Origin of the sequence: Vibrio sp. vnigr-6D03 (assembly GCF_002835515.1) — a bacterium.
Taxonomy (GTDB): Bacteria; Pseudomonadota; Gammaproteobacteria; order Enterobacterales; family Vibrionaceae; genus Vibrio; species Vibrio penaeicida.
In genome coordinates, this window is sequence record NZ_PIZL01000024.1 from 39,087 (window position 1) to 96,757 (window position 57,671).

50 protein-coding genes (1 of these 50 only partly in view) are annotated in these 57,671 nt (G+C 45.0%); 30 read left to right on the forward strand and 20 right to left on the reverse strand.

The genetic code is table 11. The features are described from left to right. Positions 1-112: 112 nt before the first annotated feature. Positions 113-883, reverse strand: a complete 771-nt coding sequence (gene tpiA / locus CW749_RS19795) for a triose-phosphate isomerase (protein ID WP_101114008.1) — start codon at positions 881-883, stop codon at positions 113-115. Between the two features lie 483 nt (positions 884-1,366). On the opposite strand from tpiA, the gene CW749_RS19800 reads away from it, so the two are divergent. Together CW749_RS19800 and CW749_RS19805 are read left to right on the forward strand one after the other, a co-directional pair. Further along, positions 1,367-1,714 carry a 5-carboxymethyl-2-hydroxymuconate isomerase gene (locus tag CW749_RS19800; protein ID WP_101114009.1) on the forward strand — a complete coding sequence of 116 codons (348 nt, stop codon included), beginning with the start codon at positions 1,367-1,369 and terminating at the stop codon, positions 1,712-1,714. 17 nt (positions 1,715-1,731) lie between these two features. After that, positions 1,732-2,160, forward strand: a complete 429-nt coding sequence (locus CW749_RS19805; RefSeq protein WP_101114010.1) for a DUF805 domain-containing protein — start codon at positions 1,732-1,734, stop codon at positions 2,158-2,160. Between the two features lie 413 nt (positions 2,161-2,573). Here the strand turns inward: CW749_RS19805 and CW749_RS19815 are convergent, their stop codons facing one another. The 3 genes from CW749_RS19815 to glpX all read right to left on the reverse strand — a co-directional run bounded on the left by CW749_RS19815 (position 2,574) and on the right by glpX (position 4,855). Continuing rightward, positions 2,574-2,903, reverse strand: a complete 330-nt coding sequence (locus tag CW749_RS19815; protein ID WP_101114012.1) for a DUF3135 domain-containing protein — start codon at positions 2,901-2,903, stop codon at positions 2,574-2,576. Positions 2,904-3,082: 179 nt separating this feature from the next. Then, complete coding sequence (locus CW749_RS19820; protein ID WP_101114013.1) at positions 3,083-3,700, reverse strand: metalloregulator ArsR/SmtB family transcription factor; 618 nt, start codon at positions 3,698-3,700, stop codon at positions 3,083-3,085. Between the two features lie 147 nt (positions 3,701-3,847). Continuing rightward, a complete protein-coding gene (glpX, locus tag CW749_RS19825) occupies positions 3,848-4,855 on the reverse strand; it encodes a class II fructose-bisphosphatase (RefSeq protein WP_101114014.1) in 1,008 nt (335 codons plus the stop codon). Positions 4,856-5,160: 305 nt separating this feature from the next. On the opposite strand from glpX, the gene zapB reads away from it, so the two are divergent. Then, a complete protein-coding gene (gene zapB / locus CW749_RS19830) occupies positions 5,161-5,403 on the forward strand; it encodes a cell division protein ZapB (protein WP_101114015.1) in 243 nt (80 codons plus the stop codon). 186 nt (positions 5,404-5,589) lie between these two features. On the opposite strand, the gene rraA is transcribed toward zapB, so the two are convergent. The 7 genes from rraA to priA all read right to left on the reverse strand — a co-directional run bounded on the left by rraA (position 5,590) and on the right by priA (position 13,320). Then, positions 5,590-6,117: a ribonuclease E activity regulator RraA gene (gene rraA, locus CW749_RS19835; protein WP_101114016.1), complete on the reverse strand. Its 528-nt coding sequence runs from the start codon at positions 6,115-6,117 to the stop codon at positions 5,590-5,592. Between the two features lie 77 nt (positions 6,118-6,194). Continuing rightward, positions 6,195-7,112: a 1,4-dihydroxy-2-naphthoate polyprenyltransferase gene (locus CW749_RS19840; protein ID WP_101114017.1), complete on the reverse strand. Its 918-nt coding sequence runs from the start codon at positions 7,110-7,112 to the stop codon at positions 6,195-6,197. Positions 7,113-7,224: 112 nt separating this feature from the next. Next, positions 7,225-8,556, reverse strand: a complete 1,332-nt coding sequence (gene hslU, locus CW749_RS19845) for an HslU--HslV peptidase ATPase subunit (RefSeq protein WP_101114018.1) — start codon at positions 8,554-8,556, stop codon at positions 7,225-7,227. Between the two features lie 13 nt (positions 8,557-8,569). Then, on the reverse strand, positions 8,570-9,106 hold the full coding sequence (hslV, locus tag CW749_RS19850; protein WP_101114019.1) for an ATP-dependent protease subunit HslV: 537 nt from the start codon (positions 9,104-9,106) through the stop codon (positions 8,570-8,572). 110 nt (positions 9,107-9,216) lie between these two features. Continuing rightward, a complete protein-coding gene (locus CW749_RS19855; RefSeq protein WP_101114020.1) occupies positions 9,217-9,753 on the reverse strand; it encodes an SPOR domain-containing protein in 537 nt (178 codons plus the stop codon). 110 nt (positions 9,754-9,863) lie between these two features. Further along, a complete protein-coding gene (gene cytR / locus CW749_RS19860; protein WP_101114022.1) occupies positions 9,864-10,868 on the reverse strand; it encodes a DNA-binding transcriptional regulator CytR in 1,005 nt (334 codons plus the stop codon). 250 nt (positions 10,869-11,118) lie between these two features. After that, positions 11,119-13,320, reverse strand: a complete 2,202-nt coding sequence (gene priA / locus CW749_RS19865) for a primosomal protein N' (RefSeq protein ID WP_101114024.1) — start codon at positions 13,318-13,320, stop codon at positions 11,119-11,121. A 566-nt stretch (positions 13,321-13,886) separates the two neighbouring features. Here priA and rpmE point away from each other — a divergent pair. Together rpmE and CW749_RS19875 are read left to right on the forward strand one after the other, a co-directional pair. Then, positions 13,887-14,102 carry a 50S ribosomal protein L31 gene (rpmE, locus tag CW749_RS19870; RefSeq protein WP_101114026.1) on the forward strand — a complete coding sequence of 72 codons (216 nt, stop codon included), beginning with the start codon at positions 13,887-13,889 and terminating at the stop codon, positions 14,100-14,102. A 267-nt stretch (positions 14,103-14,369) separates the two neighbouring features. Further along, entirely contained in the window at positions 14,370-15,632 is a 1,263-nt protein-coding gene (locus CW749_RS19875; protein WP_101114043.1) for a malic enzyme-like NAD(P)-binding protein, read from the forward strand. Positions 15,633-15,740: 108 nt separating this feature from the next. On the opposite strand, the gene metJ is transcribed toward CW749_RS19875, so the two are convergent. Then, the gene (gene metJ / locus CW749_RS19880) at positions 15,741-16,061 is read right to left on the reverse strand and encodes a met regulon transcriptional regulator MetJ (RefSeq protein WP_101114045.1); all 321 of its coding nucleotides are present in this window, start codon (positions 16,059-16,061) and stop codon (positions 15,741-15,743) included. Positions 16,062-16,358: 297 nt separating this feature from the next. Here metJ and CW749_RS19885 point away from each other — a divergent pair, with 297 nt between their 5' ends. The 3 genes from CW749_RS19885 to metF all read left to right on the forward strand — a co-directional run bounded on the left by CW749_RS19885 (position 16,359) and on the right by metF (position 21,068). Beyond that, positions 16,359-17,525 carry an O-succinylhomoserine (thiol)-lyase gene (locus tag CW749_RS19885; protein ID WP_101114047.1) on the forward strand — a complete coding sequence of 389 codons (1,167 nt, stop codon included), beginning with the start codon at positions 16,359-16,361 and terminating at the stop codon, positions 17,523-17,525. After that, complete coding sequence (locus tag CW749_RS19890; protein ID WP_101114049.1) at positions 17,525-19,936, forward strand: bifunctional aspartate kinase/homoserine dehydrogenase II; 2,412 nt, start codon at positions 17,525-17,527, stop codon at positions 19,934-19,936. The genes CW749_RS19885 and CW749_RS19890 overlap by 1 nt, the downstream gene beginning before the upstream one ends. Before the next feature lie 241 nt (positions 19,937-20,177). Continuing rightward, positions 20,178-21,068: a methylenetetrahydrofolate reductase gene (gene metF / locus CW749_RS19895; protein ID WP_101114051.1), complete on the forward strand. Its 891-nt coding sequence runs from the start codon at positions 20,178-20,180 to the stop codon at positions 21,066-21,068. Positions 21,069-21,139: 71 nt separating this feature from the next. On the opposite strand, the gene CW749_RS19900 is transcribed toward metF, so the two are convergent. From CW749_RS19900 to argE, 3 genes are all read right to left on the reverse strand, one after another. Further along, complete coding sequence (locus tag CW749_RS19900; RefSeq protein WP_101114053.1) at positions 21,140-21,679, reverse strand: PadR family transcriptional regulator; 540 nt, start codon at positions 21,677-21,679, stop codon at positions 21,140-21,142. Between the two features lie 392 nt (positions 21,680-22,071). After that, positions 22,072-24,705, reverse strand: coding sequence for a phosphoenolpyruvate carboxylase (gene ppc / locus CW749_RS19905; RefSeq protein ID WP_101114055.1), 2,634 nt, complete (start codon positions 24,703-24,705; stop codon positions 22,072-22,074). A 263-nt stretch (positions 24,706-24,968) separates the two neighbouring features. After that, positions 24,969-26,105, reverse strand: a complete 1,137-nt coding sequence (gene argE, locus CW749_RS19910) for an acetylornithine deacetylase (protein WP_101114056.1) — start codon at positions 26,103-26,105, stop codon at positions 24,969-24,971. Between the two features lie 157 nt (positions 26,106-26,262). Between argE and argC the strand changes: the two genes are divergently transcribed. The 5 genes from argC (at position 26,263) to CW749_RS19935 (ending at position 33,117) form a co-directional block, all read left to right on the forward strand. After that, positions 26,263-27,267, forward strand: a complete 1,005-nt coding sequence (gene argC / locus CW749_RS19915; protein ID WP_101114058.1) for an N-acetyl-gamma-glutamyl-phosphate reductase — start codon at positions 26,263-26,265, stop codon at positions 27,265-27,267. Positions 27,268-27,277: 10 nt separating this feature from the next. After that, positions 27,278-28,063 carry an acetylglutamate kinase gene (argB, locus tag CW749_RS19920; RefSeq protein ID WP_180958455.1) on the forward strand — a complete coding sequence of 262 codons (786 nt, stop codon included), beginning with the start codon at positions 27,278-27,280 and terminating at the stop codon, positions 28,061-28,063. A gap of 66 nt (positions 28,064-28,129) precedes the next feature. Next, the gene (locus CW749_RS19925) at positions 28,130-29,344 is read left to right on the forward strand and encodes an argininosuccinate synthase (RefSeq protein ID WP_101114061.1); all 1,215 of its coding nucleotides are present in this window, start codon (positions 28,130-28,132) and stop codon (positions 29,342-29,344) included. Between the two features lie 99 nt (positions 29,345-29,443). Then, the gene (gene argH, locus CW749_RS19930; RefSeq protein ID WP_101114063.1) at positions 29,444-31,318 is read left to right on the forward strand and encodes an argininosuccinate lyase; all 1,875 of its coding nucleotides are present in this window, start codon (positions 29,444-29,446) and stop codon (positions 31,316-31,318) included. A gap of 332 nt (positions 31,319-31,650) precedes the next feature. Then, positions 31,651-33,117 carry an alkaline phosphatase gene (locus CW749_RS19935; RefSeq protein ID WP_101114065.1) on the forward strand — a complete coding sequence of 489 codons (1,467 nt, stop codon included), beginning with the start codon at positions 31,651-31,653 and terminating at the stop codon, positions 33,115-33,117. 53 nt (positions 33,118-33,170) lie between these two features. On the opposite strand, the gene CW749_RS19940 is transcribed toward CW749_RS19935, so the two are convergent. The 3 genes from CW749_RS19940 to CW749_RS19950 all read right to left on the reverse strand — a co-directional run bounded on the left by CW749_RS19940 (position 33,171) and on the right by CW749_RS19950 (position 35,881). Then, positions 33,171-33,425 carry a DUF3624 domain-containing protein gene (locus CW749_RS19940; RefSeq protein ID WP_101114067.1) on the reverse strand — a complete coding sequence of 85 codons (255 nt, stop codon included), beginning with the start codon at positions 33,423-33,425 and terminating at the stop codon, positions 33,171-33,173. A 188-nt stretch (positions 33,426-33,613) separates the two neighbouring features. Continuing rightward, positions 33,614-35,065 (reverse strand): dihydrolipoyl dehydrogenase, encoded by a 1,452-nt coding sequence (locus CW749_RS19945; protein WP_101114069.1) that lies wholly within the window; start codon positions 35,063-35,065, stop codon positions 33,614-33,616. 84 nt (positions 35,066-35,149) lie between these two features. Further along, positions 35,150-35,881: a glutathione peroxidase gene (locus CW749_RS19950; protein ID WP_101114071.1), complete on the reverse strand. Its 732-nt coding sequence runs from the start codon at positions 35,879-35,881 to the stop codon at positions 35,150-35,152. 179 nt (positions 35,882-36,060) lie between these two features. On the opposite strand from CW749_RS19950, the gene oxyR reads away from it, so the two are divergent. Beyond that, positions 36,061-36,942 carry a DNA-binding transcriptional regulator OxyR gene (gene oxyR / locus CW749_RS19955; protein WP_101114073.1) on the forward strand — a complete coding sequence of 294 codons (882 nt, stop codon included), beginning with the start codon at positions 36,061-36,063 and terminating at the stop codon, positions 36,940-36,942. A gap of 92 nt (positions 36,943-37,034) precedes the next feature. Here the strand turns inward: oxyR and CW749_RS19960 are convergent, their stop codons facing one another. Then, the gene (locus CW749_RS19960; RefSeq protein WP_101114075.1) at positions 37,035-39,530 is read right to left on the reverse strand and encodes a PBP1A family penicillin-binding protein; all 2,496 of its coding nucleotides are present in this window, start codon (positions 39,528-39,530) and stop codon (positions 37,035-37,037) included. Positions 39,531-39,674: 144 nt separating this feature from the next. Between CW749_RS19960 and pilM the strand changes: the two genes are divergently transcribed. The 14 genes from pilM (at position 39,675) to CW749_RS20035 (ending at position 55,137) form a co-directional block, all read left to right on the forward strand. After that, positions 39,675-40,691 (forward strand): type IV pilus assembly protein PilM, encoded by a 1,017-nt coding sequence (gene pilM, locus CW749_RS19965; RefSeq protein WP_101114076.1) that lies wholly within the window; start codon positions 39,675-39,677, stop codon positions 40,689-40,691. Further along, positions 40,684-41,244 (forward strand): PilN domain-containing protein, encoded by a 561-nt coding sequence (locus CW749_RS19970; protein WP_101114078.1) that lies wholly within the window; start codon positions 40,684-40,686, stop codon positions 41,242-41,244. The genes pilM and CW749_RS19970 overlap by 8 nt, the downstream gene beginning before the upstream one ends. Next, positions 41,241-41,828 (forward strand): type 4a pilus biogenesis protein PilO, encoded by a 588-nt coding sequence (pilO, locus tag CW749_RS19975; protein ID WP_101114080.1) that lies wholly within the window; start codon positions 41,241-41,243, stop codon positions 41,826-41,828. The genes CW749_RS19970 and pilO overlap by 4 nt, the downstream gene beginning before the upstream one ends. Continuing rightward, positions 41,821-42,333, forward strand: coding sequence for a pilus assembly protein PilP (locus tag CW749_RS19980; protein ID WP_101114082.1), 513 nt, complete (start codon positions 41,821-41,823; stop codon positions 42,331-42,333). Before pilO ends, CW749_RS19980 begins: the two co-directional genes overlap by 8 nt. 36 nt (positions 42,334-42,369) lie before the next feature. Continuing rightward, positions 42,370-44,097: a type IV pilus secretin PilQ family protein gene (locus CW749_RS19985; protein WP_101114084.1), complete on the forward strand. Its 1,728-nt coding sequence runs from the start codon at positions 42,370-42,372 to the stop codon at positions 44,095-44,097. A gap of 188 nt (positions 44,098-44,285) precedes the next feature. Next, on the forward strand, positions 44,286-44,804 hold the full coding sequence (gene aroK, locus CW749_RS19990; RefSeq protein WP_101114086.1) for a shikimate kinase AroK: 519 nt from the start codon (positions 44,286-44,288) through the stop codon (positions 44,802-44,804). A 22-nt stretch (positions 44,805-44,826) separates the two neighbouring features. Beyond that, positions 44,827-45,915, forward strand: a complete 1,089-nt coding sequence (aroB, locus tag CW749_RS19995) for a 3-dehydroquinate synthase (protein WP_101114087.1) — start codon at positions 44,827-44,829, stop codon at positions 45,913-45,915. A 30-nt stretch (positions 45,916-45,945) separates the two neighbouring features. Further along, positions 45,946-47,460 carry an AAA family ATPase gene (locus CW749_RS20000; RefSeq protein ID WP_101114089.1) on the forward strand — a complete coding sequence of 505 codons (1,515 nt, stop codon included), beginning with the start codon at positions 45,946-45,948 and terminating at the stop codon, positions 47,458-47,460. A gap of 69 nt (positions 47,461-47,529) precedes the next feature. Then, positions 47,530-48,354: a Dam family site-specific DNA-(adenine-N6)-methyltransferase gene (locus CW749_RS20005; protein ID WP_101114091.1), complete on the forward strand. Its 825-nt coding sequence runs from the start codon at positions 47,530-47,532 to the stop codon at positions 48,352-48,354. 7 nt (positions 48,355-48,361) lie between these two features. Continuing rightward, positions 48,362-49,039 (forward strand): site-specific DNA-methyltransferase, encoded by a 678-nt coding sequence (locus CW749_RS20010; protein ID WP_101114093.1) that lies wholly within the window; start codon positions 48,362-48,364, stop codon positions 49,037-49,039. A gap of 512 nt (positions 49,040-49,551) precedes the next feature. Continuing rightward, positions 49,552-50,226: a ribulose-phosphate 3-epimerase gene (gene rpe / locus CW749_RS20020; RefSeq protein ID WP_101114096.1), complete on the forward strand. Its 675-nt coding sequence runs from the start codon at positions 49,552-49,554 to the stop codon at positions 50,224-50,226. 69 nt (positions 50,227-50,295) lie between these two features. Further along, entirely contained in the window at positions 50,296-50,988 is a 693-nt protein-coding gene (locus CW749_RS20025) for a phosphoglycolate phosphatase (protein WP_101114098.1), read from the forward strand. A 127-nt stretch (positions 50,989-51,115) separates the two neighbouring features. Continuing rightward, entirely contained in the window at positions 51,116-52,132 is a 1,017-nt protein-coding gene (gene trpS, locus CW749_RS20030) for a tryptophan--tRNA ligase (protein ID WP_101114100.1), read from the forward strand. 401 nt (positions 52,133-52,533) lie between these two features. Then, entirely contained in the window at positions 52,534-55,137 is a 2,604-nt protein-coding gene (locus CW749_RS20035) for an ExeM/NucH family extracellular endonuclease (RefSeq protein ID WP_101114102.1), read from the forward strand. A 58-nt stretch (positions 55,138-55,195) separates the two neighbouring features. On the opposite strand, the gene CW749_RS20040 is transcribed toward CW749_RS20035, so the two are convergent. Beyond that, entirely contained in the window at positions 55,196-56,086 is an 891-nt protein-coding gene (locus CW749_RS20040; RefSeq protein WP_101114104.1) for a LysR family transcriptional regulator, read from the reverse strand. Positions 56,087-56,424: 338 nt separating this feature from the next. Here CW749_RS20040 and CW749_RS20045 point away from each other — a divergent pair, with 338 nt between their 5' ends. Both CW749_RS20045 and CW749_RS20050 read left to right on the forward strand, forming a co-directional pair. Next, the gene (locus CW749_RS20045) at positions 56,425-57,261 is read left to right on the forward strand and encodes a TauD/TfdA family dioxygenase (protein WP_101114106.1); all 837 of its coding nucleotides are present in this window, start codon (positions 56,425-56,427) and stop codon (positions 57,259-57,261) included. Next, positions 57,258-57,671 carry the start of an FAD-binding protein gene (locus CW749_RS20050; RefSeq protein ID WP_101114108.1) on the forward strand. Its footprint extends 1,044 nt past the window's final position, so the window shows 414 of its 1,458 coding nt (coding positions 1-414); its start codon is at positions 57,258-57,260; its stop codon lies beyond the right edge, outside the window. The genes CW749_RS20045 and CW749_RS20050 overlap by 4 nt, the downstream gene beginning before the upstream one ends.

The window sequence follows — 57,671 nt, forward strand, 5'->3', positions numbered from 1 at the left end:
AGGTCAACAGACCCTAAAGTTCAGTTTGAATAACCCTTGAGTTATGGCAAAAAAATGCAATAAAAAAGACCAGTCGAAGCTGGTCTTTTTAATGTGTTCTGGAAAATCAGAATTACGCTTTTGCTTCTGCCGCTGCTTTAGCGATAGCTGCGAAACCTTTAGGGTCTAGAGATGCACCACCTACTAGCGCACCATCGATGTCTGGTTGTGCGAAGTAAGACGCTGCATTTTCAGGCTTAACAGAACCACCGTATTGGATGATTACTTGCTCTGCTACTGCTGCATCTTTCTCAGCGATAAGTGCACGGATAGAAGCGTGAATACGCTGTGCATCATCAGCTGTTGCTGCTTTACCAGTACCGATAGCCCAGATTGGTTCGTATGCGATGATTGCGCCATTTAGAGCTTCAACGCCGTAAGCGTCGATCACTGCATTGATTTGACGTGCACATACAGCTTCAGTTTCGCCTGCTTCGTTTTGAGCGTCAGACTCACCGATACAGAATACTGGCTTTAGGCCGTTTTCTTTAAGGAATGCGAACTTCTTAGCAACAAACTCGTCAGACTCAGCGTGGTATTCACGACGCTCAGAGTGACCGATGATGATGTGCGTTGCACCGAAATCTTTTAGCATTTCAGGAGAAGTATCACCAGTGAATGCACCGCTGTTATTTACATCAGTATTTTGCGCGCCCAAGATGATTTTGTTGCCGCCTTCTTTAATTAGACGCTCAGCTAGGTCGATGTAAAGTGCTGGTGGAGCAACTGCAACGTCTACACCAGTTACGCCTTCAAGTTCAGCATTTAGGCCATTTAATAGTTCAGTGACCATTGACTTGCTGCCATTAAGTTTCCAGTTACCCATCACTACAGGACGACGCATAGGAATATCTCCATTAATTAATGTAAAAAATAAACGTGATTGCGAAAGAATATAACAGATTAATACGGCTAAATCATGACTGGTGTCATGTCTTTCCATGATCTGACTGTAAGGTCAGATCTGATGGTGTTACCAAAGAGATAAAAACCAGTGATCAAGTGGGCAGTTTCATGTCCAGAGTGCACCAAGGCGCTTAATTTCCTGTATCTTATACCCAAGTAGCCCCAATGAGTTTGGCTCAGCGAGAATGAATTGGTTATCAAGCAAGGCACCGATTTGAAGACCTAGTGGTTCTAAGTCAAGAATCGGTTACGAAGCTTGGAAGCCAATTCAACTCGCCCTTGGGAGCCNNACTTGGAAAGGACTCGTCATTCCACTGCGTCCTTTTCCTTGGACTGAAACCGAATATGAGGCTCTGAGTCCAGCTCCTTGGGGTTATTTGGGTATTACCCCAAATCACGGAAAGATGAACAAGGACGAGCAATGCCTAACTTAGTGATGGAGTATTCGAACTCGGTCGATGAACGAGTGAATGTGCAATTGTTGCTGGAAGATTTACATCAAGCAGCGATCAGCAGTGGTTTGTTTGAAGTGTCCTCGGTAAAGTCTCGAGCTTTGCGTTGCCACCATTGGTTAGTGGGGGATCAGGAAGACTCGGTGGATTTTATCCACATTACATTTGATTTGTTAGACGGCAGAACCGAAGAACAAAAACGAACATTGTCGAGTCAGTTGATGGAGATATTGCAGCAGCAAGCCAGTGAAGTTCATAGCTTGACCATTAATGTCCGTGATATGGACACCAAATGTTTTCAAAAAGTGCTCAATTGAGCAAAGGTAAGTAAAAGATGTCGATGAAGCAGTACTTGTTTTCTTTTCGCGGACGTATCGGGCGTCAGGTTTTCTGGATCTGGAATGCGTTCTATTATCTGATTGTGATTGGTTTTAGTTTTGGTGCAGGGACATTATTCCCAGATTTAGGAAATGTCATTGCCATCGCCTTCCTAGCGTTCATGCTTTTCCCTGATCTTGCTATTACCGCAAAACGTTGGCACGACAGGGGGAAATCGGTGTACTGGCTTGCATTGCATATTCCGGTTATCGCTGGGCGTGTTTTGGTACCTGTTGCAGCGCCAGGCGTTGAAATTCAAACTTCACCTCTTGAAATGATTGCTTCTATCTTAGCGTTGGCGGCGGGCGTGTGGATTTTTGTGGAATGTGGCCTGCTGAAAGGTGACGACAAAGAAAACCAATATGGTGCTCCTCCGCTTAAATAAGCCAATCCTCGTGCGATATTGAAAGCGGCAAAGCGCAACGAATGCAATAGCCCAATGAAAAACGGACCGAAGGAGGTCCGTTTTTGTATTTGTACTCAATTTATACTCGAACTACCTCAAGGTGCAGGATTCAGAGCTCTATCTTCTGTCTCAGTTCAAGGAAAAGAACGCAGTGTAATGACGAGTCCTTTCCAAGTTCTTTGACGATGAAATGAGACAGAAGATGAGCTCCCAAGGGCGAGTTTGCTTGGTTTTCATGCTGCGTTACCAATTCTTGATTTAGAACCACTAGATCTGCAAATTGGTGCCTTGCCTGAAAATCAAGCAATGCTCGCTGAACCTAGCATCTTGAGGTGGTTTGAGTATGTTTCAAAGTGTAGAGTTCAGCGAGTTTCGTTTGAGTGTACTTCGAGCTATTGTTTTCGTTCTAAGTCGAACGGAACAATGTCGGCGGATTCCTTAATGATATCGCCATGCAAAGCATCTTGGAATTTACCAATTTGAGCGGTGAGCTCGTTCATTAATGCTACGTTGGCATGGGTTGGATTTTTACATCGGTCAATGACTCGTTCGATGTGAGTTTGCTGCGCCCGCAAGCGGGGCTGCATTTCAGATGATGCGTATGTGATCATCTCATCGCACATCTTCTGGCGAAATTGATTAAATGCTTCTGGATCATCCTGAGCCAGAGCGACAAGCTCCTCAAATGGAGGTAAAGTTTGATCATATTGAGCGCGTCCCATCTGCACCCTCCTACTTCTTCGTTACAGCACATGATCAGAGCATACGATAAAATTAGCTCAAAAAATGCACTGTAACTGCTCTATTATTGTTCTGTCTCATTATTGATATATGCAACTTTAATCTTAAAATAATACGACAAATTGAGCTTTCAGCGTAAGTTTATGATGCGATTGGGAAATTAGTGAGGGCTAATTTGATAGCTGCAGCGACGCTTTCCTTGAATGATATGTTCGGTTCGCGTAACTGAATAGTCTTTTCCTAAAAGCTTACGGAAGACATTCAGCTCGGATAGGCAGAGGTTGGGGCACCGTTTTGCTGCTCGGCAAATAGGGCAATGATTTTCTATGAGTTCAAATCCTAGCTCGTTTTTTAGCAGTTCAACCATGTAACCTTCGCTATCACGGAGCTCGGTAAGCACGTTTAGCTTTTCTTCCAATGTCTTACAATGCGCCATTGCCGTTTGGTATTGTCGAAGTGTGGTTGCTTCACGTTCTGCCGTGACTTTTTCCATCCCTTCTTTTCCAAAGACAGACTCTACAGCATCAATCATATTAATCATCAGGTCGCTATGACCATCAAAGAATTGTGCGTGACCTTTATCGGTAAGTGACCAATGGCGGGTCGGACGTCCGACTTTCGCTTTTATATCATCAAAATCTAAGAACCCTTCGTCTTCTAGGCTCTGAAGGTGTTGGCGTGCGCCCATCGTTGTCATGGATAAATCTTGTGAAAGTTTTTTGGCAGTAATAGCGCCTTCACGTTTGATTTTATTCAGAATCCGATCAGTGGTTTTCATGTTGTCCTTACCTCTAGCTTGATAACTATTATGAGGTATGAGGTTAATAAAGCAAACTCTTGATTAACTGTCGGTTACTTTGCTAAAGGATGAGTCTTAAAACAAAAAGCGCAGCCAAGGCTGCGCTAATGACAATATGATTATCGCTTACAGAATAAAGTCACGAACTTCGTCATCTTTACGATCAAGATAGTGAGTAGACTGAATACGGCGAATCGTACGACAGCGACCTCGAATTAATAGTGTTTCGGTCGTGGCGATATTCCCTTGACGAGAAATTCCTTCAAGCAGATCGCCTTTGGTAATACCGGTTGCGGAAAAGACCACATTGTCGCTGCGCGCCATATCTTCCATGCGCAAAACAATGCCAGCAGTAACGCCCATTTCTTTACAGCGTTCTAGCTCTTTTTCGCCATGAGCTCTGTTTTCTGGAGTATCGCCTTTGACTTCGTGACGTGGTAGTAAGCGGCCGTGCATATCACCATCTAGGGCGCGAATAACTGCTGCTGATACTACGCCTTCCGGTGCGCCACCAATGCAGTACATGACATCCACTTCGCTATTTGGCATGCACGTTAGAATGGATGCGGCAACATCACCATCCGGCACGGCGAATACACGAATACCCATCTGTTGCATTTCAGCAATCACGGCATCGTGACGAGGCTTGGCTAATGTGGTTACGGTTAATGTATCCAGTGTTTTCCCTAGAGCGGCAGCGATGTTCGTTAGGTTTTCAGCCAAAGGCTTGCTTAGGTCAATTGCCCCTTTTGCACCCGGACCCACAACCAATTTTTCCATGTACATGTCGGGCGCTTTCAAAAAGCTGCCTTTTTCTCCAGCGGCTAATACCGCGAGCGCATTAGATTGCCCCATTGCGGTCATGCGAGTGCCTTCTATTGGGTCAACCGCGATATCCACGGCATCACCGCCAACGCCAACACTTTCACCAATGTAAAGCATAGGAGCATCATCAATCTCGCCTTCCCCGATAACAATCTCACCAGAGATGTCAGTTTTATTGAGAAGGGCACGCATAACTTCAACAGCGGCACCATCAGCGGCGTTTTTGTCGCCTCGACCAAGCCATTTATAGCCAGCCAGAGCTGCGCCTTCAGTTACTCGGGAAAATGCCATCGCCAAATCGCGTTTCATGTGGACTCCAGATACCAAACAAAATTAGAGAAATAATTGGCGGCGATTCTATCACAGCCCCATTCAAACGTTTGCGATTTTGCCTTTGAAATCCAGTGTCGATTGCCCAGCATCAATTTTTGACGGTAAATTTGTAGATATTAATAATGAACGTCAAGATTTGGTTAAATATCGACTTTTTTTTAACCAACCGAGCATAGATCACCAATTTTGAACGTGTGTCTATCAAAGATGCTGAGTAGAATGTGAGGTAATTTGTGAACTTTCATTCACGCAGACTGAATCAAAATAAACAGGTGGCTAACATGTCTTTAGAAGTCCTAGAGCAGCTAGAAGTAAAAATCCAAACCGCAGTTGATACTATCGCACTTCTACAAATGGAAGTGGAAGAATTGAAAGAGCAAAACGCTCAACTTAATTCCGAAGCAAATGAGCTGAAAAGCAACCGTGAAGAGTTAGAGTCACAAAACATTAAGATGCGTGAAGAGCACACTGCGTGGCAGGAGCGTATTCGTAATCTTCTTGGGAAGATGGACGACGTAGAATAATTTCTTTTTCCTACGGCGTACGCTCGCGTATTTCGTTGTCGGTGGTGCTCATTTATGCTTATAAATTCCGCGCCCCCTCCTAGAACTACACAAGCGTACTTTGTAGGAAATTATAGAAATTCAAGAATACAAAAAAGCAGCCGATGGCTGCTTTTTTGGTATGAGTACTACAGTGAAGATACTTGTTTATTCTTCTTCGTCTGAGAAGTCGTCTTCATCTTCGCTTTCTAAGTCGGAGTCGAGAGGCTCTTGGGAGATGATGATGCCTGTATTATCAGCATATAGGTAATCTTCTGGTAGGAAGGTTACACCACCAAAGTTGACGGCAACATCGATTTCACCAACGCTTTGCTGCGCTGCACCGACTGGAATAGAGGCTAGAGCTTGGATACCGATGTTCATGTCTTCGAGTTCGTCGACCTCGCGCACACACCCGTAAACCACAATGCCTTCCCATTCATTTTCTTCTGCTAAAGACGACAGATCCGCATCGATTAAAGCACGGCGTAGTGAACCGCCTCCGTCGATGAGCAATACTCGACCTACACCATCTTGTTCCAATACCTTTCTGATTAAGCCGTTATCTTCAAAGCATTTTACGGTTGTAAGCTGACCCGCGAACGAGGCACTACCACCAAAATTACTGAACATAGGTTCCACTACATCTACTTGATCCAAGTAGATATCGCATAGTGCTGAGGTGTTGTATTCCATAAGCAAGTCGTCTTCTGTTACGCAGTTCTGTATTCGAGTATATATGCCTAGTAAGTCATTGCAATGACAAGGCTCAATTAAGTCATCAGAGTTTGACCCGTGATCACGATTGAGAATAAGAGGTTAGTTATCAAGGCACATTTAACAATGACGGGCATCATGGGTGCCAGTTCAGTTGGGGAAGAGGCAGCCAGTACCGCTCTGCCATGATTGACCACAAATAATACGGCAAGCAACATACTCAACCCCCAAGCCAATGCAGTGCTCTGTAAAGCCAAGAATGCTATGAAGGGGACCGTTCCGCCAGCCAACAACAACATGTGGTAGCGTTTTGCACGTTGAGCGCCAAGACGAACCGCCATCGTGCGTTTGCCACATGCGGCATCGTTGTCGATGTCCCTCATGTTGTTGATGTTAAGGACAGCCACGGCCAAGAGCCCGCAACCAATCGACGGGAGAAAAATGGTGGCATCAATAAAACCAGTATGAAGAAAAAAGGTGCCAGCAACGCCAAGTAGTCCAAAGAAGATGAACACCGAAAGATCCCCTAAACCGATATAACCATAAGGCTTGTTACCCACCGTATAGGCGATGGCAGCTACTATAGCGAGCAACCCTAGTGCTAGAAATGCGGCAATGCTGGTGGGGGATTGCAGAGCATAAAAAATGAGAGCGAGACCAGACAGTATCGTGAGAGCAATATTGATGATAATGGCATTTCTCATGGTTTTTGCAGTGACAGCGCCCGATTGGATCGCGCGTACAGGACCTATTCTATCTTGGTTGTCGGTGCCTTTTAGAGCGTCGCCATAATCATTGGCTAAGTTGGAGAGTATCTGTAACAGAATCGCAGTCAGTAAGGCTAGCAGCATTACTGGAAGAGAAAAATGACCATTGAATAAAGCTAGGCTGCTGCCTGTTGCGATAGAGGCAAAGGCCAAAGGCAGTGTTTTTGGGCGAGCGGCGCCCAGCCATACACTTAAAGATTGTCTCATGCTTCGTACGTCGTTGCTCGATTTGCATCCAGTATAACAACGACTTTGAAATGGTGAATACAAAAAGCCCGCCTAAGTGCGGCGGGCTTGTTTTATATCAAATACGGGATGTTTATAGAATAAATCGGCTTAAGTCTTCGTCTTCTACAAATTCACCTAACTTGGATTGCACGTAGGCGGAATCAATTGTCACCGCACTTCCACCTTTCTCAGTGGCCTCAAATGAGATTTCTTCCATCAAGCGCTCCATTACGGTATGCAAACGTCGGGCACCGATATTTTCTGTTGTTTCGTTGACTTGCCATGCTGCGTCAGCAATCTGTGAGATGCCGTCTTCAGTAAAGCTCACATCGACAGATTCCGTCGCCATTAGCGCGGAATATTGCTCAGTCAGAGAAGCTTTAGGTTCGGTTAGAATGCGTTTGAAGTCTTCGCTTGTTAGGGCTTCTAGCTCAACACGAATAGGTAGACGACCTTGCAGTTCTGGGATCAGATCGGATGGCTTCGCTACTTGGAATGCGCCGGATGCGACAAACAGAATATGGTCTGTTTTTACCATGCCGTGCTTGGTCGACACTGTACTTCCTTCGATCAAAGGTAGCAGATCGCGCTGGACACCTTCGCGAGACACATCTGGGCCGGAGCTCTCGCCACGTTTACAGATTTTGTCAATTTCATCAATGAAGACAATGCCATTATTTTCTACGTTATAGATGGCTTGTTCTTTCAGTTCTTCTTGGTTGACGAGTTTCGCAGCTTCTTCTTCGGCTAGCGCTTTAAACGCGTCTTTGATCTTCATCTTGCGGCTCTTCTTGGTATCGCCTGCAAGGTTTTGGAACATGCCTTGAAGTTGGTTAGTCATCTCCTCCATACCAGGAGGAGCCATGATTTCCACGCCCATTTGAGGCGCAGCCACTTCAATGTCGATCTCTTTGTCGTCTAGCTTGCCTTCACGCAGCTTCTTGCGGAAAACTTGACGAGTATTAGACTTATCTTCTGTGTTCTCGCTTGAACCCCAGCCTTCACGTGGTGGAGGAAGCAACGCGTCCAGAATGCGTTCTTCAGCTTGTTCTTCCGCGCGGAATTTTACTTTTTCCATCGCTTGCTGATGCGTCAATTTGATCGCAACATCGGTCAAATCACGGATAATGGTTTCGACTTCTTTGCCGACATAACCCACTTCAGTGAATTTCGTTGCTTCTACTTTCATGAACGGGGCATTAGCTAATTTAGCTAGGCGGCGCGCAATTTCTGTTTTACCCACACCCGTTGGACCGATCATTAAGATGTTCTTTGGGGTGACTTCAACTCGTAAGTTTTCTTCGAGCTGCATTCGACGCCAGCGGTTACGAAGCGCAATGGCTACAGCGCGCTTGGCTTTGTCTTGACCGATGATATGACGATTTAATTCGTGAACAATTTCTCTAGGTGTCATTTCAGACATAGGGTAATCCTTATTATTCTTGCGCCGCGGTGTCGAGTTCTTCAACGGTATGATGGTGGTTGGTGAAAACACAAATATCACCAGCAATTTTCAGCGATTTTTCAGCGATTTCACGGGCGTCTAACTCTGTATTTTCGAGCAGAGCAGTGGCTGCGGCTTGTGCAAAGTTACCACCAGAGCCAATGGCGATGAGATCGTTTTCTGGCTGAACCACGTCACCATTACCAGTGATGATAAGCGAGGCTGTTTCATCCGCGACGGCGAGTAGAGCTTCAAGTTTTCTTAATGCGCGGTCACTGCGCCAGTCTTTTGCCAATTCAACGGCCGCTTTTGTTAGGTGACCTTGATGCATTTGCAGTTTGCTTTCAAATCTTTCGAAAAGAGTGAAGGCGTCTGCCGTACCGCCGGCAAATCCAGCCAGCACTTTATTATTGTAGAGGCGGCGCACTTTCTTTGCGTTGCCTTTCATTACGGTGTTACCCAACGATACTTGACCGTCTCCAGCGATGACGACTTTATTATTTCGGCGTACAGATACGATAGTAGTCACTTTTATTAACCTTTTAATTCGCTCGCGATATAACTCGGATATGTGGGCTGGAGATAAAAAAACAAGGGAGCCAACGGCTCCCTTGTGAATTTAGTCATGAACGCAGTGCTCTATTGCGACTCTTTCCAGATGGCACAAGGTTCTATCTTGGCACGCTGAAGTTTGTGACGATCGCGCTCTGCATCGCGTTTTTTAACATACGGTCCGAGCACGACACGATACCAGCTACTGCCTTCCTTTTTACGGATCTTACTGCTGATGCCTTGAAAGGCTATATCTACTTTGCGTGCTTCTGCTTGCGCGAGCGTTTTATAGGCTCCGCATTGCATTATATATGGAATCTCAGACACCACTTGCTCTTTGGCTTCGACTTGCACTTCTCGCTTTGGAAGTGAATCGACGTATTCCCACTTTTCTTCAGGTGGTGGTGGCAGTGGTTTAGGTTTGCTCACTGGTTTCTTCGGTTTCTGAGCAACCTGAGGTTTGGGTGGTTCAGGATCTTGGCTGAGCATATAAAGCCCATAGCCAAACCCGCCAGCAAGTAAAATAGCGATAAGACCTGCTTTCCACGGCTTCTTATTGGATGTTTGTTTTCTGGTAGGCTTCTTTTGCCCACGCCCTCTTCTTACGTAATCTTTATTTGCCACGGTTTAACAGCTTGCAGTCAATAAAAAACGGGTAACATGGTAATCCAGAATTACTCTGGAAAACCAGTGTTACCAGTGAAAAGCTTGCAGGTGAGTCCACTTTCGAAGTGTTAAGTTCTTGGTGGAGCCGCGCTTTCTCGGATTTTCAAGTGTGTTTCCAACAGGCGTGAACCTGCGTGAACGTCACGACCTTTCAGGATTTCAAGCAGCATCAGCATGGCTTGTCGACCGATTTCATAGCGTGGCTGCGTAATGGTCGTTAGTGGAGGGTCGCAGAATTCAGCAAACTGAATATCATCGAAGCCTACAACGGATAAATCTTGAGGTACTTTTAATCCTGCGGCTTTTGCTCCTTTGATTGCTCCAATTGCCATGGCGTCGTTATGACAGAAAACAGCGGTTGGTGGCTCTGGTAACGAAAGCAATTTGGTGACTGCCTTGTGACCAGACTCAAAGGTGAAATCTCCCATCTCTTTATAAGTGGGGTTCATCGTTATGCCAGCTCTTCTCAGCGCTTGCTGATACCCTTGGTTTCTAAACTGGCAAAGCGCAGCATCGTCTGGCCCTGAAATCTGAGCAATCTTGGAGTGGCCCATTTGCGTCAAATAGTTCACCGCCTCGAAAGACGACGTTAGGTTATCAATATGGACTGTCGGCAATTCCAGTTCCGGTGCAAATTCACAAGCCATCACCAGTGGTGGCAGGTTTTTTTGTTCCGGTTTGCTGACGTCGAATGGCAAGTGCGTACCCAAAAGCAACATGCCATCGGCTTGTTTAGTGAAAACCAAGTTGACCAACGAGCTTTCTCGTTTCTTTTGCTGACCGCTGTCCCCCAATAGTACGAGATATCCATTTTCCACAGCTACATCTTCAATGCCACGAATGATCTCTGTGAAATAGGAGTCACAGATGTCAGGTACAATTGCAACGATGGTTTTGGATTCATTACGTCGTAAATTTCTTGCCAGTGAATTCGGTGAATAACCAGCTTCCAAAACGGCGCTCTCTACACGTTTACGCGTAGTAGATGAAACCTTCTCAGGATTCATCAGAGCTCGTGATACGGTTGCAGTAGAAACTCCTGCTAGCTGGGCAACATCCTTCATTGTCGCCATAGTAAGTTGTCCTCTTTATTTTTCATGGCTGTAATAGCATCTATAAGATTTATATCTAGCGCTGACGTGAGCAACTTTTTTATTGGATATTTTATGCTCTAAATTAAGATTAATTTACGGGCAGATTAACAAATTTTGCATAAGTAGCGTGACATCAATCACATAGGATCATATTCATTTTCTCAAACTAGCTACAAAATACCGTTGAGTAACAGAACTGACATCACATCAATTTACAGAGATTTTACTTCTAACTAAGATCTTGGGGCTCAATATCGGTTGTCCATCGCACTTTTTTTGCCAATGGCAGTGCATCTATGACGACCTTTGAACTGTACAACAATTTTTGCATTAAAGATCGTGACGGAGCTTGCAATATTAGTTGCCAACGCGACTTGCCAGCGCGTCTTGCTAGTGGTGCGGGCATTGGACCTAATACCATGCATTCATTGTTGAAAATTGGATTAGATTCAATGGTTTGCCTTACTTGCCTTAGGAATTGTTCACCCGTTTCTTCATGATTTGCTTCAGCGCGAAATAAGGTAAGAAAAGTGTAAGGTGGCAGTAAGGCAAGCTTTCTTTCTTCAAGTGCTGTTTGAGCAAAATGTCCATACCCTTTATGAAGAAGAGCTTGCAGTAACTGATGTTCAGGATGGTGTGTTTGTAAGATGACTTCCCCTGCTTTGCTGGCTCGACCTGCACGCCCAGCCACTTGAATAAAGAGCTGCGCCAGCCTTTCGGAAGCTCTAAAGTCACTGCTGTACAACGAGCTATCGACATCAATCAGTGCAACGAGCGTGACGTCTGGAAAGTGGTGACCTTTCGCCAGCATTTGCGTGCCAATCAGGATTTGATATTCGTTATTCCGAATGGATTTCAAGGCACTCTCTAGGCTGCCTTTACGTCGGGTACTGTCCCTGTCTATTCGGATTGCTTTGAATTCGGGAAACAAGCTGGCAAGTTGTTCTTCCAACTGCTCTGTGCCAACACCGACGGATACCAATTGTGTCGAGCCGCAGCCTTGGCATTGATGCAAGACTGGATGTTGAGCACCGCAGTGGTGGCATCGCATTTCTCGACTATTTTGATGAAATGTATAGTAGGCATCGCAACGGTGGCATTCGGCAATCCACCCACATTCATGACACATGAGGGCAGGTGAGTAGCCTCGGCGATTGAGGAATAGCATGACTTGGTTGCCAGCCGTTAAGTGCTTGCGCATTTCTGCGATCAGTGGGGCAGATAAGCCACTCTCTAGATATAACCCTTTTACATCCAGCACTTTATTGGTTGTGGGCATGGCGGCACCAGCGCGGTTCGCCAAGGTTAAGTGATGATATTTACCATTCAATGCATTGTGGAGAGTTTCGAGAGCAGGGGTTGCGCTGCCTAATATGACGGGAATCTTCTCTTTAGCCGCTCGCATCACCGCAACATCTCTAGCGTGATAACGCAAACTGTCTTGTTGTTTGTATGAAGCGTCGTGTTCTTCGTCGACAATGATGATGCCAAGATCGGCAAACGGCGTCAGTAACGCAGAGCGAGTCCCGATGACAATACCGGCGTGTTTATCACGTGCCGCTAACCAAGCATTCAAACGTTCGGTATCGTTTAATCCTGAATGAATAACTTCTACTGGGACATTAAAGCGACGTTTGAATCGATTGATGGTTTGCGGTGTTAATCCAATCTCTGGTACCAAAACCAGTGCCTGCCTTCCTTTATCGAGAACGGGCTTAATCATATTCAAGTAAACTTCGGTTTTACCCGAACCAGTAACCCCTTCCAACAGAAAACAGCCAAAGTCCTGATGGCTATTTACAGCTGCAATCGCGACAGATTGCTCTTCGTTGAGCTTGGGCTTTTCCTCAGTACTTTCTACTTGCTTTGTCCAATCTATGGCAACAGGCTTACTTTCTATTTGTTCTACCCAGCCTTTCTCTTGCAAGGCTTTCAATACTTGGCTGGATATTTCGTTGTCGAGCATCACTTGATGGGGAACAGACCCGTTTGCGAGCAGGTGCATCGCTTTGGCTTGCTGAACGGCTCGACCAAACCCGCTCATGATTTGATCTTTACCAGAGGAAGTAATAACCCATTCTTTTAAAGTATTGAAGTTGGCAGGCTTTCCCTTCCTTAATAAAGCAGGCATAGCATTCGCTAACGTGTCACCTAGCGGATAGAGATAAAATTGGCTGCACCACTGCAATAATGCGTACAGAGAATCTTGCCAAACAGGTGACTCATCAAGTACTTCTTTAATTCCCTTTAGCTGATGAACGGGAAACTCAGACTGACTGACGAGCTCCGTTACAATACCAACCAAGGTTTGCCTGCCAAAAGGTACGCTCACGCGGCCGCCAATCACTGGAAATTGATGGGGGGCAATTAGGTAATCAAATTGCTTGTCCAATGGTACGGGCAAAGCGACTCTGGCAATAGAAGGGCGCATAAATCTTTTATAAAGAACCTGATAGGAATAAAGTGATTATATACTCAAACCACCTCAAGGTGCAGGATTCAGAGCTCTATCTTCTGTGTCAGTTCAAGGAAAAGAACGCAGTGGAATGACGAGTCCTTTCCAAGTTCTTTGACGATGAAATGGGACATAAGATGAGCTCCCAAGGGCGAGTTTGCTTAGTTTTCATACTGTGTTACCAATTCTTGATTTAGAACCACTAGATCTGCAAATTGGTGCCTTGCCTGAAAACTAAGCAATTCTCGCTGAAACTAGCATCTTGAGGTGGTTTGAGTATAACTGAGTAAGATTCGCTAAGTAACCTATCCATCAAATCTGGCTAAACTCGAATTTTCTTACCCGTAGGGTAAACGGGTGAAAACTGCCTCTAAATCAAAAATAGTTGGCGAAAAAACTGCCAAATAGGTTGATCCTACCTAAATGTTTCATTACTATACTGCGCCTTGATGATGTGGTCATTCCGCATCGATTTATCTGAAACTACGTGTGGTGTCCGGCATAGAATCGGATGGCGACACGGCCCAATTTGAGGTTATCCCATGAAAGTAGGTATTCACCCAGAATACAAAGCTGTTGCAGCAACATGTTCTTGTGGCAACACTTTTGAGTTCAAAACAACTCTAGACAAAGATTCTATCCACCTAGACGTATGTGACAAATGTCACCCGTTTTACACTGGTAAGCAGCGTATCGTTGATACTGGCGGCCGTGTTGATCGCTTCAACAAGCGTTTTGGTGCTCTTAGCAGCAAGTAATTACGAATTCGTAATACTGACCAAATTTGAAAAGGACGCCTCGGCGTCCTTTTTTCGTTCATGAAATAAATGTTTTTTGATTCAGCTCTCGGTTAAGTGGTCTTAGCTCTTTCAAAATGACCTTTCTTTGACGCTGGCAATCTATGAAGATTGCAAGTCATACTTTAGTATAATAAAGAGCTGAAGTTAAATTTGCGGTCGGCTTCAGCTAACAATGCAAGAAACACCCTTTACCTACTCAAAAAACAATAATTGGAACGTCCCCACATGTCTGAAGACAACAGCCAACAAGATTTTCGCCAACAAGCTCTGGATTATCACGCTCAACCTACTCCCGGTAAAATTTCCGTCGAACTCACCAAGCCAGCCAATACAGTAGAAGACCTCGCGCTGGCTTACAGCCCTGGCGTAGCCGAACCTGTACGTGAGATCGCGCAAAATGCTGACAATGTTTATAAGTACACTGCCAAAGGCAATATGGTGGCTGTCATTTCTAACGGTACAGCCATTCTTGGGCTGGGTAACCTAGGGCCACTAGCGTCCAAACCTGTGATGGAAGGTAAATCGCTTCTTTTTAAGCGTTTTGCTGGTCTTGATTCCATCGATATCGAAGTGAAACATCGCACGATTGATGAATTTGTTGATACCGTCGCCAACATTGCCGATACGTTTGGCGGCATTAACTTAGAAGACATTAAAGCGCCAGATTGCTTTGAAATTGAGCAGCGACTTATCGAGCGTTGTGATGTTCCCATCTTTCATGATGACCAACACGGCACGGCTATTGTGACGGCTGCTGGTATGTTGAATGCGATTGAACTTCAAGATAAGAAACTCGAAGATGCGACGATTGTTTGTTTAGGTGCGGGGGCTGCTGCCGTTGCGTGCATGGAACTGCTGATCAAATGTGGTGCGCAGCGCGAAAAAATCTACATGCTGGATCGTAAAGGTGTGATTCATACTCGCCGCGATGACCTGAATGAATACAAGCAGCTGTTTGCGAACAACACAGATAAGCGCACGTTGGAAGATGTTATTGAGGGTGCCGACCTTTTCTTAGGAGTGTCTGGCCCTGATCTATTACCTGCAGAAGCTCTAAAGCTGATGGCGGATAAACCTGTTGTCTTTGCGTGTTCTAACCCTGATCCAGAAATCAAGCCGGAAGTCGCTCATCAAGTTCGTGATGACCTGATCATGGGGACGGGTCGAAGCGATTACCCGAATCAGGTTAACAATGTTATTTGTTTCCCATTTCTTTTCCGTGGTGCGTTGGATGTTCGTGCCAGTGAAATTAATGATGAAATGAAGCTCGCAGCGGTCGATGCTATTCGACAATTAGCAAAAGAGCCCGTACCAGAAGAAGTGAAAAAAGCGGCAGGTGTTACGGAGCTAGAATTTGGTTCCGGTTATATCATCCCGAAACCGATGGATGCTCGTTTACTGCCACGAGTAGCAAAAGCGGTTGCGCAAGCTGCCATTGATTCAGGCGTTGCTCGTATTGAAATGCCTGAAAACTATATGCAATCATGAACGTGACAATCTGATTCACTTTTCATGTGTGTCAGATTAAACGGAAATTGCTTTTTCAATACACATAAAAAAGGGGGATAGCTTAGGCTATCCCCCCTTTTTTTCTGCTTATTCTTCGTCGTAGGCTTCGAACTCGATGCCCATTTCCGTCATGATTTTTTTCACTTCACTCGGAATATCGTCTGGGCGATCTTTTCTCAAATCTTCATCTGTCGGTAATGGCTGACCTGTATAAGCGTGGAGAAAAGCTTCACAAAGCAGTTCGCTGTTGGTGGCGTGACGCAGATTGTTAATTTGGCGGCGTGTTCTTTCGTCTGTCAGTACTTTAAGTACTTTTAACGGAATCGATACTGTAATCTTTTTTACTTGTTCGCTTTTTTTACCATGCTCAGCATAGGGGCTTATGTATTCGCCATTCCAATCTGCCATTGCGCACCTTCAATTATTATTTATCTAAGTTATATGGCTACTCCGCACAGAAAGCTCTTTTCATGTGTTTTAGCGACTTAGCCGTTCATAAAAAACGATTTTAGCGACTTTTACTGCCACAAGCAAAGACATATGGACGTCTAGAAGTGTTGACGTCCTAAAATGAGAGCGCTAAAGTATTGCATATTAATCGTGACTATCTCTGTTAAAACACGTTACACGCATGTTAACTCGCGTTCGTAATTGGTATAACAGAGGCTCGAAAAGTTTGCACCACAGGAAAGGAAGACCCTATTTATGAGCCAACGAAAGCCAGCCACTATTGCCGTACGCACTGGTATTGAAGCGGATACTCAGTATCACGCAGTTGTCCCACCAATTTACTTGTCTACGAACTATGGCTTTCCTGCGTTTGGTGAAGTGCCCAAATATGACTACACGCGTTCAGGTAACCCTAATCGAGGCTTGCTAGAGCAAGCGTTAGCTGAGCTGGAAGAAGGTGCAAACGCCATCATCACCAATACTGGCACAGCAGCCATTAACCTTTGGGTGACGGCATTCTTAGGTCCTGACGATCTTATTGTTGCGCCACACGATTGCTATGGTGGTACTTATCGACTCTTTAACACCCGTTCACTAAAGGGTGACTTCAAAGTTGAATTTGTTGATCAATCCGATGAAGCCGCTCTTGCTGAAGCACTCAGCAAAAAACCTAAACTGGTCTTACTTGAAACACCATCAAATCCTTTGGTACGTGTTGTTGATATTGCGAAAATTTGCGAACAAGCAAAACAAGTCGGTGCGCTTGTCGCAGTCGATAACACGTTTTTAACACCGGTTTACCAAAAACCGCTTACGCTTGGTGCGGATTTCGTTGTGCATTCCACAACTAAATTCATTAATGGTCACTCTGACGTGATTGGTGGTGTCATCATTTGTAAAGATGAAAAACACGCGGAAGATTTAGCGTGGTGGGGTAACTGTATTGGCGCAACTGGCACGCCTTTCGACAGTTACATGACCCTACGAGGTTTACGTACACTTGGTGCACGTATGCGAGCTCATGAAGAGAGCTCGAACACGATTTTAGAGTTTTTGAAAACACATGAATTGGTTGGCACCATTTACCATCCAAGTTTGCCAGAGCACCCAGGTCATGATATTGCCAAAAAGCAGCAATCAGGCTTTGGCTCTATGCTCAGCTTTGAATTGAATGGAAGCTTTGAGCAAATGAAGTGTTTTGCCAGTTCTCTCCAGCTTTTCTCGCTCGCAGAATCTTTGGGTGGGGTGGAAAGCCTGATCTGTCACCCTGGTTCAATGACACATCGTGCCATGAGTGATGAAGCGCAAGAAGAAGCGGGCATTGCCCCAACACTACTGCGTTTGTCTGTGGGTCTTGAAGATGCGCAAGATCTGATCGCTGATTTGAAGCAAGCCTTTGCAAAAGCCAAGGAGGTGGCGTAATGACTCTCGAACGTCAATTGCATAAATTTGGTGGCAGTAGCTTGGCGGATGCCGAATGCTATCAACGTGTGGTGAGCATACTCAAAGAATATTCGGATACGAATGACTTGGTTGTTGTATCTGCAGCAGGTGGCACAACAAACCAACTTATCGCTTGGTTGGCGGCGTTAGAAAAAGACGGGCGTTTAGCGCATGAAGCGTTGCAAGAACTCAGACAATACCAAACACAATTAATTGAAAGCTTGTTGCCAGCAGAACGTGCAGCGCCTTTGCTTGATGTTCTTAACACGGAATTTTCTGGGTTAGGTGAATTGTCTTACCCATTAAGCAGTGCTCAAAAATCATCAGCAATGGGACACGGCGAAATATGGTCGGCGAGGCTATTGGCGGAACTTCTTAATCACAATGGTTTAGAAGCGGTTTCGCAAGATTCACGTGATTTCCTTCGTGCAGAACACGGAGCTCAGCCGGAGGTCGACCGAGCACGTTCTTACCCTTTAATTAAAGAATCGCTAGCACAGCATCGTCAGTGTCGAATTGTTATTACTGGTTTCATGGCAAAAAATGAAGAAAGCGAAACAGTTCTTCTCGGGCGTAATGGTTCAGATTACTCAGCGACCGTCATCGGAGCACTAGCAGAAGCGTCCAGAGTAACCATATGGAGTGATGTGGCTGGGGTGTATAGCTCTGACCCTCGTAAAGTATCAGACGCCTGCTTACTGCCTCTGTTGCGCCTAGATGAAGCCAGTGAGTTGGCTCGCTTGGCTGCACCAGTTCTTCATAGCCGTACGTTACAACCTGTTGCTCAAAGTTCAATGGAACTGCATTTGCGTTGCAGCTACCAACCTGAGTCAGGTTCAACACGTATTGAGCGTGTTCTTGCGTCGGGTCGTGGTGCCAAAATCATTACCTCTTTGGATGAAGTGCTACTGGTTAAAGTGGACTTCGGGCATGGGCATGATTTTGAACGTTTAGCCAAAGAAGTACTTACAACACTTTCACGCGGGCAACTCAGCCCATTGGCATTTGAAGCGCAAAGCGATCAAGGTTGCTTGCTTTTGGCGTATACCTCAGAAGTGGCTGGTGAGGCGCTTTCCCACCTACAAGATGTCTCTATCGGTGCGGAAATTAAATTGAAAGAAGGGTATTCACTGGTTGCTGCGGTAGGCGCTGGTGTAACCAATAACCCGAATCATTGCTACGGTTTTTACCAGCAACTGAAAAACAGCACCGTAGAGTTTATTAGTGAGGCTGAATCTGGTCTTAGCTTGGTCGCGATTCTTCGTAAAACCGATACATCTCGCTTAATCACAGGCATTCACAGCCAGTTGTTCCAAGCTCAAAAGCGTGTTGCTATCGCTTTGTGCGGCAAAGGCAATATCGGTTCCAGTTGGATAGAGCTGTTTGATGAGCAAAAAGACGAGCTTGAAAAGCGTCATGGAAAAACGTTTGATTTGGTTGCGGTAGTCGATAGCCAAACGTATTGGTTGGACTTTGAGGGCATTGATGCCAAAGAGGTCTTTAATCGTTTTGATGATGAAGCGATCAGCAATGACGGAACGGAATGGTTGGACAAATTGGCGCATCAGCAGAAATTCGATGAAGTTATCGTATTGGATGTGACAGCCAGTGAAGCGTTATCTAATCAGTATGTCAGTATTGCTGAGCACGGCTTCCATTTGATTTCGGCAAATAAAGTTGCAGGTTCGGCACCGGGCGACGTTTATCATCAGGTACAAGATGCGTTTTCAAAGACTGGTCGCCATTGGTTCTATAACGCAACGGTAGGTGCAGGGCTTCCTGTTAACCACACAGTGCGTGATTTACGTGAAAGTGGGGATGACATTCTAGCTCTTTCTGGAATCTTCTCAGGAACGCTGTCATGGCTCTTCCAACAGTTTGATGGTCAGGTGCCTTTCAGTGACTTAGTTGACCTTGCATGGCAGCAAGGTTTAACGGAACCCGATCCTCGTTGTGACCTAGATGGCTCTGATGTGATGCGTAAGTTGGTGATTCTCGCTCGTGAATCCGGATTAGAGCTCGAGCCTGAAAACGTGAAAGTTGAATCATTGGTTCCAGAGCAATTGCGCGATTTACCGCTGGATGACTTTTTGGACAATGGACAGATCCTGAGCGAAAACTTAGCCGAGCGCCTTGAAAAAGCCCAGCGTGAAGACAAAGTATTGCGTTATGTGGCGAGACTGGAAAAAAGCGGCAGCGCAACAGTAGGTGTAGAAGCGTTACCTCGTGAGCACGCACTAGCCAACTTGTTGCCTTGCGACAATATCTTTGCCATTGAGAGTAAATGGTACAAAGACAACCCACTCGTTATTCGAGGCCCTGGAGCGGGTAAGGCCGTGACGGCGGGGGCTATTCAGTCGGATCTGAATCGACTTTCAAGTTTGTTATAAATCTTTGTTATAGCAATTTGTTATATCGAAAGGGCGCTCGCGCCCTTTTTTGTTGCCCCTATCCCTTTAAAATACTGTGGATTTTTATTAATGAAAAATGCGTAGTTTCATCATGAATAAAATTCATGGTGATCTAGTTGACATTAAATCGGATAAAAGACATTCTTTGGACATATAGACGTCTAAACGTCGCTGAGAATTTTAAAAGAATTTTTTGTGGTGGTGCCACAGGGAGAGAAGCATGAGTTATACCCACGCAAGTCATATAGATGCTTTGAATCAGAATGTTGCTGAGCTTTCTGATGACATCAATGTTTCATTTGAGTTTTTTCCACCAAGCAGTGAAAAAATGGAAGAAACACTTTGGAACTCAGTGCACCGCCTAAAAACGTTACAGCCAAAGTTTGTTTCAGTTACATACGGAGCAAACTCTGGAGAGCGCGATCGCACGCACTCAATTATCAAAGAAATCAAAGACCAAACGGGTTTGGTTGCAGCACCACACTTAACTTGTATCGATGCATCACGTGATGAATTAGTGAACATTGCTAATGATTACTGGAGCAATGGTATTGAAAGTATCGTAGCGTTGCGCGGCGATATTCCTCCAGGCGGTGGTGCACCGGATATGTATGCTTCTGATTTAGTTGAATTACTAAAGTCTCAGCACGATTTTGATATTTCTGTTGCGGCATTCCCTGAAGTTCACCCAGAAGCTAAAAGTGCACAAGCCGATCTACTGAACTTGAAGCGTAAAGTGGATGCAGGAGCAAACCGAGCGATCACTCAGTTCTTTTTCGACGTTGAAAGCTACTTGCGTTTCCGTGACCGCTGTGTGGCGGCTGGAATTGATGTTGAGATTGTTCCGGGAATCCTACCAGTATCGAACTTTAAGCAGGCCTCTCGCTTTGCGGATATCAATAATGTAAAAGTCCCTGGGTGGATGGCGAAGCAATTTGAAGGGTTGGATGATGACCCAATGACACGTCAGTTAGTGGGTGCAAGTCAAGCAATCGATATGGTGAGAATTCTAAGCCGAGAAGGCGTAAAAGATTTCCACTTCTACACGCTAAACCGTGCTGAAATGACATACGCGTTATGCCATACGTTGGGTGTTCGCCCGCAAGCGTAATTCAAATGTAAACGGTAAGACATAAAAAAAGGTTGGTGTATGCACCAACCTTTTTTATTAATAGCGAAGATTTACGCCATAGCTTCTAATTCTGCAAGCGCTTCTTCTGCCCAAGCAACCCATGTGTTACGAAGCAACAAGTTGCGACGAAGGGTTAAACGCTCTAAACGAGCTTGCTTGTCTAAAGTGCTTGGTGTCGCGTAGTAAACCGACTCAATTTCTTTGTAGTGGTTCACTAGTTGACGAGACTCTTCGATCAAACCAGTCAGTTGTTCAATATACGAAGTAGAAGGTTGTACGGAACATGCCATTAACTTGGCAGAGAACTCATCGCGAACGGTAGGGTGTGCAGTAGGTTGGTCAAACCACTCCCCAAGTGCTCGGCGTCCTTCTTCTGTAATTGAATAAACTTTCCTGTCTGGTTTGCCCTCTTGCGGCTCAAGCACGCAAGTCACAAGTTGGTTTTGAGCCATTTTATTTAGCTCGCGGTATACTTGTTGGTGACTTGCTTTCCAAAAATAGCCAATACTGTATGAGAACTCTTTTGTGATGTCGTATCCAGTTGCATCACGAGTACTTAAAACAGTAAGGATTACGTGCGGTAATGACATGTCTTCAATCCAATGGTCAATCAAACTGTAAAACTTGAACGCGTAAACACCGAGTGTGCTTCTTTGGCACGTTTGTATAGTGTGTTAATGCGCTCATACCAATCTAAAGACAAATTTAGACGGCTCTGTCACCTTCTTAGCCTTACATCACCTAGAAAATGGCAGCTATTGAATTTGCTACCTTAGAAACAAATGCCAATGCCATAGAATTGCTGCGGATAGTTATTAGTAAATTTACAGCGGTTAGTAAGCATATCAATAATAATAAGCATTAAGTAGAATAAAAAATATGAATGGTTTGAAAAACTGACAAAATTCTCAATAGCGAATGCCAGCCATACAAAAAGCCGCATTTAGCGGCTTTTTGTCTCACTTAAAGAATAAATGACTGGTTAACCGGTGTTGCGCATTCCTGCTGCAATACCTGCAATTGTGACCATTAATGCTTCTTTAAGCTCTGTCGATGGCGTTTCTGTCTGCCTTGTACGGTAAAGCAGTTCTGCTTGCAGCATATTCAACGGCTCTACATAGATGTTACGAAGGCGGATAGATTCTAATCCCCACGGATCACTCTGCATTAAATTTTCATTATTCTCAACATTGAGTACAGCTTTAATGTCTTTTTGTAATTGAGCTCTCAGTTTGTCGCCCAGAGCCCACAAAGATTTGTCTGTTAGCTTCTGATCGTACAGGCTTGCGATCTCGATGTTACATTTCGAGTACACCATTTCTAGCATGCCCAATCGTGTTGAGAAGAAAGGCCATTCGCGACACATTGACTCCAGTAATGATTGGTGTCCTTGGTCGACCGAATACTGAATCGCCTCTCCGGCACCTAACCATGCTGGTAATACCAAGCGGTTTTGGCTCCATGAGAAAATCCATGGAATGGCACGTAAGCTTTCGACACCACCGTTAGGATTACGCTTCGATGGGCGTGAACCTAATGGCAGCATGCCTAGCTCAAGCTCTGGTGTTGCCGCACGGAAATACGGTACGAAGTCAGGCTCACCACGAACAACCCCACGATAGGCTTCACAAGACACTTCAGACAGGGTGTCCATCAAGTCACGCCATTCTTGCTTCGGCTCCGGTGGTGGCAGCAGGTTGGCTTCTAATATTGCACTGGCGTACATGTTGAAGCTGTTGACCGCCACTTCAGGTAAGCCCAGCTTAAAGCGGATCATTTCACCTTGTTCAGTTACGCGCAGACCACCTTTGAGGCTTTTCGGCGGTTGAGAAAGCAACGCAGCGTGTGCTGGCGCACCACCACGACCAACCGTACCACCACGGCCGTGGAATAAGGTCAGCTCGATGCCCGCCTCTTCTGATACTTTCACTAAGGCTTCCATTGCGCGATATTGCGCCCAACCCGCAGCCATAACACCTGCATCTTTGGCGGAATCTGAGTAACCGATCATGACCATTTGGTGGTTCTGAATGAAACCGCGGTATAGGTCGATACCCATTAACTGGGTGATAACGGCTTCAGCGTTATTCAAATCTTCCAGTGTTTCGAACAGTGGACAAACGTCCATGCGATATGGACAACCTGACTCTTGAAGTAACAAGTGCACTGCAAGTACGTCTGAGGCGGTTCTTGCCATAGAAATTACGTAGGCACCAAACGCTTCACGAGGTTGACTTGCCACGATACGGCAGGTATCCAACACCTCTTTTACAGGCTCTGATGGTTCCCAACCTCGCGGCAGAAGTGGGCGCTTAGAGCTAAGTTCCGCTGTAAGGAAAGCAACTTTATCTTGCTCGCTCCATTGGTCGTAATCGCCAATACCAAGGTAACGCGTTAGTTCTGACAATACATCTGAGTGGCGTGTGCTTTCTTGACGAATGTCGAGGCGCACTAAGTGAATGCCAAATGATTTGATTCGACGGAGAGTATCTAGCAGAGAACCGTCGGCAATGACGCCCATGCCGCATTCATGCAAAGATTGGTAACACGCATAAAGTGGTTCCCAAAGCTGCTCATTGGATTTCAACGGCGCTTTTACTGCCAGTTGCTCACCATTGATTTTGGCTTCGAGAATGTCTCGGGTTTCGGTGAGCGTTGTACGGATTCGCTTTAGGATCGCACGATAAGGTTCATGTTCTCCTTCACCCGCCAACTCACGCAGTGCGTCACTGCATTTGGTCATCGACAGCTCGCTAACCAGCTCGTTAATGTCATTTAGATATAGGTCGGCTGCTTTCCAGCGAGACAACAACATGACTTCGCGAGTAATGGTATGGGTAACAAATGGATTACCGTCGCGGTCACCTCCCATCCAAGATGAGAAATGAACCGGTCTTGCATCAATAGGTAAACCTTCGCCAAGATACCCTTCCAAACGTTCATCTAATTCACGTAGGAAATCAGGCACACCTTGCCATAAGGAATTTTCGACAACAGCAAAACCCCATTTTGCTTCATCGATTGGCGTTGGGCGTTGCTGACGGATAACGTCAGAGTGCCATGCCTGTGCGATAAGCTGCTCTAAGCGACGCTCTGTTTTTACGCGCTCTTTGTACGAAAGATCGCTAAGCTCTAGCTTTGATAGACATTCGTTGATTTTGACCAGTTTGTTGATCATGGTACGACGCGTAATTTCTGTCGGGTGCGCCGTTAGGACTAGCTCAATGTTCAAATCACGAACAGCCTGAGCAGTGTCGAGTTTACTGATGTCGCTTTGGCTTAGCTTTGAAAATAGACTGTTAATGGCGTCTGGTTCGCAGACGTGTTCCTCACAATGACGAGAAATGGTGTGGTATTGCTCTGCCATGTTGGTGAGGTTTAGAAATTGGTTGAATGCACGAGCAACGGGTGTGAGCTGCTCATCTGGTAGGCTTTCAATTTCTTTTATGAGATTTTCGCGGTCTTCCTGACTGCCCCCTCGTGCTGATTTTGAGAGTTTACGAATGGTTTCGACCTTCTCTAGGATTGCCTCACCATGTGCATCTTGAATGGTATTGCCAAGTAATCGACCTAGCATGCTCACATTGCTTTTTAGCGCGGCATATTTTTCATTCATTGTTTCCCGCCTCGTAAATTTATTACATCCGATGTTTTGTTTAAGCCCACAATCTAGCGAAATTGTTTGGCTTGAGTCAAATAATCCGACACTAAAACAACGGAATTCGGGCAACTATTGATATTGCTCATTTTTGATACGCGCTTTGTAGCGCTATTGTGAAATTTTCTTTCAATATTTGCTGAAGCTTGATGTGCTCTGGTTTAAGAAGCGTTAAAAAAGCGCAGTTGCCTGCGCTTTTAGAGATCATTTTCTTGAAATGTTTAGAAACAGTATTGGTGAATGGCTTTCTTTAAAACATCGATGGTTGGGTCGATAAACTCAAAAGCAAGGTATTCATCGGGCTGGTGGGCCTGATCAATTGAACCTGGCCCAAGGACGAGAGTAGGGCAAAGTTGTTGCAAGAAAGGGGCTTCAGTACAGTAATTTACGGTTTCACTTGGCTTTTCACAGATAGTTTCCATTCCACCAATAAACGGGTGGTCGTGGTTACACTCATATCCTGGGATAGGATCATGCAATGATTGAATCTCGATTCTTCCTGGCCACTTAGCTTCGACTTCTTTAAGTGCATCGCGCAGAAGGTTGTCCAATCCATCAAGGCTGATGCCAGGTAGAGGTCTTACATCGTAGTGAAGCTCGCAACACCCACATATTCGATTGGCACTGTCGCCACCATGAATATGCCCTAAATTCAGGGTCGGGGAAGGGATCTCAAAGCCTGGGTGATGATAAGTTTTAATCAATTGATCTCTGAGCTGCATGAGCGCAAAAAGCACTTCATGCATAATTTCTATGGCATTGACACCCAAAGCAGGGTTTGACGAGTGCCCTGAATGACCGGTAACGCGTACTGCATTTGCTACATGCCCTTTATGCCCGCGAATAGGAACCAAACTAGTGGGTTCGCCTATGATGCAGTAATCCGGTTTGAACGGGGCATCTTGAGTGAAGTGGCGTGCCCCGAGCATGGTCGTTTCTTCGTCACATGTCGCCAGTACATAAAGTGGCTTTGTTTGTGTACTCCAGTCGACGCTTTTAACGGCTTCTAATATAAAAGCGAAAAAGCCTTTCATGTCGGCCGTACCCAAACCATAAAAACGATTGTTTGCTTCTGTTAAAGCATGTGGGTCGAAATTCCAACGCCCTTCGTCGAAAGGAACAGTATCAGAGTGACCCGCTAATAATAAGCCGCCTTCTCCCTGTCCCATCTTGGCAATCAGGTTGTGCTTGCCTTTTTCGACTTCAACAACGTCCGTTTCAAACCCCAAGTCATTAAACCATGTGGCAAGTTTCGCAATGACTTCACTGTTTCCTTCATCCCAACTCGCATCACTTGAGCTAATAGAGGAGGTGGAAATTAAGCCACCGTAGATATCGATAAAACCGGGTATTTGCATATTAACTTCACTTCCACTGTTGACAGACTAAGCTTAAAACGATAAAACACATATTAAATCACAATAAGTGAATAAAAACTCAAATAGAGTTAATAATCAAGTATGGATAGTCACTTTTATAGAAATTAAGTGACAAGCGAAATTGGATGTGTTGCAGATGTTAAAAACCACAATCATTGGTGCCAGCGGATACACAGGTGCAGAACTTGCTCTGATGGTCGCCAAACACCCAAATCTCAAGCTATCAGGTTTGTATGTGTCCGCCAATAGCGTCGACGCAAATAAGCCGGTATCAGAGTTACATAAGAAGTTATCGGGTGTAGTGGATATGCCTGTCACTCCATTGACCGATCTTAAAGCCGTTGCTAAAGAGTCCGACGTGGTATTTTTGGCAACCGCACATGAAGTCAGCCACGACCTAGCTCCTACCTTACTAGAGCACGGCTGCACAGTGTTTGACTTATCTGGCGCTTATCGGGTGCAGAAAGAAAACTTTTACCCAGATTACTACGGGTTTGAACACAGCAACCCAGAATGGCTAGATAAAGCGGTATACGGTTTAGCGGAGTGGAATGAAGCCGCTATTTCAGAAGCTCAGCTTGTAGCTGTACCAGGATGTTACCCGACGGCATCACAATTGGCGATTAAGCCTCTTTTAGCTGCAGGTCTAGTTGAAACGTCACAATGGCCAGTAATTAACGCGACTTCCGGAGTTTCAGGTGCAGGCAGAAAAGCCACAATGACCAACAGCTTCTGCGAAGTATCGATGCAAGCTTACGGTGTGTTTACTCACCGTCATCAGCCAGAAATTGCTTCACATCTTGGGTGTGATGTTATTTTCACTCCTCATCTTGGTAACTTTAAACGTGGCATTTTAGCGACCATAACCATGAAGCTAAAAGCTGACGTGACGCTTCAACAAGTAACAGACGCTTTTCACAATGCCTATGGCGACAAGCCAGCAGTACGTTTGTTTGATGATCAACTGCCGACCATCCTACAAGTAGAAAATACGCCTTTTAATGACTTGGGTTGGAAAGTTCAGGGTGAACACGTAATCATTGTATCGGCAATCGACAATCTGCTGAAAGGTGCTTCAAGCCAAGCGATGCAGTGTTTGAACCTTCGTTATGGCTACGAGCCACTGACGGCACTGATTTAAGGAAGTGATGATGACTACACAAAACCCACTTGTCGTAAAACTGGGCGGTGCCGCATTAGAATGCAGTGAAACGCTTGGAAAGCTTTTCGGTGCAATCAAAGATTACCAACAGTCAGAACAGCGCTCTATTGTGATTGTTCATGGTGGTGGTTACCTTGTTGATGACTTAATGAGCAAGCTTCAATTAGCCACTTTTAAAAAGGATGGTTTGCGCATCACTCCTTACGAGCAAATCCCATTCATCGCTGGAGCGCTAGCAGGCACAGCAAACAAGCTACTTCAAGGTGAAGCGATTAAATCTGGCGTTAACGCGGTTGGATTGAGCCTTGCGGATGGCGGATTGTGCCAAGTGACAGAGTTGAACCCAGAGCTAGGTGCAGTAGGCAATGCGACTCCGGGGAATCCTGATGTACTGCAAGCCATAATGAATACAGGCGCTATCGCAATCATCAGTTCAATAGGTATGACAGAAGAAGGGCAACTCATGAACGTCAATGCCGACCAAGCAGCGGTAGCTGTAGCGGGGGCATTGGATGCTGAATTGGTGTTGCTTTCTGATGTCAGCGGTGTGCTGGACGGCAAAGGGCACCTATTGAACAGTTTAAACAAAACCGAGGCTCTTCAGCTTATTGAAGGCAAAGTGATTACCGACGGCATGATCGTAAAAGTGCACGCTGCATTGAAAGCGGCAAACGATCTTGGACGTCCGATTCAGGTAGCGACATGGCGTTACCCTGAAAAACTGACCGATTTATTTTCTGGTACCAACATCGGTACGCAGTTCTTACCTGAATAAACCAATTTTGTATGACCTTTTGGGCGCTGACCGCCAAGTGCAGACCCAAGGATTAGGAGAAGTAAAATGAGCAAAGTAAACGTAAAAAAAGTAGTCGTTGCCTACTCTGGCGGTCTGGACACATCTGTGATCATTCCATGGCTAAAAGAAAACTACGATTGTGAAGTTGTGGCATTTGTTGCTGATGTTGGTCAAGGTGCGGAAGAGCTTGAAGGCATTGAAGAAAAAGCCAAAGCATCCGGCGCTTCTGAGTGCTACATCGCGGACCTAAAAGAAGAAATGGTGGCAGATTACATCTACCCGACATTAAAAACAGGTGCGCTGTACGAAGGCAAATACCTACTAGGTACGTCTATGGCTCGTCCAATCATTGCTAAAGCGCAGGTTGAAGTCGCGCGTAAAGTGGGTGCCGATGCGTTATGCCATGGCTGTACGGGTAAAGGTAACGACCAAGTACGTTTCGAAGGCGCATTTGCTGCACTTGCACCGGATCTACACGTGATTGCACCATGGCGTGAGTGGGATCTAGTGAGTCGTGAAGAGTGTTTAGATTACTTAGCAGAGCGCAACATTCCATGTACGGCTTCATTAACTAAGATTTACTCACGTGATGCAAATGCATGGCACATTTCAACAGAAGGCGGTGTATTAGAAGATACATGGAATGCACCGAATGATGATTGCTGGGTTTGGACCGTTGATCCAGAGCAAGCGCCAAACGAATCTGAAAGCGTGACACTAAAAGTAGAAAAAGGCGCTGTTGTCGCTGTCGACGGTGAAGCGATGACACCATACAACGCTTTGGTTTACCTAAACGAGAAAGGCGCAAAACACGGCGTTGGTCGTATTGATATCGTTGAGAATCGTCTTGTGGGAATGAAATCTCGTGGCTGTTACGAAACTCCGGGTGGCGCGATCATGATGGAAGCGCTGCGTGCTGTAGAACAATTGGTGTTAGACAAGTCGGCGTTTGAATTCCGTGAAGAATTGGGCTTAAAAGCTTCTCACCTTGTCTATGACGGCCGTTGGTTTACACCGCTTTGTAAGTCTCTCCTTGCAGCTACAGAGGAGTTGGCGCAAGATGTGAACGGCGAAGTCGTGATCAAACTGTACAAAGGTCAAGCAACCGTAACGCAAAAGCGTTCAGACAACAGCTTGTACTCTGAAGAGTTTGCTACGTTTGGCGAAGACGAAGTGTATGACCAAAGTCATGCTGGTGGTTTCATCCGCCTTTATTCCCTGTCTAGCCGTATTCGCGCTTTGAACGAAAATAAAAAATAAGCGAACGACTCGTACATTTATCACAGCTTTTTTAGCAAATTACACAAGCAAGCAAATGAGGCTCTGAAAGATTCAGAGCCGCAACTCAGGAGAGACGCCATGGCATTATGGGGCGGTAGATTTACCCAAGCAGCAGACACCAGATTCAAACAATTCAATGATTCTTTGCGATTCGACTACCGATTGGCAGAGCAGGATATTGTTGGGTCGATTGCGTGGTCTAAAGCCCTGCTGTCGGTTAACGTTTTGAATGAGGATGAACAACAAAAATTAGAGTTAGCGCTGAATGAGCTTAAGCTTGAAGTGATGGAAGATCCCGAGCAGATTTTGCGCTCGGATGCTGAAGATATCCATAGCTGGGTAGAACAGCAGCTGATAGGCAAAGTTGGTGACTTGGGTAAAAAGCTGCACACAGGTCGTTCTCGTAACGATCAGGTCGCCACAGATCTTAAGCTCTGGTGTCGCCAGCAAGGTCATCAGTTGTTAATGGCACTCGATCGCTTACAAGGTCAGATGGTTGAAGTGGCTAAAGCACATCAAGGCACCGTACTTCCTGGCTATACACACTTACAGCGTGCTCAACCAGTGACGTTTGCCCATTGGTGTTTGGCTTACGTTGAAATGTTTGAGCGTGATTATTCTCGTCTTTCTGATGCCATCAAGCGCCTAGACACTTGTCCACTGGGTTCCGGTGCGCTTGCTGGTACAGCTTACCCAATGGATCGCGAAGCTCTCGCGCACAGCCTTGGCTTCCGTCGTGCAACGCGTAACAGCCTCGATTCGGTATCCGATCGTGACCATGTTATGGAGCTTATGTCAGTAGCCTCCATTTCTATGCTTCATTTGTCTCGTTTGGCAGAAGATATGATTTTCTATAACTCAGGCGAATCGAATTTTATTGAGTTGGCGGATACCGTGACATCCGGTTCTTCACTGATGCCTCAGAAGAAAAACCCAGACGCACTTGAACTTATCCGCGGTAAGTGTGGACGAGTTTACGGTGCAATGGCTGGCATGATGATGACAGTGAAAGCGCTGCCTCTTGCGTACAATAAAGACATGCAAGAAGACAAAGAAGGTCTGTTTGATGCGCTAGACAGCTGGAATGAATGCATGGAAATGGCTGCGCTTTGCTTTGATGGAATTAAAGTGAATGGCGAGCGTACGTTGGAAGCGGCGAAACAAGGGTATGCCAACTCGACAGAGCTAGCCGATTACCTTGTCTCAAAAGACATTCCATTCCGCGAAGCGCACCATATTGTGGGTGTAGCGGTAGTAGCGGCGATTGCTAAGGGTTGTGCTTTGGAGGAGCTATCGATTGTAGAGCTTAAAGAGTTCTCAGACGTTATCGAAGATGACGTGTATGACATCCTAACAATCGAGTCCTGCTTAGAAAAACGATCTGCACTGGGTGGTGTTTCGCCAAAACAAGTAGCTTATGCCGTAGAACAAGCCGAACAACGCATTGTCCAAAGAGACACATCAGGGGTGAAAGTGCGTGCGGCGCGCTTAACCGATATTGATGCGTTAGAAGGCATGGTGGCGTACTGGGCAGGGTTAGGTGAAAACCTTCCACGTACTCGTAATGAGCTGGTTCGCGACGTTGGATCTTTTGCTGTTGCTGAACATCATGGTGAGGTGACGGGGTGTGCATCTCTGTATGTCTATGACTCAGGGTTAGCAGAAATTCGTTCGCTTGGTGTTGAAGCTGGGTGGCAAGGTCAAGGTCAAGGAAGCGCACTTGTTGCACACCTGACTGAAAAAGCGCGTCAGATGGCGATTAAGAAAGTATTTGTGTTGACTCGAGTACCTGAATTCTTCATGAAGTACAGCTTCATTCCGACGTCCAAATCACTCTTGCCAGAGAAAGTACTGAAGGACTGCGATCAGTGTCCAAGAACGCATGCGTGTGATGAAGTCGCGCTGGAGATCAACCTATCAGAACAAGTGATCACTAAGGTCAACGTTGCATAACAGTGTGATTAAAAACAGTTTTTGAATCAGCTCAGATCTTTTTAAAGAAAATTGATCTTTTTTGGGAACTTATTAAGGAAGAGCGCGGTCATATTAATACCACTGCTTTTTCTTAGATGAATCTAAGAAGGCCCCTAACCAGATTTGGCTTAGGGGCTTTTTTCTTTTTCCGATCCAGCTCAATTTGAATTTTCTCTCTATATTTATGAATTGTTATAACATTACATATTCATTAAATTTTCATGAAACATTCACTTCATTGATACCTAAGCATACTTTTTGATCTTTAGAGTGTCCTCCGTTGATTATCAAACTACTTCGGAGATATCCCCATGAAAGGGCTTCAACTTTCTATGTTAGCAATTGGTGTGATTACCGCAGCGACCGTGAACGCCAATGTACCTCAGCAATCTGATACTTGGTACCAAGAAGCAAAAAGCGCGATTGCTGCTGCAAAAGAGCTTAAGCCAATTGATGGACCGGCAAAAAATGTGATTCTGTTTGTGGGCGACGGCATGAGCGTTGGCACCATAACCGCTGCACGTATTTATGCTGGCCAGCAAAAAGGTCAAAAGGGTGAAGAGTTTGTGTTGGCTATGGAGCGTTTGCCACATACGGCATTATCCAAAACATACAACACTGATATGCAAACTCCAGATTCTGCAGGAACGGCAACCGCGATGGTGTCGGGTGTGAAAACCAAAGCGGGCATCATTAATGTGAACGACAATGTTCAGCGTGGTTTTTGTAACACTCAGAAGGGAAATGAAGTCAAAACAGCTTTCCAAATGGCAGGTGAAAAAGGTTTGTCGTTAGGTGTGGTCTCTACTGCGCGTTTAACTCATGCTACTCCTGCGACGGCCTACGCGCATAGTGCTGACCGGAATTGGGAAAACGACGGTAAGCTTCCAAACATTGCGAAAAACACAGGTTGTAAAGACATTGCTTCGCAGTTTGTTGAATTTGATTCCGGCAATGGTTTCCAAGTGGCGTTTGGGGGCGGTCGACGTGAATTTATTCCCAACACGATGACCGATCCAGAAGGTAAGAAAGGTAAGAGAAAGGATGGGCGTAACTTAGTCAAAGAGTGGGAAGCGCGATACCCACAAGGAACCTATGTTTACGACCGAGCTGGTTTTGATAAGCTGAATGAAAACACCAAACGAGCATTTGGATTATTTGAAAGTAGCCACATGCAGTATGAAGCCGATCGTGTACAGGAAAACAAAGAGCCATCACTATCTGAAATGACCTCCAAAGCCATCGAGATTCTGAAAAATAATCAGAAGGGCTATCTGCTTATGGTGGAATCGGGCCGTATCGATCACGCCCACCACGCAGGTAATGCTGCACGAGCACTTGAAGACACGGTGGAATATGACCGCGCTATTAAAGCTGCTTTGGAAATGACGGATCCAAAAGAGACACTGATCGTAGTGACAGCCGACCACGCGCATACTTTGATTTCAAACGGTTACGCAGAACGCGGCAACCCCATTCTTGGTCTCTCTAAATCCAAAGGTAAATTCAATAAAGACGAATTTGGAAAAAACTACACGACGTTGGCGTATGGTAATGGTCCTGGTGCAGTAGAAGGGAAGCGAAGTGATTTGTCGGAAAAAGAAGTACTCAAGCTAGATTACTTACAGCAATCATTGGTCAAGCTAGGCTCAGAAACACACTCTGGGGAAGATGTAGCGATTTTTGCTCGTGGTCCGCAAGCTTGGCTATTCCAAGGCGTGGTAGAGCAAAACTACATTTATCATGTGATTGATGAAGCGTTAAGGTTAACTAAGTAAGAATTAAGAAGTAGCCTTCATACAGTCTTCATACAATAGAAGCCGCGCAGAAATCAGCGCGGTTTTTTATTGCGTGCTTGCCAAGGGAAAATGACAAACCTCATCCAAAGATGCATGGCAAGTAAGACATTGAAAGCAAAGCCAGCAAAAATTAACGTCACAGACTGAATACTATTGGGAGACTCTTTTAAAGCAAACCACCAAACAATCCAACACGCGACCGAAAGTACAGTGAGTTGATCCATGCATCGCTGGCAACGGCCTATTTTCTTCCAAAACCAGTTTTCTTGGCATGTTCGACACGGCATAAAGTCGCTTTTCGTTAACTAATTCTTCCTAGAATTATAGCTAAACGAATTGCGTATCATAAGGATGCAAGTTCAAATTTAGATGAAATTAATGTGAAAAGACCCTGACTCTGGAGAAAAAGTCAGGGTAAAAAAGGACTTAGAAGCAATTTCTTATTTTAAGTAGTTAAATTCTAGGCTGAGTTAAATTAGCAACCCGGACCGCAATCCAAGCAGTGCTTAATCATTTCAGGACCAAGGTGTAACTTGGCATTTAAATCACGAAGTGCGGTTCGAACCCCTTCTTCAATCACAGGGTGATAGAAAGGCATGTCCAGCATTTCAGATATGGTCATTTTGTTTTGGTGAGCCCAGGCTAGAAGGTGAGCTAAATGCTCTGCATTCGGTCCCATCATTTCTGCACCTAAGAATCGACCTGTGCCTTGTTCCCCGTATACGTGCAAGACGCCTTTATTGCGCAGCATAACGCGAGAGCGACCTTGGCTTTCGAATGACACTTCACCCGTTGCAAAACAACCGCAGTTGCCTAAACGCTGAGTGATCTGGTGATAAGTTTCTCCCACCATTGCGATTTGAGGATCCGAGAATACTGCGGAGATAGAAGAACGACGCAGCCCTGCACGGATGTCTGGGAAGCGACCCGCATTATCGCCTGCAATACGACCTTGATCGGCGGCTTCGTGAAGCAACGGGATCTGGTTACTTGCATCGCCAGCGATAAAGATGTTTTCAACCGACGTTTGCAGTGTGTAGTGATCCGCTTTTGGGATACCTCGATCATCTAAATCTATATCCGTATTTTCCAGATCCAGTTTGTCGACATTCGGGCGGCGACCCGTTGCAGCCAATACGTAATCGGTAACGAAGGTTTCAAGCTCGCCGTCGTGATTAATAAATTGGATCTCAACCTTATCATCGACGCGCTTCATGCTTTCGACTTTGACATCGGCATCTAGGTAAAACTCTTCACTGAAAGCTTTGTTAGCGTAAGCCATGACTTCAGGATCGGTTAGAGGACCGACTTGCCCACCTAAACCAAACAGCTTCACATCAACCCCTAATCGGTGGAGTGACTGCCCTAATTCCAAGCCAATTACCCCTGGTCCAAATACCGCGACAGAGCCAGGAAGATCATCCCAATCAAACACATCATCATTAACGATAAGGCGATCGCCTAATTCATTCCAGACGCCAGGATAGGCAGGGCGAGAACCCGTCGCAATCACAATGCGTTGTGCTTTTACTTCAGTGTGATCATCGATGATCAGGGTGTTGTTATCAGCAAATTTTGCGTAACCCGATATTTTGTCTTCTGCTGGAATGTCATCCACGCCTTCTAATACAAACCCGACGAAGCGATCTCGTTCGCGCTTTACTCGATCCATTACTTCACGACCGTTGATGACGATCTCACCTTGCGGGTGAATACCGAAGCCTGGTGCTTTCTCAATTTGGTGAACACTTTCAGCAGCTGCGATGAGCAATTTAGACGGCATACAACCTACTCGAGCACATGTTGTACCGTAAGGACCACCTTCGATCATCACGACATTTGATGTATGCGCTTTTGCAGTTCGATATGCGCCAAGACCAGCGGTGCCGCCACCAATAATCGCTACATCAACATTCAGTTGTTTCATAATGGATTCTCTTTAATGTCGGTTTGGAATGAAAAGCCCGAGTTTCCTCGGGCTTAATTTTCAGGAATACGTCGTTACTTTGGATTACTTAAGAAGAAAGCTTTCTAATTCTTCACTGCCACCAATGTGTTTACCACCAATGAATACTTGTGGAACCGTTGCACGACCGGTGATAGCTCTTAAGCTCACGGTTGTTGCATCTTTACCCAGAATAACTTCTTCATATTGAAGACCGTGATCAATCAGATTTTGTTTCGCTTTCGCACAGAAAGGGCAACCTGGTTTTGAGAATACGGTAATAGATTCCTGAGTTTTGTAATCCGGAGCGATGTAACCAAGCATCGTGTCTGCATCCGAAACCTTGAACGGGTCGCCCGGCTCGTTTGGTTCAACAAACATTTTCTCAACAACGCCATTCTTCACCAGCATGCTGTAGCGCCATGAACGTTTACCAAAACCGATGTCATTTTTGTCGACTAACATGCCCATTCCATCAGTAAATTCACCATTTCCATCTGGGATGAAAGAAATATGGTCTGCTTCTTGGTCTTCTTTCCAAGCATTCATAACAAAAGTGTCATTCACAGACATACAGACGATTTCATCAACACCGTGTTCTTTGAATACTGAGAACAGTTCGTTGTAGCGCGGTAGGTGGCTTGATGAACATGTTGGTGTAAATGCACCAGGTAAGCTGAACACGATAACGGTCTTGTCTTTGAAAAGGTCATCCGATGTCACGTTTACCCAAGCATCACCTTGGCGAGTCGGAAAAGTGACCTGTGGTACAGTTTGACCTTCTTTTGATGCGAACATGTTGGTTTCCTCTTTGGATTTTTGAATTCTTATGTGTAGCCGACCTTAATCAGCGTAGCTGGCTTTTGTTTATTCAGCCTGTTTCGTTTTGTTGAGTCCATTATTCAACGATCGGGTTGATAGCTCCAATCGTTTATTGTTATGGTATTGATAGATAATTTCTATTTTAGGGTGGAAAGATGAACATTCGTGATTTCGAATACCTAGTGTCTCTCGCTGAGCACAAACACTTTCGCAAAGCTGCAGAAGCGTGTTTTGTTAGCCAGCCCACGTTGAGTGGTCAAATTCGCAAGTTGGAGGATGAATTAGGGACCGCGCTTTTAGAGCGCAGTAGCCGCAGAGTCTTGTTTACCGAGTCGGGTTTACAGCTTGTGGATCAAGCGAAGAGAATCCTGGGTGAAGTGAAGTTATTTACAGATATGGCAACCTTGCAGGGCAAAGAGATGAGTGGTCCTTTGCACATCGGGTTTATTCCTACGGTTGGTCCTTATTTACTCCCTAAAATCATTCCACAGCTTAAGGAGCAGTTCCCTGATTTAGAATTGTTTTTGCATGAAGCGCAAACCCATCAGCTCGTTAGGCAGCTTGAAGAGGGACGGTTAGATTGTTTGGTGCTGGCTTCGGTTGCAGAGACTGAGCCCTTTAAAGAGTTGGATCTATACAACGAACCCATGAGCGTTGCTGTGCCTTGTGATCACGAATGGGCAGAACGCGATGAAATAGACATGCTTGAACTGAATGGTAAGACGGTTCTTGCGTTAGGTGATGGGCATTGCTTACGGGATCAAGCGTTAGGGTTTTGTTTTGCTGCGGGTGCGCGTGATGATGAACGCTTTAAAGCGACCAGTCTTGAAACGCTGCGTAATATGGTTGCTGCTGGTGGTGGTATTACTCTGCTACCTGCATTGTCGGTTCCCGCTGAGAAGAAGCGTGATGGAGTGTGCTACGTGCGTGCCAGTAATCCTCAACCAAGCCGACGTATTGTGTTGGTTTATCGACCGGGTTCTCCGCTTCGAAACCGTTTTGAACAGCTGGCTGAGAGTATTTCAGAGCTTGTATAAAGCGAGAATAGGCAGTTAGTTGGAAATAAAAAAAGGCGCTGATGCGCCTTTTTTGATACAGAATTAGAAATTGTTGGAGCTAATTCATGTGGTTAAAACAGCTCTTCACCGTCCTCGCTGTATATGGCTTCGCTTATAGGATCGTGAGCATACTCTCTTGGCTCCGTTCCTCGTCTGAAGTATTCAAACATGGTTGAATCGTCAGATTTGTTGGTAAGCAGCCCTGATTCTGCATCAATACGGGTTCGAATGATGCCCGTAGGTAACTTTTTACGTACCGCAGGGACATCTTCTAGTGCGACTTTCATAAAGTTTACCCAAGCTGGCTGTGCCGTTTTCGCTCCGGCTTCTGCTCCGGTAATTTGGTCTTTACCTAAGTTCGGGTTTACCACACTGCGACCGAGCTCTCTTTGGTGGTTGTCAAAACCGACCCATGCAATAGCCACCATTCCCGGTGCGTAACCGTTGTACCATGCGTCTTTAGAGTCGTTGGTTGTTCCTGTTTTTCCACCTATGTCACGACGCCCCAATTTCTTAGCGCGCCAACCAGTACCATTCCAACCCGTGCCTTTACGCCAGTTGCCACCCCCCCATACGTTGCTGTACATCATCTCGCGCATTAAGAAGGCGGTTTGTTCTGAAATAACTTGAGGCGCGTAGGGAGAATCGACATCCTGCTCTTCAAACTCGTTGCTCTTTTGGGCTTGGCAATCTTTGTGGCAAACCACCTTTGGATTGGCTTCCAATATAGGCCTACCAAACGCATCTTCCACACGGCTTATGTAGTAAGGCTCAACAAAATAACCGCCATTCGCGAAAACAGAATAGCCCTGAGCCATTTTCACTGGAGTTAAACTACCTGCACCCAACGCGATAGTTTCAGAGCGAGGAAGCTGGTCTTTTTCGAAACCAAATCGAGTAAGGTAGTCAATCGATTCGTCCAATCCAACTTGACGTAATATTCGTACAGCCATGACATTCTTTGACTGAGCGAGTCCAATGCGCATACGAGTAGGACCAGTATATGTCGGTGGCGAATTTTTCGGGCGCCACGCGGTGCCTTGGCTCTTGTCCCATTTATTGACGGGGGCGTCGTTAATCAAACTCGCCAGTGTCATGCCTTTATCGATGGCGGCGGCGTAAATGAACGGCTTTATGCTCGAACCGACTTGACGGACAGATTGAGTGGCGCGATTAAACTTACTGTGAACAAAGTTGAAACCGCCAACCAATGACACAACGGCACCATCATTTGGATTCATTGCGACAAATGCGGTATTGGCGTCTGGCACTTGAGCAAGTTTCCATGCCCACTGTTGCTCTAGTTTGTCATCACTTGCTGGAAGCGAAAGCTTACGCACCCAAATTTGATCTCCGACGGATAAAATCTCCGACGCTTTTTTAGGTGCGCTACCTTGGCGTTTGTCACTTTTAAATTTACGGGCCCATTTCATCGCATCCCAATCGAGAGATGAGAAATTTTGGTTCTTAATGTAAATCTTGGCGGATTTCTCTCCGACTTCAGTAACGATGGCGGGGATGAGCTTTCCGTAAGTTGGCACTGTGCGTAGGTGTTTGCGCATTTTATCCTCAGTCCAAGGCACTTCACCTGTAGCCCAAAGCTCTTCTTCTGCGCCGCGATAACCGTGTCTCTCATCGTAGCCCAACAAATTATTGATAGTGGCTTCATTAGCAGCTTGTTGCAGCTTGGAGTTCACGGTTGTGTAGATTTTCATACCTGATGTATACGCATCTTCACCGTAGTTTTCTAATGCCCAAGAGCGTGCGATTTCAGCGGCATAAGGCGCACTGAGTTCAATTTCCGCGCCGTGGTATTTTGCCACAATGGTTTCTGAACGAGCGGAATCGTACTGTTCTTGAGTGATGTACTTTTCATCAAGCATACGCATCAGTACGACATTTCGACGTTTGGTAGCGCGTTCTACGGAGCGAATTGGGTTAATGCTCGACGGGGCTTTTGGCATTCCAGCCAAAGTCGCAAGTTCACTTAAAGATAAGTCGCTTAATTCTTTACCGAAATAGACTTGAGCAGCGGCCCCAAATCCATAAGAACGATAGCCAAGAAAAATTTTGTTGATGTACAGCTCTAGAATTTCTTCTTTCGTCAGAAGCTGCTCAATGTGGATTGCGATAAAAATCTCTTTGATTTTCCGCATGATCTTTTTTTCGTTAGTCAGAAAGAAGTTTCTCGCTAACTGCTGGGTAATTGTACTTGCCCCTTGTTTCGCTGAACCTGTTGTTGCAACAACAATAGCCGCACGAACGATACCAATTGGATCAATACCGGGGTGGTCGAAAAAACGGCTATCTTCGGTTGCAATCAGTGCATCAATAAGCTCTTGAGGGATGTCGTCGTGTGCAACGGGTACTCGACGCTTTTCACCAAATTGTGAGATCAGCTTTCCATCTTGACTGTATACCTGCATCGGCGTTTGCAGTTCTACGTCTTTTAGTGTTGCAACATCAGGGAGCTCAGGCTTTACATAAAAGTAAAACCCAATAATTGTGGTCACTCCCAAAATGGTGCAAACCAATGAAAATATTAACAAATGCTTTATGAACTTCACCGGAGAATCCCTGTTTAATTTGGCTATCTGGTTACATATCTTCTGTTACTGCGCTAAAACGTCAGGATTATTTTTTGGATATGTCTTAAACAACTCGTTTTTCCAACTTGCCGAGTGTAACACTCTTTTAGGAGCCAAATCGCCATGGGTAGATCTTTAGTAATTGGCATCGATTTCGGTCATCACAGTATTAAAGCTGTCGCAATGAAGCCTATCGGCGAGCTAATGCAATTGGTTGGTTATAATGAGCTTAATGTACCCGAAGATATTTTCTCTGAAAACCATACCCTCGATTATCAGAAGATTGTAAAGAAACTCAAAGAACTTAAAAAGGGCTTACCTCTTTTTAGTCATCAAGTCGCAGTTTCCGTACCCGATAAGGCAGTTATCAGCAAAGTACTTCAAATTGAACAAGATATGGATGGGAGAGAGCAGGAGTTCGCTGTCCATCAAGCGTTTGGTCAACAATCACCGATCCCACTCGAAGAATTAAGCCTCGACTTTATTGAAGTGGACCAAAAAGTCACGACTCGCAGCTCGACTTCCACCTTCCAAGTTTATGCGACGCGCAAAGAGGTGGTCGACTCTCGTGTTACCGCATTAACGAAAGCCGGTTTTAAGCCTTTGACGATTGATGTTCATGCCAATAGCTTGTTGAAAGTATGGCGTTTGGCTAGCCAAGTTCATCCTGATAGAAGGCAGTGGATGCTGGTGGATATCGGTTTAAATCAAACATCTTTGTGTACTGTCGCAGCAGGCAGAACGCCTTTCTATAAAGAAATCCCATTTGGTACTCAAAACGTTGCGCAGTCACAAGCAATGTCTGATGCCATGACTCTGAGTAGCGACTCCGTCACTCAGAGTTTTGTCAAAGATCTGGGTGAAAAGCTACAAAGACACGTCAGTTTATACAACTCCGTAAACCCCCAACAAAACATCGATGGTATTTGGTTGAGCGGCGGTGGGGCTAATTTGGTGGGTATTGCTGACATGCTTAGTAAAGAACTTCGGCTCGAAACCTCGCCACTAAATCCGTTTGGGTTAGTTGAAAATGGCACTAAGCAGTCGGTTAAGCAACTGTCGGATTTTGCCGCTTATGGCGTGGCAATGGGGTTGGCGATTAGCGGTGTTGAGTGGCTAAAAGGAAATCACCATGCATAGCATCAACTTATTGCCTTGGCGCGACGAGCTGCGTGCTAAATACCGTCGGCAGTTCTTTTCTTATCTCGCTGCTGCGATTTTGGTTGCCGCTGGCGTGCAGTGGGGCACTGGTGTGTATTTTTCCCAGCAGAAAAGTATGCAAGAAGAGCGCAATGCCGAACTGACTCGACATATTTCTTATCTTGACCAGCAACTACGTGGGCTAAGCCAAGTTCGCGATCAGCATGAATCTATCCTAACTCGGTTGCGCTCGGTCGAAGCGCTGCAAATAAAACGCAATAAAACAACCGATTTTATGTCTCTGTTACCTGATGCCATTCCACCTGGCGTCTTCGTCGACAAAATTGAGATGAACGATTTTGAAGTAGAAATTAACGGCATCAGTGACAGTACAGCCAATATCACGACCATGCTCGATCTATTGGAGCGTTCAGCCAAACTCGCTGACGTGGAAATGCATTCAATTGTGTCGGGGAAGAAGTTGTTTGGCAAAGTGTTTAAGACATTCAAAGTGTCGTTTGTATTTGCGCCTCAAAAGGATGAAAAATCATGATTGATTGGCAAGACCTTGATTTTGAAGACTTGCCAGAATGGCCACTTCCAGCGCAACTTTTGGTGTTTGGGCTTCTTTTTCTTTTGATACAGGCGCTGGGCAGCTGGTTTTATCTCGCGCCAATGAATGAAGAGCTGGAGCAGCTGCGCCAAAAAGAACAAACCCTGAAAAGCACGCTGATCATCAAAACCAATAAAGTAGCCGCATTGCCTAAATTGGAAGAACAATTAGATGAACTCAACAGCCGCTATGACTACTTGTTAAAGCAGTTACCGGAACAGAAAGAGTTGGCAAGTATGCTTGCGTCGGTCAATGAGTTAGGCATTCAACATGGGCTAACGTTTACCCGTATTGACTGGGGTGAAAAGCAAAATCAGGAATTCTTATATCGATTGCCTCTAAACATTGAACTGACAGGGACTTACCAAAATATTGGCGAATTTTCTGCGGCAATCGCTAACTTACCTCGAATCATAAATTTTGATGATGTTGATTGGCAGAGAGTGAGCCAGGAAAGCAGCACACTGCACTTTAGGGTAAGGGCATATACATATCAGTTTAAACCGGAGGTGAGTGATGAATAAGCCGCTGATGGCGCTGGTCGCAATTGCAGCTTTAAGCGGTTGTCGTGCCAACCACGAACCACTTCAGGATTTTATTTTAAAGACACAAGCCAACGCGTCTACGCAAGTATCTAAGCTGCAAGCAGAGCAGTCGTTTAAGGCTAGTGAATATGTGCCAGTAACGGCTCGTGTTCCTTTTGCTTTACCTAAAATTGCGGTTGTTGAAACCCAACCATCTTTGGTTAAAGACTGTTGGCAACCAGCCTCCCGAAGGAAGAATGGGAAATTAGAAAGGTTTGCTCTCACTCAACTCAAATTAAAAGGGGTCATGGGGAGTGGCAAAAAGGTGTCGGGCATTATTCAAGTCCCTGATGGTCATGTCGTCAAGGTAAAACAGGGACATTACCTTGGTTTAAACAATGGCAAGGTAATCAATATTACTCCAAAGCATCTGACGATTCAGGAAACATTACCTGATGGGCTTGGGTGTTGGCAGCAGCGTAACGTGAAGCTCGCATTGAAATAAATTTTAGGATTTAAGATTAAAAGGGAAAAAGTCAATATGACGCAGATGTATCGTCGTGCTTTGCTTATCTTTATAGGGTTATTTGTTGCGACTGGAGCATCTGCTCAATCCAATGAATTTGTAGGAATTGATTTTAGACTCAATAAAGACAAGCATGCACTGTTGGTGATTGAATTGGCGTCTAACGCAGCGGCTGTGGATATTCAGCCAATGCCCGATGGCTTGAACATCTCCTTGCATGAAACCAGCGTAGAAGATGAAAAGCTATTTGTTGTAGATGTAGCCGACTTTTCTACTAATGTCGAAAGTGTCGAAGTGTTTAGAGAAGGTTCAAATACCCGACTATTTGCCACGACAAACGCCGCCTACAATTATGATTATCGATTACGTGATCGCTTTCTTGAGGTCACGGTTTCCGCCAAACCAAAAGATGAGCCTGAACAAGCCAGTATTCTTGAAAAAGACGGCAAGCTTATTTCGATCAACTTTCAAGACATCCCAGTTCGAAGCGTATTGCAGCTCATAGCGGACTACAACGAGTTCAACCTTGTTGTGTCAGATTCAGTATCCGGCAATCTCACATTAAAGGTCGATGATGTCCCTTGGCAGCAAGTTCTCGACATCATTTTGAAAGTGAAGGGGTTGGACAAACGCGTTGAAGGTAACGTGATTTTGGTTGCCCCTAAAGAAGAGTTTGATAGCCGAGAGCAACAAGATCTCGAACAGGAGCGTTTGGCACAAGAACTGGGCTCGTTGGAGTCAAAAATTATTGAAGTAAAGTTCGCCAAGGCGTCTGATATTGCCGATATGATTGGCGGGCACGGTGAAGTATCGATGCTTTCTGAGCGCGGAAGTATTTCGATAGACGAACGTACAAATGCTTTGTTAGTACGTGATTTGCCTGAAAACATCGCCGTTGTTGAAGACATTGTCGAGTCGTTAGATATTCCTGTTAAACAAGTTCAAATTGAAGCGCGTATTGTCACCATAACAGAAGGGGAAATTGAGGAGCTAGGAGTTCGTTGGGGCTTTAGCTCGACCAGTGGAACCAATACTGTTGGCGGGAGCATAGAAAACAATCTTGCAACCGTTGGGCTTTACCAAGCAGGCGGTGGCTCTGGTGGTGATTCAGGTGGAGAAGGTGAAGGCGGAGGCGGCAGTTCAACCATTGATGACTTCCTTGCGGTTAATTTAGGCGCAACAAATAAAAATGCGGCAAGTATTGCGTTTCAGGTGGCAAAACTTGGGACTGACACCTTGTTGGATCTGGAACTCTCTGCGCTCCAAACAGAAAATAAAGCGGAAATCATTTCCAGCCCAAGGCTGATTACGACCAATAAAAAACCGGCTTATATTGAGCAGGGCACCGAAATTCCATATCTTGAAGCTTCTTCTAGTGGTGCGACGACAGTGTCATTCCGAAAAGCGGTATTGAGCTTGAAAGTAACGCCTCAGATTACGCCAGACAACAAATTAGTGCTGGACCTGAGTGTAACGCAGGATAGACCCGGCAAAGTCGTAAAAACAGGGAACGGCGAAGCCCTTGCTATTGAAACTCAGAGAATTGGTACTCAAGTTTTAGTAGATAACGGTGAAACAGTTGTTCTGGGAGGAATCTATCAACAAAGTGTGACAAATACCGTCGATAAGGTGCCACTTTTGGGTGATTTACCCCTATTAGGCGCACTTTTCCGTCGAAGTTACGAAAATTTAGGGAAAAGCGAATTGCTGATTTTCATTACGCCGAAAGTGGTTCTACAGTAGTGTTTGGTCAGATTCTCAATCATCGACAAAAAATAAGGTTGCATTCAAGGCATCATAATTGAGATAATTTTGGGTCTGATCACGAATTTATCTGTGAGGAAAAGGTGCCTTGAAGGCTTTCATATAGTGCCAATCTGGCTTACTTCAAGGCGATGTCATTGAATTAACGTTGTAAATTACTGCTTAACATGGCTGAAAAACGTAACATTTTTCTTGTTGGCCCAATGGGCGCCGGCAAAAGTACAATTGGTAGACACCTAGCTCAGCAACTTCATATGGAGTTTGTTGATTCTGACACGGTTATCGAAGAGCGCACAGGCGCTGATATAGCTTGGGTGTTTGATGTGGAAGGTGAAGATGGCTTCCGCCAACGCGAAGAAGCGGTCATCAATGATCTAACGGAGCAACAAGGTATTGTTCTGGCGACAGGTGGCGGCTCAGTCAAAAGTAAAGAAAACCGCAACCGTCTATCGGCTCGCGGTGTGGTTGTGTATCTAGAAACCACAATCGAAAAACAGCTAGCACGCACGAATCGCGATAAAAAGCGTCCTCTGCTGCAAACTGATAATCCTCGAAATGTACTTGAGTCTCTGGCTGGAGAGCGTAACGGTTTATATGAAGAAGTTGCCGATTACGTAGTACGTACCGATGATCAAAGTGCAAAAGTAGTAGCCAACCAAATCGTAAAAATGCTAGAAGAACGTTAAGTTCAATTTCGGAGAGCAAACCATGGAACGGATTACGGTCGATCTTGGTGAGCGTAGCTACCCAATATCTATTGGTGCCGAGTTATTCAAAGACTCGGCGTACTTTTCTAACATATCTTCAAAGAAAGTTGTTGTTATCAGTAACGTAACAGTGGCTCCTCTTTATGCGGATACCATCGTTAGTAAGCTTGAGTCTCTTGGTCATGAAGCCAAGTTGCTTGAGCTACCTGATGGAGAGCAATACAAAAATCTAGACACGTTCAACACCATCATGACGTTTTTGCTTGAGGGCAATTACGGACGTGATGTGACGGTCGTTGCTCTAGGTGGTGGTGTAATTGGTGATTTGGTCGGATTCGCGGCAGCGAGTTATCAGCGCGGTGTCGACTTCATCCAAATTCCGACTACATTGCTGTCTCAGGTGGATTCTTCTGTCGGTGGAAAGACAGGAGTAAACCACCCGCTTGGTAAAAACATGATTGGCGCGTTCTATCAGCCCCAGTCTGTAGTAATTGATACTGATTGCTTGAAATCTTTGCCTGAGCGCGAGTTTGCAGCAGGCATCGCTGAAGTTATTAAATACGGCATCATATACGATGGCGAGTTTTTCGCGTGGCTTGAAGATAACTTGGAGCGATTGTACGCGTTGGATGAAGAAGCTCTGACGTACGCCATTGCCCGTTGTTGTCAGATAAAAGCTGATGTTGTTGCTCAGGACGAGAAAGAGTCCGGCATTCGCGCACTGCTGAACCTTGGACATACATTCGGACACGCTATTGAAGCGGAAATGGGGTATGGAAACTGGCTTCACGGAGAGGCGGTTTCATCCGGTACTGTAATGGCTGCAAAAACGGCGTTATTGCAGGGAATGATTGATCAGCAACAGTTTGAACGAATCCTATCTATACTTAAGAAATCCCGTTTGCCAGTGCATACGCCTAACAGTATGAGTTTCGAAGACTTTATCAAACACATGATGCGTGATAAAAAAGTACTTTCGGGCAAGCTCCGTTTGGTGCTGCCTACGGGTATCGGAACGTCTAAGGTTGTATCAGATGTTCCAAATCATGTTATTGAGCAGGCGATCGACGCATGTCGAGTAAGTGAGTAATACGCCTGCCGATTACCAAAGGTGGCGTCAATGAGTCTTGCTCATGAAATGCGAGTACTGGAAATAGAAACACAGACGGAGCTGCTTGACAGAGTGCAGCTCCTGACTCGTTTTGGCTCCAACTTAATCAATATCACGGGTAATTCAGGCTCAGGAAAAACCTGGCTTGCTCAGCGCTATCTTGAGGCTTGGGCATCTGAAAAGAACCAATCCCTCCTTCTCTGTTTTCCCACACAATCTGATGAGCAGCAACGTGCAATGATGCTCAATCAGATAGTGTCCGATCCCCTATTTAATGAACACGATACAATCATCGACAGCTTTTCTCGCTTAGTCGGCGATGAAGCATGCGATGTCGTGTTTGTCGTGGACGATGCTGAACTATTAAGTGAAGACTTGCTCGCCGAGTTGTGGATGCTGGTCATCGAAGCTCAGAATCATCCTAAATGGTCAGTGAATGTAGTGCTTTTTTCGAAAGGGGATAGCCTAGAGCACATTTTGACTCGCATTAGCTATGGTCAAGAAACCAAACCTATCGATTTCGAAATAGAACCACTCAGTTCAGAAGAAGCCATCGCATTTACTGAAGCGTTAGTGATTCGCTATACCGTTGGCGAAGACGCAAAGAAGAAAGTTCGTAAATCTATCGCAAAAACACAGCGACTACCGGGGCAGCTAATGGAATTAGGAAATAAAAAAGTGGAAAGAAGAGTCATCATCCGCTCGGTGATTGAATCACCTATTCGAATTGCTATCGTCGTATTGCTGCTGCTATTGCTTATAGGTGGTGGATACTGGTGGTACTTAAGTCAGCCGAATTTACTTGATGGCATTAATGCTGAAAACGAAAATGAGCCCTCACAAAGCCTGGCGTTAGAAGGCGACAGCGTTTCGAGCGGTTCAGGTGACGAGCTTGTGTCTGGGGTCAATCTAGATGATGTTACCGCCGATAACGGTTCAAATGCTGGTAGCGACAGCAACGATGATTTTGCTGCTCTGCCTCCGCAAGTAACCGACCAAACTGCAGAGGTTGGGCAAAGCGATGCCGGAAAACGCGTTGTGGTTCCGTCTGACGTTGTGGATGCGTTGCTGCAAGATGAAAGACCACCGCAAACCGTTACTGTTATCGATGATGCAATTGAAGACGCGAAAACTGATGCGATTGCCAATGAAGAACTCAGCCAACAACCGCCAGTCGAAACTGAGGCTGTAAGTGAAGAGTCAGCCCCTAAAGCGCTTACTTTTTCTTATGCGAGAGATGAATTGTCTGCGGTGTCTTCTAGGAACTACACACTTCAACTTGCAGCACTGACTTCCAAAGAGGAAGTACAAGATTTTATCGACTTACACCAAATTCAAGAAAGTGTTCGCATTTATCCCACGGTTCGAAATGGCATTGAGTGGTTTATCGTCACCTACAAAGATTTTCCAACCATTCAACAAGCACGTGATGCCGTTTCTGAATTGTCTGCTGACGTTCAAGCTTTAGGACCTTGGGCAAAATCCATGGTTCAAGTTCAGAGAGAGATTGAACGTGGGAAATAACGCTGAGGTTTGCTGCAAAATATGTTACATTCCGCAGCCTTATTTTGAGTAGTTGGAATTGAACGGTCGATGAAGAAACAACGTGCCTTTCTAAAGTGGGCTGGTGGTAAGTATGGCTTGGTGGAAGACATCCAGCGCCATCTTCCTCCTGCTCGAAAACTGATAGAGCCTTTCGTTGGTGCGGGCTCCGTTTTTCTCAATTCCGATTACGATCACTACCTGTTGGCAGACATCAATCCTGATCTCATCAACTTGTATAATCTTCTCAAAGAAGAGCCTGAAAAGTACATCGAAGAGGCCAAGCGTATGTTTACGCCTGAGCACAATCAGCCTGAGGCATATTACGCTTTTAGAGATGAATTCAATCAAACAGATGACAAGTTTAGACGGTCTGTTATTTTTTTGTACTTAAATAGATTTGGATACAACGGTTTATGTAGGTATAACAAGAAGGGAGGTTTCAATGTTCCCTTTGGTCGATATAAGAGACCGTATTTCCCAGAGTCAGAACTTGAATTTTTTGCAAATAAAGCAAAAAAAGCAGATTTTGAAGTTTTAAATTTCGAAGATACAATTAAAAAGGCAACAGTAGATAGTGTTGTTTATTGTGATCCTCCATATGCTCCACTTTCAGCCACAGCTAGCTTCACTTCATATGCAGGTAATGGCTTCGGCATAGATGAGCAGGTTAGTCTTGCTAAATGTGCAGAAGATGCTGCATTTAAACGGAGCATCCCTGTTCTTATATCTAACCACGATACCAATCTAACACGGGAATGGTATGCTCGTGCTTCCAAGAAAACCAGGATTGAGGTAAATAGATTTATAAGTAGCAAAGGTGCTAATAGACGAAAGGTGAATGAAATTTTAGCCTTATATGATAGTAAGAAATAGAGGCAAGATGCCAGCACCTTTTAACACGGTTTTTACGCTTGATGCGGTGAGCTGGCTGAAAAGCCTACCATCTAATTCTGTTGACCTTGTCGTGACAGACCCACCATATGAATCTCTTGAGAAGCATCGGAAAATTGGAACTACAACGAGACTTAAGAAGAGTAAAGGCTCAAGTAATGAGTGGTTTGAAATCTTTCCAAATTATAGATTTGAAGAGTTTTTGAAAGAGTTATTTCGAGTCTTGAAAAACAACTCTCATTTTTATTTATTCTGTGACCAAGAAACTATGTTTTACTTGAAACCTATTGCAGAGCAAGTAGGGTTTAAATTTTGGAAACCAATAGTTTGGGACAAACGTGCGATAGGAATGGGATATCATTACAGAGCAAGATATGAGTTCATTCTTTTCTTTGAGAAAGGTAAACGTAAGCTGAAAGATCTCGGTGTGCCGGATGTATTAGAATACAAAAGAGTATGGAGAGGATACCCAACTGAAAAACCATTGGATCTTGTTGAGCTGCTTATTTCACAAAGTTCTGAACGAGAGGATGTTGTTATCGACCCATTCTTTGGTTCAGGGACAACTCTAGTAGCTGCCAAAAACTTGGATAGGTTTTATTTAGGAACAGATACATCTGATGCAGCTCACAGGCATTTTAATAATAGACTTAAAACGCCTCTTTGAGATCATGCTATATATTAAGTTTCAAATTGGTCGCAAGTGCTATATCTATCGTAAACTTTTGAATCTTCTTTTTTACTCAGTTTTCGACAATCAATACAGTGACTTTGGATTCCATCCGGATTTGCATCACTTACTCTAGCACCTGAAGTTCCGAAATTTTCAGGGTAAGGTAGGAATACGTGAAATTCCCCGTTCGTGCTTGAGCATCTTGGACAAGATTTAAAGAGCCCGTCAGGTGTTCTAAGTGAATAGTTCAGCTTCTTACCGCAACAAGAGCAATTGCTCATATGTAAACCCTCTATGCAATATTGAATTCTTATGATACTGCATTTATATATTGTCCAATATGAAATTGATCCTAAAACGAATGGTTATTTGACATAACTCAGTTTAATTCGACCTTAGTTTTACTAGGCAAAGTGTCAACGTTTTTCAAATCACTAGGATTTAGGAAGATGCTTATGTAAAATTACGAGCAATAGTTACTCGAATTTCCAATATTGAGGTCAGGTATGACAGACTTTCTCATCGCCCCATCTATCCTTTCTGCTGATTTTGCGCGCTTAGGCGAAGACGTAGAAAAAGTGCTTGCCGCTGGTGCGGATGTGGTGCATTTCGACGTAATGGATAACCATTATGTGCCTAACCTCACGTTTGGTGCGCCAATTTGTAAAGCGCTTCGCGACTACGGCATTACCGCGCCAATCGACGTACATTTGATGTGTGAACCTGTCGACAGACTCATTCCAGATTTCGCGAAAGCGGGCGCATCGATGATTACTTTCCATGTCGAAGCAACCAATCACGTTGATCGCTCTCTACAGTTGATCAAAGAGCACGGCTGTAAAGCGGGTGTGGTGTTTAACCCTGCCACACCGCTGCATCATCTGGATTACATCATGGATAAAATTGACATGATTTTGCTGATGTCTGTAAACCCAGGTTTTGGTGGTCAATCTTTCATTCCTAGTACACTGGATAAGCTTCGCGAAGTGCGTAAACGCATTGATGCTTCTGGTCGCGATATTCGCCTTGAAGTCGATGGTGGCGTGAAAGTGGAAAATATCCGAGAAATCGCAGAAGCCGGTGCGGATATGTTTGTTGCCGGAAGCGCCATTTTTGATAAGCCAGATTATAAGGCTGTGATTGATGAAATGCGCGGTGAGCTTTCCAAAGTGAACCGTTAAGCGGTCAGATAACGTAGATTGAATGCAGTGCTTAAGCGCTGCATCACTTTTTTAGGAATAGAGAAAAATATGTCATTAAATGGAATCAAGCTCATTGCTTTTGATTTAGATGGAACGTTGCTAGATAGCGTCCCAGATTTGGCCGTTGCTGCTGATCAAGCAGTTCAAGAGCTAGGGTTTGCCTCAGTGAGTGAAGAACAAGTGAGGGATTGGGTTGGCAACGGGGCGGATGTTTTGATTTCTCGAGCGCTTTCCCAAAGTATTCAAATCGATTCAAATTTGTCGCCGGAAATCATTCAGGAAGCACGCATTAAGTTCGATGATTACTACGAGAAGGGTGGGCATAAGCTCAGCCACTTGTACGCAAACGTGCGTGATACTCTGGTGAAGTTGAAAGCCGCGGGATATACATTGGCACTTGTAACAAACAAGCCATCTAAATTTGTCCCAGAAGTGCTAGAACAGCATCAATTGTCTGAGTTGTTTTCCGATGTGCTAGGTGGCGATGCCTTCCCTGAGAAAAAACCGGATCCGGTTGCACTCAATTGGTTACTGCAAAAGCACGGCGTTAAGGCCGACGAAATGTTGATGGTCGGTGACTCAAAGAACGACATCCTAGCCGCTCAAAATGCAGGTTGCCATTCCTTTGCACTGACTTATGGTTACAACCATGGCGAACCTATCTCAGACGCGAAACCAGATTTCGTTGCAGACAATATTGCTGAAATTTTGAATATTGTGCCAGTCGCCGAGTATTCGTAACGAAATACCCAGTTTGCACTAGTAAAATACTTGCTAATGAGTACACTGCTTAGACGCACGCCTTTTCGCATAAGGGCGTGCGTTTCTTAATTTAGACCTATTTGAAATGAGCAAGGAAACCATCCCCATGAGCAAACCCATCGTATTGAGTGGTGTTCAACCGTCAGGTGAACTAAGTATCGGTAACTATTTGGGTGCTCTACGTCAATGGCAACAAATGCAAGACGATTACGATTGTCAGTACTGCGTAGTAGATCTTCATGCGATTACGGTTCGTCAAGACCCGAAAGCACTCCATGAAGCGACACTTGATGCGTTAGCAATCTGTCTGGCTGTTGGTGTTGATCCGAAGAAGAGCACGCTATTCGTTCAGTCACATGTACCCGAGCATGCTCAATTGGGTTGGCTTCTTAATTGTTATACGCAAATGGGCGAGCTGAGCCGCATGACTCAATTCAAAGACAAATCTCAGCGTTATGCCAACGACGTGAATGCTGGTTTGTTTGGGTACCCTGTATTGATGGCGGCAGATATCCTTTTGTATGGTGCTCACCAAGTACCAGTGGGTAACGATCAAAAGCAGCATCTTGAACTCGCACGTGATATCGCCACGCGCTTTAATAATATATACAGCCCTGAACAGCCAATATTCCAAGTACCTGAACCGTACATTCCTACCGTGAATGCACGGGTAATGAGCCTTCAAGATGCGACGAAGAAAATGTCTAAGTCGGACGATAACCGTAAGAACGTTATTACTCTTCTGGAAGAGCCTAAATCCATCTTGAAGAAGATCAACAAGGCGCAAACGGATGCGGAAACACCACCGCGTATTGCCCATGATTGGGATACGAAAGCTGGTATTTCTAACTTGATGGGGCTGTATTCTGCGGCAACGGGTATGAGTTTTGCAGACATTGAAGCTAAGTACCAAGGCGTTGAAATGTACGGACCATTTAAAAAAGACGTGGGTGAAGCCTTGGTCGCAATGCTTGAGCCAATTCAGTCTGAATACAAACGCATTCGAGAAGACCGTGCTTACATGGACAGTGTGATGAAGCAAGGTGCAGAAAAAGCTTCTGCTCGCGCTGCCATTACACTGAAGAAAGTATATGACGCAGTAGGCTTTGTTTCGCGCGCCTAGATTTATCTAGCACGTATCGCTTTTTCTAGCGTCATTGGGTGATGTAAGTTACACCCAATAAGTTTGTAAGAATGACTCAAAACCCTTGGTGGACACCAAGGGTTTTTTTGTATCTTCCACCCTTTCATTCCTCTACTTTTAACGCTCAATATAACCTTCATCAATTATTCCATTTCTTGTCATATTCCCTAGTTACTGTTTCTGTTGAAAATTGGGCTTTGATTCAAATATTAACTCTAGCAGTGCGATTGACCTCTCGATTGAGTGTGTGAATGCTTTTGTCAGTTACATAAAAAGTGAACACTTCGCACGTTACCTGATCCGGTGACATTCCAAATTTGTGATATAGAACTGCTACGGATGAAAGCGGTCGACACATCCTTAGTGACAAGAGGTGGACAATGGAAACCAAATTAACACGGACAATACTCGCGCTTGCTGTCAGCGGGGCTTTTGCTGCGCCTGCGGCTGCGGATATTGTGCTCTCCCAGTATGTTGAAGGTGGTAGCTTTAATAAGGCTATCGAAATTGCGAACACCAGTGATGCCGCGGTAAGCCTCGATGGCTTTCAGCTTGCGAAATCGACAAATGGCGGTGGTACTTGGGGAAGCAGGCTTTCCCTAAGTGGAAAAGTGATTGCTGCAAAAGATGTACTTGTGATTTCTCACGCTAGTGCAAGCGCCGCTATTCAAGCTGTAACTGATGAAAACAGCTCGGTCGCGAATTTCAATGGCGATGATCCGATTGCCTTACTTAATTCAGATGACTCAATTCATGACATTATTGGTGTGATGGGGGATGTGGACTTTGCAAAAGACAAAACGCTGGTCCGCAACTCCGATAGCATGACACCATCATCAACCTATCAAGCCAGCCAATGGACAGTACTTGGAAAAGACAACATTGATGGATTGGGTGAATTAGACGGTGGTACACCACCCGTCGCATTCAACTGTACGGTTGATGGACAAGCGCCAAACTTTACGTCTATTCAAGACATTCAAGGTGAAGGCGAAACTTCTCCTTTCATTAGTGGTTACCCATACATTACAGAGGACGAATACTTCGTTCGAGGTGTTGTGAGTGCAGTAACGACGGGACTAACGAAAGGCTTCTATCTACAGGCAGAATCAGACGACAATAATCCGAACACATCAGAAGGTTTGTTCGTTCATACGGGCGAGAGCAGTATTGCACTTCAACCTGGTGATGTTGTTTGTGCCAGAGGTAAGGTTCAAGAATTTTACAATCACACTCAGCTAAAAGTTGAAGGTGGGAAGTACGTTAAACAAGACGAATCTTCTGTGCCGAGTGCCACTGAGATCCAGATTGCAGATAGCGACGCCAATTTTGATGAAACTCTTGAGCGCTATGAAGGCATGTTGGTGAAAACCTCACAAGATCTCGATATGCGTGTGACGCGTACATTCGGATTTGATTATGCTGCTCGTCGAAACAACATGGTTTTGGCACAGGGTCGCCCAAATACGCAGCCAAACCAAAATAACGCAGCGGGTTCTGATGGCGCTAAAGCACAATCGGAAGAGAATGCGCAACGCCGCTTGTACGTTGAATCTGATGCCAAAGCCCCTAATGGTGTGATTCCATACTACCCAGACTTTGGTCGCACTGACGCAGACCAAGACGGTTCAACCGAAGATTACATCCGTATTGACGATACCGTTATCGGTCTTGAAGGCGTGATTGCCTACAGTTTTGGTGATTATCGCCTAATCGCAACCAATTCGTTAACCAACGACAACTTTGTTCACAACGACCCGCGCACAGAGAAACCCACTCTTGAACGCGGTGGTGATTTACGTATCGCAACGTTCAACGTTTTGAACTATTTCAATTCACCATTTGGTGGCGACTCGAATCAGCATGGTAATAACCGTGGTGCGAGCAACCAAGGTGAATTTGATATTCAAGAAGCGAAAATCGTGGATGCTATCTTGCGATTGGATGCCGATATTATCGGATTGATGGAAATCGAAAATAACGGTTTTGGTCAAGGTGCAGCGATTCGTCAGCTTGTTGAAAAGCTGAATGAAAACATCGACAAAAAACGCAAGCGTTACAAGTTTGTATCTGTTGATTCGAATGCTGATGGTATGACTGACGAAATGGACTCAGTCGGTACAGATGCCATTACAACCGGTGTAATTTATCGCAGTTCGAAAGTGAAACTGAAGAAAACGCGTGTTATTCCAATGCCTCGCCAGGTGGCACCAGAAGTATTGGATGACGATGGAAAAGTGATTGAAGACGGTAAGAATTACCAACGTGATAGTTTAGCGCCAACATTCAAAGTGAAAGGCACCAAGCACAAGATCACCGTTGCGGTTAACCACTTCAAATCGAAAGGGTCGAAATGTTGGGAAGATGCCGCTCCTGTAGACCAAGGTGGTCAAGGTGGTGCAGATCCAGACAAACAGGGCTCTTGTGAAGCGTTCCGAGTTGCGGCAGCGGTTGCACTTGGTGATGCGTTAGACGAGATCAAAGGTCACAAAGTGATTCTTGGCGATCTCAATGCCTACGGCAAAGAAGATCCATTGCTGGTGTTAACGGATTACTCTCAAGAGAAATACGGCAAAGAGATCAAAGGCGCGCGCAACACCTTCATTGGTGACAGTGAGCAGTTTGGTGACAACGGTGCGGTGATTAACCATAACTATGGCTACATCAGCGCGGTTGAAATGAAGCATCCAAACAGCTGGAGCTACTCGTTTAATGACGAAGTGGGCGCGCTGGATCATCTACTGATCAGTAAGAGCTTGAAGAAGAAAGTGGTCGACGCAACAGATTGGCACATCAATGGTGGCGAATCGAAATTGTTTGACTACAACGATGAGTTCAAAGGTGATTTTCCTAAGTACCAAGATCACTTCCGATCTTCGGATCATGACCCTGCGGTTCTTGATCTGAATATGAGTGGCGCATCGGCTGGGTTCGCAAGCTTACTTGCTTTATTCGGTTTGGGTATGTGGCGTCGTCGTCGATAGAACCTAAAACACAATAAGCATGAGATTTAAAAGCCAGCGTTCGCTGGCTTTTTGTCATCTATGTCTGAACAGTTTCTATAAGGTAATCAATGAACAGTCTTATTCGCGGGGCCAAATTCTTACGGCTGGGATAAAGGATGTTCATGGTTGGACCTTTTTGGAAGTAGCTAGGAAACAGTCTCGTCAGGTTTGAGTCATCAACCTGCTCAGCCAAAAAGTTTGCGATAAGCCCTATCCCCATCCCCTGTTGAATCAACGACATCGAGCCCAGCGGGGCATTACAAATATGCTTTGGATAGGTTTTGATTTCCTGATGCTCACCGTCTAGGTTAGTGAGAGTCAGGACATCGTTTGGTAAGTTGGATCGCGTTAACGAAACCCAATGATGCTTCTCTATATCTCGAATGCAGTTAATACTGGGCGAGGCTTCAAGATAAGCATTACTGGCATATAGCCCTAGTTCAAAGGGGGCGAGTACTCTTCCAACGAGAGAGGACGCAGAGAGTTCCCCAATTCTAATGACCAAATCCAGCTTTGACTCAACAGGGTCTTGCACACCGTCGTCCAGTTGAATGTCGAAGGTAACGTTTGGGTAACGTTCTGAAAACTGCGCAATCAGTGGGCTCAGCAAAAAAGCGCCTACATCAATGGTTGTGCCTATGCGAATTGTGCCACACACCTCTGATGCAAGGTGGTTTACCGAGCTAAATGCTTCCTCTGCGACTTTGAGTAAGCCGCTACTGTATTGATAGAAGGTTGTTCCTTCGGTAGTGAGGTTGATTTTCCTCGTTGTGCGATGGAGCAGTCGCACATTGAGTGTCGATTCCAACGACGTAATTTGTTCGCTTACTTTTGATTTTGCCAACCCTAGTGATTCACCAGCCATTGTAAAAGAGCCGCATTCTACGACTTTGTTGAATATTGCGATTCGTTTTAATTCATTCAACATGATTGTTCCCTTATTAGTAACTTTGGGTTCTTATTTTGTTATCTAGTCAAAATCTGAATTTGCGCAAATAATGAGTTTGGTATTTAGATTCAAATAAATACATTTGGTTTATACAAATACAAAAATATAACAACAAACTTCATATTTAATTTAAATATTGAGATCTTACTTCCTGAATCTCGGGAGTATTAAAATGAATTCAGCAATGTCAATGCTCTTAATTTTAGACTTTTGTAAATATTCATATATCACTAATTTATTTAATTTAATTGTCTGATGGTATTTTTCGCCGTTTAAATATACCGAGAATCAGAATCTACCGAAAAAGGTAATATGTTATGAATTATAAGATAAGCCACCTTGAGCCATTTGGCGTACTTGTTGAACCTATAAATAATCAGACCAGCGTAAAAGAGTTAGATATTGAAAAGCTGCGAGATTTGTTCCGCCAGAAGCAATTGGTTTTGCTTCGAGGCTTTGATAATTTTGAAGCGTCTGACGATTTTGCTGACTATTGTGAAAACTGGGGTGAAATCAGCATTTGGCCATTCGGAAAAGTACTCGATTTGGTTCAAAAAGACGATCCCGGCGACCACATATTTGATAGCAGCTATATGCCCATGCATTGGGATGGTATGTACCGACCGCAAGTACCTGAATATCAAATCTTTCAATGCGTAAAAGCACCGAAGCCCGGGCAGGGGGGAAGGACAACGTTCACCAACACCATTATGGCATTGGAAAATGCTCCAGATGAACACGTCGAATTTTGGAAGAAAGTTGTCGGTAACTATGAAAGAAAAATGGAGTTTTACAATAGCAAAACCGTTTCCCCAATTATTACCAAACATCCCCTACATAACCACGATGTCATTCGCTATAACGAGCCTCATTTCGAAGAACGAGGCGACTTACTAAACCCGCCAAACACTCAATTTACCGGTATCGCCCCAGAGGAAGTGGAATACTTCCACCAAACACTACGACAAGCGCTATACAACCCAGATAATTTTTACGCGCACGAATGGCAAACTAGCGACATCGTCATTACCGATAACTTTAATCTTTTGCATGGCCGTGAAGGCTTTATTTCTCAATCGCCTCGCCACATTCGACGTGTGCAAGTTTTGAGCAACCCTCCGTATGACAATCCAAGCTTGGAGTCTTATAAATGACGAAACATACAGCAGCAGATCAAACCACCGATATCTTAGTTATTGGAGCGGGTCCCGTGGGGCTTATGTGTAGCTACCTTGGGCAACGTTGTGGATTGAGCACTATAGTGCTTGATAAATCACAAGGTCCTTTAGAAGTTGGGCGAGCTGATGCGCTGAATGCGCGAACTCTGCAGTTACTCGAAACTGTAGATTTGTTTGATGACTTGTACCCACTCGGAAAACCGTGCAATACCAGTTCGGTTTGGGCGAATGGCGAGTTTGTTTCCCGTCAGTCTTCATGGTGGGAGGAACTGGAAGGGTGTTTTCACAAACACTTTCTAATGCTTGGCCAATCCTTTGTTGAGCAATTATTGGACGGAAAACTCAAGGCTTCTGGCAACGACGTATTGCGTTCAACGTCGGTAGAA

Bases quoted from the DNA above. Each gene is read 5' to 3' on its own strand.
- tpiA (WP_101114008.1), bottom strand. From the start codon at position 883: ATGCGTCGTCCTGTAGTGATGGGTAACTGGAAACTTAATGGCAGCAAG.
- CW749_RS19800 (WP_101114009.1), top strand. From the start codon at position 1,367: ATGCCTAACTTAGTGATGGAGTATTCGAACTCGGTCGATGAACGAGTG.
- CW749_RS19805 (WP_101114010.1), top strand. From the start codon at position 1,732: ATGTCGATGAAGCAGTACTTGTTTTCTTTTCGCGGACGTATCGGGCGT.
- CW749_RS19815 (WP_101114012.1), bottom strand. From the start codon at position 2,903: ATGGGACGCGCTCAATATGATCAAACTTTACCTCCATTTGAGGAGCTT.
- CW749_RS19820 (WP_101114013.1), bottom strand. From the start codon at position 3,700: ATGAAAACCACTGATCGGATTCTGAATAAAATCAAACGTGAAGGCGCT.
- glpX (WP_101114014.1), bottom strand. From the start codon at position 4,855: ATGAAACGCGATTTGGCGATGGCATTTTCCCGAGTAACTGAAGGCGCA.
- zapB (WP_101114015.1), top strand. From the start codon at position 5,161: ATGTCTTTAGAAGTCCTAGAGCAGCTAGAAGTAAAAATCCAAACCGCA.
- rraA (WP_101114016.1), bottom strand. From the start codon at position 6,117: ATGGAATACAACACCTCAGCACTATGCGATATCTACTTGGATCAAGTA.
- CW749_RS19840 (WP_101114017.1), bottom strand. From the start codon at position 7,112: ATGAGACAATCTTTAAGTGTATGGCTGGGCGCCGCTCGCCCAAAAACA.
- hslU (WP_101114018.1), bottom strand. From the start codon at position 8,556: ATGTCTGAAATGACACCTAGAGAAATTGTTCACGAATTAAATCGTCAT.
- cytR (WP_101114022.1), bottom strand. From the start codon at position 10,868: ATGGCGACAATGAAGGATGTTGCCCAGCTAGCAGGAGTTTCTACTGCA.
- priA (WP_101114024.1), bottom strand. From the start codon at position 13,320: ATGCGCCCTTCTATTGCCAGAGTCGCTTTGCCCGTACCATTGGACAAG.
- rpmE (WP_101114026.1), top strand. From the start codon at position 13,887: ATGAAAGTAGGTATTCACCCAGAATACAAAGCTGTTGCAGCAACATGT.
- CW749_RS19875 (WP_101114043.1), top strand. From the start codon at position 14,370: ATGTCTGAAGACAACAGCCAACAAGATTTTCGCCAACAAGCTCTGGAT.
- metJ (WP_101114045.1), bottom strand. From the start codon at position 16,061: ATGGCAGATTGGAATGGCGAATACATAAGCCCCTATGCTGAGCATGGT.
- CW749_RS19885 (WP_101114047.1), top strand. From the start codon at position 16,359: ATGAGCCAACGAAAGCCAGCCACTATTGCCGTACGCACTGGTATTGAA.
- CW749_RS19890 (WP_101114049.1), top strand. From the start codon at position 17,525: ATGACTCTCGAACGTCAATTGCATAAATTTGGTGGCAGTAGCTTGGCG.
- metF (WP_101114051.1), top strand. From the start codon at position 20,178: ATGAGTTATACCCACGCAAGTCATATAGATGCTTTGAATCAGAATGTT.
- CW749_RS19900 (WP_101114053.1), bottom strand. From the start codon at position 21,679: ATGTCATTACCGCACGTAATCCTTACTGTTTTAAGTACTCGTGATGCA.
- ppc (WP_101114055.1), bottom strand. From the start codon at position 24,705: ATGAATGAAAAATATGCCGCGCTAAAAAGCAATGTGAGCATGCTAGGT.
- argE (WP_101114056.1), bottom strand. From the start codon at position 26,105: ATGCAAATACCCGGTTTTATCGATATCTACGGTGGCTTAATTTCCACC.
- argC (WP_101114058.1), top strand. From the start codon at position 26,263: ATGTTAAAAACCACAATCATTGGTGCCAGCGGATACACAGGTGCAGAA.
- argB (WP_180958455.1), top strand. From the start codon at position 27,278: ATGACTACACAAAACCCACTTGTCGTAAAACTGGGCGGTGCCGCATTA.
- CW749_RS19925 (WP_101114061.1), top strand. From the start codon at position 28,130: ATGAGCAAAGTAAACGTAAAAAAAGTAGTCGTTGCCTACTCTGGCGGT.
- argH (WP_101114063.1), top strand. From the start codon at position 29,444: ATGGCATTATGGGGCGGTAGATTTACCCAAGCAGCAGACACCAGATTC.
- CW749_RS19935 (WP_101114065.1), top strand. From the start codon at position 31,651: ATGAAAGGGCTTCAACTTTCTATGTTAGCAATTGGTGTGATTACCGCA.
- CW749_RS19940 (WP_101114067.1), bottom strand. From the start codon at position 33,425: ATGCCGTGTCGAACATGCCAAGAAAACTGGTTTTGGAAGAAAATAGGC.
- CW749_RS19945 (WP_101114069.1), bottom strand. From the start codon at position 35,065: ATGAAACAACTGAATGTTGATGTAGCGATTATTGGTGGCGGCACCGCT.
- CW749_RS19950 (WP_101114071.1), bottom strand. From the start codon at position 35,881: ATGTTCGCATCAAAAGAAGGTCAAACTGTACCACAGGTCACTTTTCCG.
- oxyR (WP_101114073.1), top strand. From the start codon at position 36,061: ATGAACATTCGTGATTTCGAATACCTAGTGTCTCTCGCTGAGCACAAA.
- pilM (WP_101114076.1), top strand. From the start codon at position 39,675: ATGGGTAGATCTTTAGTAATTGGCATCGATTTCGGTCATCACAGTATT.
- CW749_RS19970 (WP_101114078.1), top strand. From the start codon at position 40,684: ATGCATAGCATCAACTTATTGCCTTGGCGCGACGAGCTGCGTGCTAAA.
- pilO (WP_101114080.1), top strand. From the start codon at position 41,241: ATGATTGATTGGCAAGACCTTGATTTTGAAGACTTGCCAGAATGGCCA.
- CW749_RS19980 (WP_101114082.1), top strand. From the start codon at position 41,821: ATGAATAAGCCGCTGATGGCGCTGGTCGCAATTGCAGCTTTAAGCGGT.
- CW749_RS19985 (WP_101114084.1), top strand. From the start codon at position 42,370: ATGACGCAGATGTATCGTCGTGCTTTGCTTATCTTTATAGGGTTATTT.
- aroK (WP_101114086.1), top strand. From the start codon at position 44,286: ATGGCTGAAAAACGTAACATTTTTCTTGTTGGCCCAATGGGCGCCGGC.
- aroB (WP_101114087.1), top strand. From the start codon at position 44,827: ATGGAACGGATTACGGTCGATCTTGGTGAGCGTAGCTACCCAATATCT.
- CW749_RS20000 (WP_101114089.1), top strand. From the start codon at position 45,946: ATGAGTCTTGCTCATGAAATGCGAGTACTGGAAATAGAAACACAGACG.
- CW749_RS20005 (WP_101114091.1), top strand. From the start codon at position 47,530: ATGAAGAAACAACGTGCCTTTCTAAAGTGGGCTGGTGGTAAGTATGGC.
- CW749_RS20010 (WP_101114093.1), top strand. From the start codon at position 48,362: ATGCCAGCACCTTTTAACACGGTTTTTACGCTTGATGCGGTGAGCTGG.
- rpe (WP_101114096.1), top strand. From the start codon at position 49,552: ATGACAGACTTTCTCATCGCCCCATCTATCCTTTCTGCTGATTTTGCG.
- CW749_RS20025 (WP_101114098.1), top strand. From the start codon at position 50,296: ATGTCATTAAATGGAATCAAGCTCATTGCTTTTGATTTAGATGGAACG.
- trpS (WP_101114100.1), top strand. From the start codon at position 51,116: ATGAGCAAACCCATCGTATTGAGTGGTGTTCAACCGTCAGGTGAACTA.
- CW749_RS20035 (WP_101114102.1), top strand. From the start codon at position 52,534: ATGGAAACCAAATTAACACGGACAATACTCGCGCTTGCTGTCAGCGGG.
- CW749_RS20040 (WP_101114104.1), bottom strand. From the start codon at position 56,086: ATGTTGAATGAATTAAAACGAATCGCAATATTCAACAAAGTCGTAGAA.
- CW749_RS20045 (WP_101114106.1), top strand. From the start codon at position 56,425: ATGAATTATAAGATAAGCCACCTTGAGCCATTTGGCGTACTTGTTGAA.